Below are 54,046 nucleotides of genomic sequence, written 5' to 3' on the forward strand. Positions count from 1 at the left end.
GTCAAGAATTGACTGCCGGGAAACGCCACCGGATCATGCAGGACGCGGGCAGGAATGCCCGGAAAAACGGCACGACAGGGAGAGGTATGGACGGAAGCCCCGGCAAGAAGCCGAGCCGCATCCAGAAGCGGAACCGGAAAAAGATCATGGACGCGGCGCTCGACGTGTTTTCGCAGCACGGCTATCGCGGCGCGACGCTGGACCAGATCGCCGAAGCCGCGGGCATGTCCAAACCCAACCTCATCTACTATTTCGACGGCAAGGAAGCGATCCACGTCGCGCTGCTGAACGGCCTGATGGAAGAATGGATGGCCCCGATCATCGAGATGGACCCGCAGGGCGACCCGATGGCCGAACTCCTGGGCTACGTGCGCCGCAAGATGGAGATGAGCCATCTCTATCCGCGCGAAAGCCGGCTGTTCGCGCTCGAGATCATCCAGGGCGCGCCGCGCATGGGGCCGCATCTCGAAAGCAGCTTGAAGCCGGTCTTCGATGAGAAATGTGCGCTGATCCGGGGTTGGATGGAACAGGGACTGATCGCCGAGATGGACCCCGGTCACCTGATCTTTTCCATCTGGGCGATGACCCAGCACTACGCGGATTTCGACGCCCAGGTGCAGGTGCTCATGCCGGACGCGGCGCTGGCCCGCGCCTCGGCCAACACCCACGTGGTCGAGATGTTCCGCAGGTTGCTGACCCCCTAGGCGCCGTACTTTGCCCCGGCGGACATGCCGCCGGGGGCCTGCGCATCACTCCGCAGGCTGCGCCATCGGGTTGTTGGGGTGCGTCGTCCAGTTCGCATAGTCCGCCGGCACGGTCCGGCCGGTGCGCGGGTCCACCGCGCCGGGGGCCATCGGCTCCATCGTGATGCAGCCGTCGATCGGGCAGACGTTGACGCAGAGGTTGCAGGCCACGCATTCGTCGTCCTTGACCGTGAACACCCGGTCCTCCGACATGGCGATGGCCTGATGCGAGGTGTCCTCGCAGGCGGCATAGCACCGCCCGCAGCTGATGCAGGCGTCCTGGTCGATCTTTGCCTTGGCGATGTAGTTCAGGTTCAGGTGCTGCCAGTCGCTGACGTTCGGCACCGCGCGGCCCACCAGATCGTCGATCCCCATGCTCTTGTCGTCGAGATATTGCGACAGGCCCGAGATCATCTCCTGAACGACCTTGAACCCGTAGGTCATCGCGGCGGTACAGACCTGCACGTTGCCCGCGCCGAGCGCCATGAACTCGGCAGCGTCGCGCCAGGTGGTGACACCCCCGATGCCGGAAATCGGCAGGCCCCGCATCTCGGGCGACCGCGCGATCTCGGCCACCATGTTGAGCGCGATGGGCTTGACCGCAGGACCGCAGAGGCCGCCATGCGCACCCTTGCCGTCGATGGTCGGTTCCGGCGCGAAATCGTCGAGGTTCACGGCGGTGATGGAGTTGATCGTGTTGATCAGGCTCACCGCATCGGCACCGCCCGCATGGGCCGCCATGGCGGGTTTGCGGATATCGGTGATGTTGGGCGTCAGCTTGACGATGCAGGGCATGCGGGTGTTCTGCTTGACCCAGCGCGTGACCATCTCGATGTATTCGGGCACCTGCCCGACGGCCGAGCCCATGCCCCGCTCCGACATCCCGTGCGGGCAGCCGAAGTTCAGCTCGACCCCGTCGGCGCCGGTTTCCTCGACCAGCGGCAGGATGGCCTTCCAGGCCTCCTCGGTGCAGGGCACCATCAGCGAAACCACGAGGGCGCGATCCGGGTAATCGCGCTTGACCGCCTTGATCTCGCGCAGGTTCACTTCCAGCGGACGGTCGGTGATGAGCTCGATGTTGTTGAGCGCCAGCAGCCGCCGGTCCGCGCCCCAGATCGCGCCGTAGCGCGGGCCGTTGACGTTGACGACGGGGGGGCCGGCCTCTCCCAGGGTCTTCCAGACCACGCCGCCCCATCCCGCCTCGTAGGCGCGGCGGACGTTGTACTCCTTGTCCGTCGGCGGGGCCGACGCCAGCCAGAACGGGTTGGGGGATTTGATGCCCACGAAATTCGACGACAGGTCAGCCATTCGCTTGCTCCATCAGGCTTGCGTGGATGTCTTCGGCGGCGTCGCGACCTTCGGCCACCGCCGTTACGGTCAGGTCGTCGCCACCAGAGGCGCAGTCTCCTCCGGCCCAGACGCCGGGAACGGAGGTCCGCCCCGCGCCGGTCACCGCGATCTTGCGTCCCGCCAGCTCGGGCAGGCCCTCGGCCACCAGCGTCTGCCCGATGGCGCGGAACACCTGGTCGGCGGGCAGGCGGAAGGTGTCGCCGGTGGGGGTCAGATCGTCCGTGGTGAAGGCGAATTCCACCTCGCGCACCGCGCCGTTGCCGTGAACGGCGACCGGCGAGGCGTTGCAGATGATCCGCACGCCCTTCGCCGCCGCCAGTTCCTGTTCATAGACCGACGCCGCCATCCGGGCCTGCGACCGCCGGTAGACGATGGTGACGTTCATCGCGCCGAGCAGCCGGGATTGCACAGCGGCATCGACCGCCGTCATGCCGCCGCCGATCACCACCACGTCGCGTCCCACCGGAAGCGTGCCGAGGTCGGTCGACTGGCGCAGATCGGAGATGAAGTCGACCGCGTCGAGAACGCCGCCCCGATCCTCGCCCTCGGTCCCGAGCGCATTCACCGCGCCCAGCCCGACGCCGAGGAACACCGCGTCGTGGCTTGCCGTCAGATCCTCCAGCGTCATGTCGCGCCCGAGCGCCTGGCCGGTCCTGAGGGTGATGCCGCCGATCTGCATGAGCCACGCCGCCTCGCGGGCCGCGAAGTCGTCGGTGCTCTTGTAGGCGGCGATGCCGTATTCGTTGAGCCCGCCCGCCTTGGGCCGCGCGTCGAAGAGCACGACGTCATGACCCTTCATCGCCAGTCGGTGCGCACAGGACAGACCCGCCGGGCCGGCGCCGACCACCGCCACGGTCTTGCCGGTGGGCGCGGCGCGCTCGAAGGGATGCGCGTTCCGGCTCATCACCGTGTCGGTTGCAAAGCGCTGGAGGCGCCCGATCTCGACCGGCTTGCCCTCGGCCACTTCGCGCACGCAGACCTCTTCGCAGAGGGTTTCGGTCGGGCAGACGCGGGCGCACATGCCGCCGAGGATGTTCTGCGACAGGATCGTCCTTGCCGCCGCTTCCGGGGTGCCGGTGGCGATCTGCCGGATGAACAGGGGAATGTCGATCGAGGTCGGGCAGGCCGTCATGCAGGGCGCGTCATGGCAGAAATAGCAGCGATCGGCCGCCACCTGCGCCTCGTGACCGTCGAGCGGGGGATGAAGGTCCGTGAACCCCGCCTCGATCTGTGCCGCTTCCAGCCGCCCCGGACGGATACCGGGTGCCAAGGTCTTTGCGTCCATCGGTCGCCTCCCGCTGCCTGTTGTCGGGGAAAAGGCTTCCACAGGTCGGAAATTTTATCAATCGGTAAAATTCCCGGCGTGCCACCCGCCCCCGGATTTGCCTGTTTTTGCGGCACAGGGGCGGCAACGAAAAAGGCCGCGCCCCGAGGGGCACGGCCTTGCGATGTCGAATGACGCGGAACGATCAGTTCTGCGCGTAGAATTCGATGACGAGGTGCGGTTCCATCTGCACGGCGAAGGGAACGTCCGCCAGTGCCGGGGTGCGCACGAAGGTCGCGACCATCTTGGAGTGGTCGACTTCGAGGTAGTCGGGAACGTCACGCTCCGGCAGCTGCGATGCTTCGAGCACGGCCGCCATCTGCTTGGACTTCTCGCGAACCTCGATCACGTCACCCTCTTTCACGCGGTAGGAGGGGATGTTCACGCGCTGACCGTTCACCAGCACGTGGCCGTGGTTGACGAACTGACGGGCGGCGAAGACGGTCGGCACGAACTTGGCGCGGTAGACGACGGCGTCGAGGCGGCGCTCGAGCAGGCCGATGAGCAGCTCGCCGGTGTCACCCTTGATGCGCTCGGCATCGGCGAAGATGCGGCGGAACTGCTTTTCGGTCAGGTCGCCGTAGTGACCCTTCAGCTTCTGCTTGGCGCGCAGCTGCAGGCCGAAGTCGGACAGCTTGCCCTTGCGGCGCTGACCGTGCTGGCCGGGGCCGTATTCACGCTTGTTCACCGGGGATTTCGGACGACCCCAGATGTTTTCGCCCATCCGGCGGTCGAGTTTGTACTTGGCAGACGTGCGTTTGGTCACGGCTGATCTCCTTCGTTCGGGTTTCGAAGGGCGTTGTCCTCTCCCCGGATTTTGCCGGAGCGACAGGGCATCCCCTTGCGGGGGCCACCAACACCAATGAAGGCGCGCTTATAGGCGCTTTCGCGGGGGAGTCAACCGGGTCGACCCGCCTGCGCGCGAGGTGCGGAAAATTGGCGCTAAATGCGCGGATTCAGCCCCGGTTAAGGAGAGGTCGGTCAAGGTGTCCGGGCACCGAGTCGGCCCTGCGCCGGCCGGTCGTCGGAACCGAGGCTGTTTGATGATGAACGCGCACAATCCCCTCGACCTTGCTGTCGAGACCCGCGATCTCCGGGTGCTCGAGACCGTTCGCAGGGCGATCCGGCACCGTCAGGTGATGCTGGCCTTTCAGCCGGTGGTGCAGAGCCGTCGCGCCGATCAGGTCGCCTATCACGAGGCGCTGATTCGCGTCCTGGACGAAACCGGGCGCGTCGTACCCGCCAAGGAGTTCATACTGGCGGTCGAAGAGACGGAGCACGGGCGCATGCTCGACTGCATCGCTCTGGAAAAGGGGCTGGCTGAGCTTGCGCGCGAACCCGGTCTGCGGATCGCGGTGAACATGTCGGCGCGGTCGATCGGCTACAGGAAATGGATGCGCACCCTGTCGCGCGGGCTGGATCACGACCCCACCGTCGCGGAACGGCTGATCCTCGAAATCACCGAAACCTCGGCCATGCTGGTGCCCGAACTGGTCATCCGTTTCATGGGCGACCTTCAGAGCCGGGGAATCACCTTTGCCATGGACGATTTCGGGTCCGGATACACCGCGCTGCGCCATTTCAAGGACTTCAGCTTCGACATCCTCAAGATCGACGGGCAGTTCATCCGCGGGATCGCGACCGATGCCGACAACCAGGTGCTGACCCGCGCGATCATCTCCATCGCGGAACAGTTCGACATGTACACGGTAGCCGAATCGGTCGAGCATCCGGAGGATGCGGCCTGCCTTGCCGCGCTCGGAATCGACTGCATGCAGGGCTATCTGTTCGGCGCCCCGACCGTCGCACCCGCATGGCGCGAGCGGCAAAAGCGGCCGGTCAGCGCCTGATCGCCTCCGCCCCCGGGCGGAAAACGGCGCGAAAACAGCCACCAATGCCGGGCGATCCTTTCAAAAAACTTGAAAAACCGGGCTGAGACACCCTGTCCTGTGTCCTCGCGTCAAGTTATGACTTAGCCACATCGCAACGTTGGGGGTGCGCTGCCCGGATGGGCGGTACGGTCCCCTGCCGTGCCAAGCTTGGAGGGATCATCATGACCAATGTCGTTATCGCATCCGCGGCCCGCACCGCCGTGGGCAGTTTCAGTGGGGCGTTTGCCAATACGCCCGCCCACGACCTCGGAGCTGCCGTGCTCGAAGCGCTGGTCGCGCGCGCCGGGATCGAGAAGGGCGAGGTCTCGGAAACCATCCTCGGCCAGGTCCTGACCGCGGCTCAGGGTCAGAACCCCGCCCGTCAGGCCCATATCAACGCCGGTCTCCCCAAGGAAAGCGCCGCCTGGTCGATCAACCAGGTCTGCGGCTCGGGCCTGCGCACCGTCGCGCTGGCCGCCCAGCACATCCAGCTCGGCGATGCCGACATCGTCTGTGCCGGCGGGCAGGAAAACATGACCATGTCCCCCCATGCCCAGGCGATCCGCGCCGGTCAGAAGATGGGCGACCTCAAGTTCATCGACACGATGATCAAGGACGGCCTCTGGGATGCCTTCAACGGCTACCACATGGGGCAGACCGCCGAGAACGTCGCCGAACAGTGGCAGATCTCGCGCGAGATGCAGGACGAATTCGCGCTGGCCTCGCAGAACAAGGCCGAGGCGGCCCAGAAGGCCGGCAAGTTCGATGACGAGGTGATCCCTTTCACCATCAAGACCCGGAAGGGCGATATCGTGGTCGACAAGGACGAATACATCCGGCACGGCGCGACCATCGAAGGCATGCAGAAACTGCGTCCGGCCTTTACCAAGGACGGCACGGTCACGGCGGCAAATGCCAGCGGCATCAACGACGGCGCCGCCGGCGTGCTGCTGATGTCCGCCGCGAATGCCGAAAAGCGCGGAATCAAGCCTCTGGCGCGCATCGCCTCCTATGCGACGGCCGGTCTGGACCCGTCGATCATGGGCGTCGGTCCGATCTACGCTTCGCGCAAGGCGCTGGAAAAGGCCGGCTGGTCCGTCTCCGATCTCGACCTGGTTGAAGCCAACGAAGCCTTTGCCGCGCAGGCCTGCGCCGTGAACAAGGACATGGGCTGGGATCCCTCGATCGTGAACGTGAACGGCGGCGCCATCGCCATCGGCCACCCGATCGGCGCCTCCGGCGCGCGCGTCCTGAACACCCTGCTGTTCGAAATGCAGCGCCGCGACGCGAAGAAGGGCCTCGCGACGCTCTGCATCGGCGGCGGCATGGGCGTTGCGCTCTGCGTCGAGCGGGACTGACGCGAACCGGCGGAGAGGGGCGCAGCTTGCGCCTCTCCTTTCCGATCTTTTCGCAAGCGCGGCATTTTTGAGTAATATTGTTGCGCGCGTGAGCTTGGCGGGATAACAAGATTGCCGAGCGTAAGCCATATTTGGAGGATATCATGGCGAGAGTTGCATTGGTCACCGGCGGCAGCCGGGGCATCGGCGAGGCGATTTCCAAGGCGCTGAAAGCCGAGGGCTACACCGTCGCGGCCACCTATGCCGGTAACGATGAAAAGGCAGCGGCCTTCACCGAAGCCACGGGTATCAAGACCTACAAGTGGAACGTGGCCGACTACGAGTCGTCCAAGGAGGGCATCGCCAAGGTCGAGGCCGATCTCGGCCCGATCGACGTGGTCGTCGCGAATGCCGGGATCACCCGCGATGCGCCGTTCCACAAGATGACCCCGGATCAGTGGAACGAGGTCATCGGCACCAACCTCACCGGCGTGTTCAACACCGTTCACCCGATCTGGCCCGGCATGCGCGAGCGCAAGTTCGGCCGCGTGATCGTGATTTCCTCGATCAACGGCCAGAAGGGCCAGTTCGCACAGGTGAACTATGCCGCGACCAAGGCGGGCGACCTCGGGATCGTGAAGTCGCTGGCCCAGGAAGGCGCGCGCGCCGGCATCACCGCCAACGCGATCTGCCCCGGCTACATCGCCACCGAGATGGTGATGGCGGTTCCCGAGAAGGTGCGGGAATCGATCATCGCACAGATCCCGGCCGGCCGCCTCGGCGAGCCGGAAGAGATCGCGCGCTGCGTGGTGTTCCTGGCGTCGGATGATGCGGGTTTCATCAACGGGTCGACCATTTCGGCCAACGGCGCGCAGTTCTTCGTCTGACGCGACCGCCAGCCGGTCATCGGGCCCCGGGCATGTCCCGGGGCCTTTTGCATGCGGGGGCGGGCCGATCCCCTGCGAACGGGCAACAAAAAAGGCCGCGTAACGCGGCCCGGTGTCTTTGGTGTCGGATCAGGTCTCTGGACACCGGCCCGGGGGATCCCGGGCCGGAACCGATTGTCGCGTCAGTGCGGACGCGCGCCAAGTCGGGTGATTTCTTCCTTGATCCGGAGTTTCTGCTTCTTCAGTTCGGCGACATGCAGGTCATCCACGCCGGGGCTTCGCTGCATCTCCTCCACAGCGGTTGAGAGGTGTTGGTGTTTTTTCTTCAGTTCCTGCAGGTGCGAACTCAAGCTCATAACGTCCTCCTTGTGCCAAGTTGAGACTCCACTCCACCACAACATCGGCTTTGAGTCACGCGCGACGCGCCATGTGTCTCAACAAAGTGTTACATTCCGCCGATGGCGGACGGTCACGCGGGGAAAAACAGCGGCTTGCCGTCTCTCAGCGTGGCCCTGATGACGTCGGTATAATCCTCGCCGTCTTCAAGGTGGGTCGCGTTTTCGTGCAGAATCAGCGGCGCGTGAAAGCGGAAAGCCGCCCGCCCGCCCTTGCGCCCGCGCAGCAGGATCAGCCGCGGCGGCCGCCCGATCCGGGGCGCGAGGGGCCACAGTTCCAGCGAACCCAATCGCTCCTGCGCGGCGGCCAGCAGTTCCGGCAGGCGATCGGCGCGCTGGATGAAGGTCGCGGTTCCTCCCGGGCGCAGACGGCGCGCGGCCAGTTCGACCCAGAGTTTCAGCGGCGCGGGCCCGGCGAGGCCCAGTTCCTTGCCGTCATCCCCGGCGGCGCTTCGGTCGTGAGGCAGGAAATACGGGGGATTGGCCATGACGTGATGGAAGGACTGCGCCCGGATCGGCGGCGGCGGGGCGGTGATGTCCGCCTCGATCACGGTGCCGGAAAGCTGGTTTTCGGCCAGGTTGACGCGGGCGAGGGCCGCATAGCCCGGCTGCACCTCGATCCCGGTCAGCGCCAGCGACCCGACCCTGACGCCGAGACAGACCAGCGCCGCACCCGCCCCGCATCCGAGCTCCAGCACGGTGTCTCCGGGCCGCGCGGGCACGGTGGCGGCAAGAAGGACCGGGTCGATGCCGGCGCGATAGCCGTCCCGTGGCTGGCAAAGGGTGGCGCGCCCGCCGAGAAAGGCGTCGCGGCTCAGTTCCTGGTCGGAAAACGGCTCACGTCTCAATCTTGATGCCGTTGAGCCGCAGCACCCGCCTTGCCTCGTCCAGTTCCGAGGCGCGCACCATCAGGCGGCGCGGCAGAATGCCCAAGCTTCCCTCGAGGATGCTCATGTTTACGTCCAGCTCGAAGCTGGCTATACCCTCACCGTCGAGGATGCTCCTCACCAACGGGATCAGCGTGATGTCGTTTGTGCGCAGAAGCTCTTCCATGACAGGGGATGTAAGGTCAGGGCCGGCCATTTGTCGAGACCCTGGGGGGCAAAGGTCGATGGGGTTGGACACACCGAACCACAAGCCGCATGACGTTCTGGCCGGGTTGCTGTCGGGCGACATGGACCGCGTCAATGCGCTGATCCGGCAGCGGATGGCGTCGCGCCATGCGCCGCGCATTCCGGAGGTGACGGCGCATCTCGTGGAGGCGGGCGGCAAGCGCCTGCGCCCGATGCTGACGCTCGCCGCCGCGCGCATGTGCGGGTACGAGGGCGACGATCACGTCAAGCTGGCCGCCACGGTGGAGTTCATCCATACGGCGACGCTCCTGCACGACGACGTGGTGGACGAAAGCGAAAAGCGCCGGGGCCGGCCGACGGCGAACCTACTCTGGGACAACAAGTCGAGCGTTCTGGTCGGGGATTATCTCTTTGCCCGCTCGTTCCAGCTGATGGTCGAAACCGGCAGCCTGCGGGTGCTCGACATCCTCGCCAATGCCGCCGCGACCATCGCGGAAGGCGAAGTGCTGCAACTCACGGCGGCCCAGGATCTTCGCACCAGCGAAGACATCTACCTGCAGGTGGTGCGCGGCAAGACGGCGGCGCTGTTCTCGGCGGCGACCGAGGTGGGCGGCGTGATCGCGGGTGTCGAAGAGGCGCAGATCCGCGCGCTGCACGATTACGGAGACGCGCTCGGGATCGCGTTCCAGATCGTGGACGACCTGCTCGACTACCAGGGCGATGCCTCCTCCACCGGTAAGAACGTCGGCGACGATTTCCGCGAACGCAAGCTGACCCTGCCGGTCATCAAGGCCGTTGCCGCTGCCTCCGACGAGGAGCGCCGGTTCTGGAAACGCACCATCGAGAAGGGCGACCAGCGGGACGGCGACCTCGAGGAGGCGCTGCGCCTGCTCCGGCTGCACGGCACGCTTGAGGCGACCCGCGACGATGCCCTGGGCTGGACGGAAAAGGCCAAGGCGTCGCTCGGCCTGCTGCCGGAGAGCGAGTTGCGCGATCTGCTGATCGACCTTGCGGATTTCGTGGTGGCGCGGGTCTACTGACGCACGGGCGCGGCGCGTCCGGACATGTCGCCGAGCGCGCCGTGGGCGACCCACCAGCCGGGGTGTTCACGGCTGATTGCAGCGGCGGCGGCTTCGGCTTCATCGTTGCTGTCGAACAGGCCGAAACAGGTCGCCCCCGATCCAGACATGCGGGCGAGCCGGCAACCGCCGCGTTTCCGCAGGGCCGCCAGCACCTCGACGATCGCCGGTTGCGCGGCGCAGGCGGGCGCTTCGAGATCGTTGCGCATCCCGGCCAGGAAGGCGACCAGCGCCACGGCATCGGGGAAGGGTGGCAGGACATCCGGCATCGCCGGATTGTCCCGGCATTCCAGCCTGCGAAAGATCTCCGGCGTGGACACCGGCCTGCGCGGATTGACCAGCACGGCCGGTAGCGGGGGCAGGTTGACGGGGCTCTGGTCTTCGCCGATGCCCCGCACGCGGGCAGGGGCAGAGCGCAGGCACATCGGAATGTCCGCCCCGAGGGCGAGAATGCCGGGCGCATGACGATCGAGGGCCGCCCCATCGCCACCCGCCGTCCCGTCATTCGCCAAGGAGATCATCCCGCGCAGGGCCGCCGCCGCATCCGCCGAACCGCCCCCGATCCCCGAGGCGGGGGGGAGCGCCTTGTGCAGCGACAGCGCCGCGCGGGGGGCGTCGCCGAGCAGGGTCGCGGCGGCAAGGGCAAGGTTGCGCCCGTCGGTCGGGACGTCCTCTGCCTCGGGGCCGTCGACGGTCAGCGACCAGTCGTCCGCCCCGCGCAGGACCAGCCGATCCCCGACCGGGGCGAAGACGACGAGCGAATCGAGCAGGTGATACCCGTCCGTCCGGCGTCCGGTGACATGCAGCGACAGGTTGACCTTGGCCGGGGCGAAGACTTCAATCCGTTTCACGGGCGACCTTGAGCGGCGGCGCGCCTTCGTCGGCCAGCACCTGGTCCAGCCCGACGGCCAGCTTGCGGCGGATGCGCTCGGGATCGACCTCGTCCGAGGCTTCCTTCCAGTCGACGAAGCTCAGCGCGCGTTTCCACTGGAATTCGGCTTCGAGCTTGCGCCCCACCGCCCAGTAGACATCGCCGAGGTGATCGTTCACCACCGGATCGACCGCCATCAGTTCGGCCGCGCGTTCCATGTGTTCGACGGATTCGTCATAGCGCCCGAGGCGGTAGAGCGCCCAGCCGAGGCTGTCGACGATGTAGCCGCTCTGCGGTTCCGCGGCGACGGCCTTTTCGATCATGCCGAGCGCCTCGTCGAGGCTGACATGATGTTCGACCATCGAATAGCCGAGATAGTTCAGAACCTGCGGCTGGTTCGGGTTGAGCTTCAGCGCGGCGCGGAAGTCGGCTTCCCCGGCCTCCCAGTCGCCCTTGCGCTCCTTGCTGATGCCGCGGGCATAATAGAGGAACCACTGCGCGGGATCTTCCTTGTCGAAGGTCGCCAGGGCCCGGTCATAAGCCGCGATGGCATCGTCCCAGCGTTCGAGCTGCCGCATGAGATCGCCGAGCGCGGACTGCACCGCCGCAAGGTTGCCGTCGGTGGCGGCCAACTGTTCCAGCACCTCGACCGCGGCATCGGTCTTGCCGGCGCGGCGCAACACGTCCGCCCGGCCGAGCTCCGCCGCCTGATAGGACGGATCGCTGCGCGGCACCTTCTTGTAGGCGGCGATGGCAAGATCGGTCTGCCCGAGCTTCTGGAGCAATTCGGCCGACATCAGGATGGCGCCGACATGATCGGGGCGGAGGTATTCGGCAATCCGCGAATAGAGCAGGGTAAAGTCGTCGTTGGCCTCGTTCGAAAGCGCGGCGGCGAGAGTGTAGAACACCTCGGCCACCCCGTCGCGCGGGGTCGATACCAGCGAGAAGGGCAGCTTTTCGCCATTCGCCAGCGATTGCCGAAGCGCCGCGAGCCCCGGATCGAGGATCGGACCGAAGCCCTGGTCGATCAGTTGCACGGCCTCGTCGGTCCGGTCGAGCTGGGACAGGATCTCGGCGCGCCCGGTGATCGCGCGGCGGGTGAACTGCATGTTGCCCGCGCCGTTTTCGGCAAAGATCTTCTCGGCGCCTTCGAAATCCCCGACCGAAGCCAGCGTCAGCGCCCTGTGATACCCGGCAAAACCGGAAAGCCCGCGTTCGTCCGCAAGGTCGTCGAACGCCTGCAGCGCCGCCGTGACATCGCCCTGACCCACATGGGCCCAGGCCGAGACCAGCCCGTCGACCAGCGGGCCGATGGCCTTCTGATCCTTGATGCGGGCCAGAAGCTCCGGGTAGTTCTCTTCCTTGGCGAGGACGGCGATCTGCGCCATGTGCGCCACTTGGCTGTTGAAGCCCTTGGCGGTCAGTTGGTCGGCGAGCGCCTTGGCGCGTTCCACCTCACCCAGCGACAGGTTGGCCAGCGTCGCGCGCTCCAGCAGTTCCGGGTTCTCCGGGTCGAAGGCGATGGCCCGGCTGTAGTAATCCGCGGCAACCTGGTAATCCCCGACAAAGCTTGCCTGCCGCGCGGCGAGGTAGTCCCCCGCGAGGCTGTCGGCCGCGGAGGGACCGGCCAGCCCGGTGCCGAGCGCCGCCAGGAGGGCAAGGCGGATGAAGCGGATTCTCTGACTGGGCATGCTCGCGCCTCCTTGTACAAGTTCGGGGAAGCCTAGCTTGCGCCAGTCCCGCACGCAATGCGACGCCGGTACACGGAGCCGAGATCAGGCGGAGAGCGGCGGATGCCGGATGTGCTGGCGGAAACGCAGCATTCAACTGACAGTCGCGCGCCAACGATTGTCGGGACTGAGGGAGGTCCATCACGCCAACCCCGGGCGGGGGTGAAGTGGTGCCCAGGAGAGGACTCGAACCTCCACGGCCTTGCGGCCACTGGCACCTGAAGCCAGCGCGTCTACCATTCCGCCACCTGGGCACAGGTGATGTGAGGCAGGCGTTTACGCGGAGCCCGGGGAACTGTCAACGGCCATTCACCACCTTTTTTCGACAGTCCGATCCGGAGGGCGCAACACCTTGCCGGAGGGCGTCGCGAGGGGTATTCAGGTCTCGAAGAAGAGACCCAGCGGGAGCCAGCCACATGAGCAAACTCGTCACCATCTACGGAGGGTCCGGTTTCGTCGGCCGTCATATCGCAAGACGCCTGGCCAAGCTCGGATGGCGCGTGCGCGTGGCGGTCCGCCGACCGAACGAAGCGATCTTCGTGAAGCCCTACGGCGTGGTCGGCCAGGTGGAGCCGGTGCTCTGCAACATTCGCGACGATGACTCCGTGCGCAGCGTGATGCATGGCGCGGATGCGGTTGTCGATTGCGTCGGCACCTTCGATGCGAAGGGCAAGAACAGTTTCGACGCGATCCAGCACGAGGGCGCCGAGCGGATTGCCCGCATCGCCGCCGAGATGGGCGTCGGCAAGATGGTGCTGCTGTCGGCCATCGGCGCGGACAAGGACGCCGCCAGCGGTTATGCGCGCTCCAAGGGGATGGGCGAAGAGGCGGTGCTGGCGCACATGCCCGGCGCCGTGATCCTGCGTCCGTCGGTGATTTTCGGGCCGGACGATGAATTCTTCAACCGCTTTGCCGGCATGTCCCGCATGGGGCCCGTCCTGCCGCTGGTCGGCGCGGAGGCAAAGTTCCAGCCGGTCTACGTCGACGACGTTGCCCATGCCGCGGCGATGGGCGTCACGGGCGAGGCGGCGCCGGGGATCTACGAACTCGGCGGGCCCGATGTCGAGACGCTGCGGACCTTCATCAACGAGATGCTGTCGGTGATCCGTCGCCGCAAGCTGATCGTCAATCTGCCCTTCGGGCTGGCCTCGATGATGGGGGGGAGCTTCGAACTGCTCCAGACCCTGACCGGCGGCCTGTTCCCGGCGCAGATCACCCGTGACCAGGTGGAGATGCTGAAATCCGACAACGTGGTGTCGGAGGGGGCAAAGGGCTTTGCCGACCTGGGAATCACCCCCACCTCGACCGAGGCGGTGTTGCCGGACTACCTCTGGCGCTTCCGTCCCGGCGGTCAGTACGACCTCATGAAGGAATCCGCGCGGAGCCTGCGCCCCGAGTAGGGGCGCGGCCTTTCCCGGCGGATGGCATAGGGGGCGATGTGCTTCGGACGGTCAGTCCCCTGACGTCCGGCGCAGGGCCTCGAATCCGGTGCGATTGAGGCAGGGACGCGGCGTCGGTCGAGTCCGTTCTTCCGGGCGGTCGAGCCAGCGTCGGCACTCGTCGGTCCAGGTGCAGCCGCGGCAGCGCTCTATCATGGCGGCCCAAGCCTCCTGATCCAGCAGACCGGTGCCGGCGGCGGCGATCACATCGGTGCCGGTCGCCCGCGCCATGCGCTGTACCAGCCAATAGTGTTCGGTTTCATCGCCCAGCGGTCGCGGGAAGGTGGCGTCGTGCATGGCCGGTGGCTTCTCCATCCGCTCAGGCCCCGTCCGTCGGCAGCTTGGCGAGCTTGGCGAACAGATCGGCGTTGCGGCAATAGCCCGGCGGCCGCGCGGCAGGGGAGGCGGTCCCGGCCAGCCAGGTTTCGCAGGCATCGCTCTGCGTGCATGCCGTGCAGCCGAGGACAGCATTCTCGAGCCGGGTGAAATCGAGCGCGCCGGCCAGCATCCTGTCTTCCAGGTCGATGCCGAGGGTCGTGACCATGCGGTCCACCAGATCCGCGTGCCGCTTGATGTCTTCGGTCGTGGGCATCCTGCGCTCTCCTGTTCCGGCCCCGGTCGGGCAGGAGGAAAGGTAGCAGGCGGAAGGCGACCCTCCCTTGATGCAGGTCAAGGACCGGGCGCGGGGCCGGTCAGAAGGCTGCGGCGGTCCGGCGCACGATCTCGATCCGGGCGGCATTGGGCGGGTGCGAGCCGAGGAAACGGTTCCCGGGGTCGGGCAACCGGACAAAGAACTGCGCCCCGAGCACGGGATCGTAGCCCGAGCGCATGGTGATGACGGTTCCGAGCTGGTCAGCTTCCAGCTCGTAATCCTTGGAGTAGGTGCGCGCGCCGACGGAGGCGCCGAATTCCTCGGCAGAGCGCACGGTCTGTGCATCGGCGCCCGACATGGCAGCGAGTCCGGAAAAGATGATCGCGCCGACTTCCGCATCCTTCTGGATCCGGTTCAGGTGCCCGAGGATGTGGTGCGAGGTCTCGTGACCCATGACGAAGGCCAGCTCGTCCGCGTTCTGCACGGACAGGATCAGCGGCAGGTTGAAGGCGATGACGGGCCGTCCCTGCCGGTCGACGGTCTGAAAGGCGTTCGGCTCTTCGGCAGGGCTGTCGTCGACGGCGATCAGGAAATCGCAATTCCCGGCGCCGACGCGGCGGCATTCGGCCTCGGCCACCGGCTCCACCGCGCGGGCCACGGCGACGAACTGCCGCGCCGCCCGTTCGGCCCGCTGCTGGACCGGCCCGCTGCCATGCATTCCGAACAGGGTCTCGGCGTCGGATCGCTGCGGTTGGGACGATATGGTCGGGACGGGCTCGCAGGCGGCAAGGGCCAGGAGAGCAACCGAAATTAGGGAAAGTGGTTTGTACAAGGCATCATCCTGTCGCGTCTGTCCGCACGATAGGCGGCTCCCCCGCCCGGCGCCAGTGCCTAGGACTCACTTCGCGGTGTCCCGCGCGTCGAAGGGCTGGCGCCGGGCAATTCGATTGGCTACGCTCGCCTCATGTTCAGCATAGAGCACGAATTCGACGCCACCGTTGTCACCCTCGTGGACGAGGGGGCAAACTACCTGCAGGAAGACGTGATCGTCTCGGGTTTCGAGGATTGCGTCACGGTCGAGCAATACGATCCCCGCACCGACAAGGTGAACCGGATCACGCTGTCGCTTGCCCAGATGCGGGATCTCGCCGCGGCCATCTCGCTTCCCGAGGGTGTCTACAGCCGCAAGTCGGGCTGACGGCGGCCGGTCAGGGTTCGACCCGGATCTGCTTGTTTCGCGAGGTCGCGCCGCGCAGCAGCGTGAGCCGGGATTTCGGCACGCCAAGCGCCTTTGCCATCAGTTTCAGCACGGCGGCATTCGCCTTGCCGTTCTCCGGCGCCACCGTCACCCGGACCCGAAGCGTGCCGTCCTCTTCCCGGATGTCGTCGCGCGCCGCGCCGGGCGTCACCCGCACGTCGAGCAGGCGGCCCGGTATGGCCAGGTGTCCGAGCGGCGCGTCGGCCATGATCCGTCTCCTCTTCCCGGTCCCCGTCGTGCGAAATGCGCGGTCGGGGGTGCAAGTGCTTGAATCCCGGTGCCGCAGGGATGACATAAGGGCCGAACGACAAGGAGACCGACATGCTCACCCGAAATTCCGAGGCGCTGGACTTTCTTCTGACGCGGCGCTCGCGCCCTGCCAAGACACTGAAAGCGCCCGCCCCGGACAGGGATGAGCTGATCACCCTGCTGACCGCCGCCGCGCGCACGCCCGATCACGGCAAGCTGGAACCCTGGCGCTTCATCGTCCTGCAGGACGCGGCGCTCGGCCGGCTGGCGACCGTCGCCGCCGCGCGGGGCGAGGCGCTGGGCCTCGATCCGGAGACCGCGGACAAGGGGCGCCGTCAATTCGCCGACAGCCATCTCTGCGTGGCGGTTGTCGAATCTCCGCAGGACAGCCCCAAGATTCCGGCGATCGAGCAGACCTATTCCGCCGGGGCCGTCTGCCTGTCGCTTCTCAACGCCGCGCTGGCCTCGGGCTGGGGCGCGAACTGGCTGACCGGCTGGATCGCGCATGACCGTCCCTTCGTCGAGCAGGAACTGGGTCTGAGCGCCGCAGAGCGCATCGCCGGGTTCATCCATCTCGGGACGGAAGGCGCCGCGCCTCCGGATCGCCCGCGCCCGGATCTGGCAACCAAGGCCAGCTGGGTGTCGGCATGATCCTGTCGGCCTTTCTCGCCGCGTTGGGCCAGATCGGGGACTCGCGGTTCCGCTCGGTCCTGCTGAAGGGGCTCGGCATCACCATCGCCATTTTCGTCGCCTTCTACGCGATCTTCGTCTGGTCCGTCGGCCTTGTCGTCGGCGACAGCGTGTCCCTTCCCTGGATCGGCGAGGTGGGCTGGGTCGACAATGTCATAAGCTGGGGCGCCGTGCCGCTCATGCTGCTGTTGTCGGTGTTCCTGATGGTGCCCGTGGCCTCGGCCATCACCGGGTTCTTTCTGGATGACGTGGCGCAGGCGGTCGAGGATCGCCACTATCCCGGTCTCCCCCCCGCGCAGGAATTGTCGCTGGCCGACAACCTGCGGGACAGCCTGAGTTTTCTCGGGGTTCTGATCGGCGCGAACATCCTCGCGCTGGTGCTCTACATCTTCTTCGCCCCCTTCGCGCCGTTCATCTTCTGGGGGCTGAACGGCTTTCTTCTGGGGCGGGAATATTTCACCCTGGCGGCGATCCGGCGCGTGGGGCGCGAGCAGGCGGCGGTGCTGCGGCGCCGTCACATGGCGGCGATCTGGATCGCCGGGGTGCTGATGGCGGTGCCGCTGTCGGTGCCGCTGGTGAACCTGCTGATACCGATTCTCGGGGCGGCCACCTTCACCCACATCTTCCACCGGCTTCAGGCGCGGCGCGTCCCCGCCTGAGCGCCTATTGCCCGGTCGGCGGGCCCATCCGGTTGAACATCCACCCGTCGATGTCGCGGACCGAGATCGCGCCGGACAGGATCACCGTCGCGATGATCGCCCAGAGCACCACGGAAATGCCCGTGGTGATCCAGGCCTTGCGCTTGAGATTGTGCACCTCGGGGCTGCCCGCGTGGGTGCCCTCGACGATCTCGCCGCGATCGCCCTGTGTCACCAGCCGGAACGGGATCACGACCAGGAAGGTCATGAACCAGATGACGGCGAAAAGCACGATGCCGGATGTGATTCCCATGTCGTGATCCCCCGGCCGCCGGTCAGACCTGTTCCAGTTCCACCAGCGTTCCCTGGAAATCCTTGGGATGCAGGAACAGGACGGGTTTGCCGTGGGCGCCGATCTTGGGTTCGCCGGAGCCGAGAACCCGCGCGCCCTGCGACTTCAGGTGATCGCGGGCCACGAGGATGTCGTCGACCTCGTAGCAGACATGGTGAATGCCGCCCGAGGGGTTCTTTTCGAGAAAACCCCTGATCGGGGAATCGTCGCCCAGCGGATAGAGAAGCTCGATCTTGGTGTTGGGCAGTTCGATGAACACCACGGTCACGCCGTGGTCGGGTTCGTCCTGCGGCGCTCCGACATTCGCCCCGAGCGAATCCCGGTACTGGGCCATGGCGGCCTCAAGGTCGGGCACGGCGATGGCAACGTGGTTGAGGCGTCCGATCATGATGAAGCTCTCCGGTCAGGAAGGGTTGTTGCACCTGCTTATGCCCTGCGCGCCGGTCTTCGCAAGCCGGGCGCGTCCATTCACCGCGCATGGCGCCCCGGTCGGGACCGCCCTTGCGACCCCGCCCGCGGCCCCTGCTGAATCCTGGCCGAATGCCGGGGGTGTTTACCGCCCGTTAGGGATATGTGGGGAATGCTCGTCCCAGGTTTATGGAGGGATGACATGACCGACTCGGACATTTTCGATCCCGTCCCCCGACCGACCGCGACGCGGCCGCTTCTGGGAATGACGGTACTTGTTGTGGAAGACAGCCGCTTTGCCTGCGACGCGATGCGCCTCATGTGTCTGCGCAGCGGTGCCCGCATCCGCCGGGCGGATTGCCTGGCCTCGGCGCGGCGGCATCTGATGGTCTATCGCCCGACCGTGGTGATCGTCGATCTCGGCCTGCCCGACGGGTCCGGGGCGGAGCTGATTTCGGAACTCTCGGGCACGGTGCCGCGCGTCAGCGTGCTGCTTGGCACCAGCGGCGACAGTTTCGCGGAGGATGTCGCGCTCGCTGCCGGGGCGGACGATTTCCTGCCCAAACCGGTGTCGAGCGTCATCGCCTTCCAGAACGCGATCATCGCGCAACTGCCCCATGAGCGCCAGCCGAAGGGACTGCGCATGGTATCCGACGATCCGGTGCGCCCGGACCCGTTGGCCTATCGCGACGACATGGCCCATGCCGCCGATGTTCTCGGCGACGATTCGGACGAACGGATGCTCGACTACGTGACGCAGTTCCTGCGCGGGGTCGCCCATAGTGCCGGGGACCGTGCGCTCGAAACCGCGGCGGTCCGCCTTGCCGACGCGCGGGCAGAGGGGCGACCGACCAAGGTGGACATCGCCCGGGTCGCCGGGCTTGTCCAGGAACGCCTTTCGGACCGTATCGCCATCTGATCGCGGTTCAGAGCAGAAGGCCCGGATTGCCACCAAGCTCGACACCCGGAAAGACGTCGCGTTCGATCACGCTCCGGTCGAGGCCGAAAAGCCCGTGAATGAGCCAGCCCGCATGGGCGCGCAGATCCCGCGTCGGCATGAGATCCCGGCGTTGATACAGGTAAGTCTCGGACAGGCCGGGCCACTCCGTGCTCACCTGTCCGCCCCGGATCGCCCCCCCGGCAAGGATCATGGCGCCCCCGGTGCCGTGATCCGTTCCCAAGGTGCCGTTCATGCGGGCGGTCCGTCCGAATTCCGTCATGGCGACGACCGTGGTGCGGTTCCACGCGGGGCCGCCCAACTCCTTGCGCAGGGTCAGGATCACCTCGGACAATACCCCGAGCGCACGGCCCAGCGGCTTGTCCTGCTTGTCATGCGTGTCCCAGCCGTTGATCGAAAACGAGGCGATCCGCGACTGGTCCCGCAGCCGCCGCGCGACGAATTCCGCGACCCGCACTTCGGCGGCCGTCCCGCGCGAGGCGCGCTGATCATCCCGCATCATCGCCATCATCTCGCCGGGCCGCAGTTCGGACGCCACGGCATCGCCGTCGTTGTCGGCAATGGAAAAGGCCTGCGCCAGCGCCGCCGAAAAGGCGGGATCGTCCTGCATCACCAGTTCCGCAAGCCGCAGCGCCTGAGGGCTGAGGGTCAGGTCCACCTCCGGCGACCAGCGCGACACCGGCGCATCGCCCGACAGGATGAGCATGGAATCGCGACCGACCGCATAGGCGGTTTCGGTGCCGACGCCGGGGTAATGCTGCAGCATGCGGTTCAGCCAGCCGTCGCGCGTCAGCCCCTGCGACAGGTCGGCGATGCCCGCCTCCAGCAGATCCTGCCCGTCGAAATGGCTCCGCTTGTCGCGGTAGGGGGTCGACACCGCGTGCACGAAGCCCAGCTGTTTGTCCTTCCAGAGCGGCAGCAGCGGTCTCAATGCCGGGTGCATCGCAAAGAACCCGTCCAGGTCCGCGGCGCCAGTCTCCGACAGGTCCGGCTTGCCGCGCAGCGCGGGCCATTCCGGATCGCCGTAGGGCATGACGGTCGCCAGCCCGTCCATCGCCCCCCGCAGGATGATGACGACCAGGCGGTTCTCGCCGGGCGTGGCGGCAAAGGTCACCGGCGTGACCAGCGGACTGGCGGCCAGCGAACAGCCCAGCGCCGCGGTGCGGCTCAGAAAGGCGCGTCGGGAAAGATCAGATGCCATCGGTCACATCCTCTGAAACGCGGGCGAGGCCAGGATCAGCCCCACGCCGTCGCCACGGCTCTCGGCGGCTTCGGCGGCAAACTGCACCGCAACGGTGGCGCGCGGGCCGAGCGCATGCTTCACGAAATCGCGGGGGTCGGGCAGGTCGCGGCGCAGCACGCCGGGCATCGTCACCGCCCATTGCAGCCGCGCGGCCAGCCCCTGCGGGGTGATCCAGGCGCTGTCCTCTTCCTTGAGCCCGTCCGGCCCGTCCGGGCTTTGCCAGATATGTCCCATCATGACCATGGGATACTGGATCCGGGTCCGGAACACGCCCTCCTTCAGCGAGGTGATCGCCTCCGGCTCCACCACAAGCGCGCGCAGCGCCGATGAGATGAAATCGAACGGCGGTTTCACGTTCGGGTTTTCGGTATTCCACGCCGCCGGATGACCCAGCAGCGCCCGATACCCCGCCAGCAGGTTGGTGCCGCTGTCGGCAAGGGCGCGTTCCACCGCGTCGACGAGCGCGGGATCGGGCGTGTCGGACACGAAATGCCGCGCCAGCTTGCCCGCAAGGTGGCGCGCCGTGGCCGGGTGGCGGGCGAGATCGCGCAGCACCGCCTCGATATCGCGCAGGTTCGGATTGTCGCCTCCATAGCTCTTGCCCAGCACCGTTTCCGCGCCCGGCTCGGCCATGTCCTTGCGGAATTTCCGCCCGGTGTTGGCGTGCATCGTCAGCCCGGTCAGCAACTCCGCCAGTTCCCGCACGTCGCCCTGCGTGTAGGGCCCGCCGACCCCGAGCGTGTGCAGCTCCATGACCTCGCGGGCCAGATTCTCGTTCAGCCCGCTGCCGCTTCCGCGCTTCTGCGCCAGCGCGGAATGCGGCCCGACCGAGGTCGCCTGGTCGAGGTAATGTACCATCAGCGGATGGGTGACCGCGGCGATCAGCATCTCTTCGAAGGGGCCCGTCAGAAACGGCCGGATGGCGCTTTGCGTATAGGGCGACCCGGCACGGCGCAGAAGCGCCTGCTTGCCGGTGGCGGTGAAATGGTCGGCCCAGAAGGCCTCGAGCCGCTCGCGGAAGGGCGCCGCCGTCGTGATCCGGCGGGCCAAGTGCTGCGCCATCCAGAAATACTGGGCCTGACGCGCCTCCTTGTTGAGCACCTTCACCGCCTTCTTGGCGGCCAGTGCCTCGGGCGATCCGCGATCCGCGCGCCGGACACGCTGGAATTCCAGCGCCTTCTGCATCCGCAGGCGGAAGGTGTCGAATTCCTCGATCGGGTATTGCGCCGCGGCGCGGTCGGGTCCGTCCAGCGTCTCGAGCATCGCCTCGGCGCTGCCGGCCGGAGGGATGACCGGAGAGAGCCCGCAGCCGAAGCGCATATCGGCCAGGATTGGGTCGAAGGCGGCCATGCATCGCATCCCGTGATTGTCGTCTCTCCGGAATCTAGGCGCTTCGCGGCGATTCTCCATATCTCTCTTGCGTGACATCGGCGGAAAACCGTCGCACCGCGCCGCAAGGGAAGCGCGGGAACCGGAGGCGCGCGCGGCGCGTTGCGCTGCGTAACATCGAACCGCCGGCGGAGGACAGAATGACATCCATCTACGAGGCGATCCGAAAGGATCACGACCATCACCGCGCCCTGCTTGATACCATCGCCGGAACCTCCGGCGACAGCGACGCGCGCCGCGATGCCTGGGACAGCTTCTACAAGGACGTGAAATCCCACGCCGCCGCCGAGGAGGAGGAATTCTACTCCGCCCTGATGAAGGAGACCTGGGGCCAGGATGCGGCCCGCCATTCGGTGCACGAGCACGCCGAGATGGACGAGATCCTCGAAGAGCTGAACGAGATGGACATGTCCTCCCCCGGTTGGCTCACCCGCTTCAAGACGCTGAAGCACGATTACGAGCACCACATGGATGAGGAGGAGAACGAAGTGTTCACCCGCGCCAGAAAAGTGGTGGGCGAAGAGGAGAACGACGCCTACGGCAAGCGCTTCAGGGATCGCAAGAAGCGCGAGATGGGCCTCATCGAGAAAAAGAAGCAGGACCACCTCGAAGACTGAGGGATAACCGGGGGAACCGATCCCGAAGGGCCGTCCCCCGGCACCCCCGGCCTCTTCTGGCTCGAAATATCCCGGGGGAGTCCCGGCATCGCCGGGACGGGGGCAGCGCCCCCTCCGCCCCCCGGATCGGGATCAGTCCTTCGGGATGACGCGCAGCGACAGATCCATGAGCTGATCGGTCGTCGGCTCGGAGGGCGCCTGCATCATCAGGTCCTCGGCGCGCTGGTTCATCGGGAACATGATGACCTCGCGGATGTTGGCGGTATCGGCCAGCAGCATCACGATGCGGTCGATGCCCGCAGCACAGCCGCCGTGCGGCGGGGCGCCGAACTTGAACGCGCCGACCATGCCGCCGAAGCGCTTGCGCACCTCGTCCTCGCCGTAGCCTGCCAGTTCGAACGCCTTGAACATGATCTCGGGCTTGTGGTTCCGGATCGCGCCAGACACCAGTTCGTAGCCGTTGCAGGCCAGGTCGTACTGGTAGCCCAGCACCTTCAGCGCATCGCCCGACAGCGCGCCCAGCCCGCCCTGCGGCATCGAGAACGGGTTATGCGAAAAGTCGATCTTTCCGCTTTCCTCGTCGGCCTCGTACATCGGGAAGTCGACGATCCAGGCAAAGGCGAAGCGGTCGGTGTCGGTCAGGCCGAGCTCGTTGCCGATCTCGGTCCGCGCCTTGCCCGCCACCCGCTCGAAGGCGGCCGGTTTGCCGCCGAGGAAGAACGCCGCATCCCCGACGCCAAGGCCGAGCTGTTGGCGGATCGCCTCGGTGCGCTCGGGGCCGATGTTCTTGGCCAGCGGACCGGCGGCTTCCATGGCGCCATCCGCCTCGCGCCAGAAGATGTAGCCCATCCCGGGCAGCCCTTCCTTCTGGGCAAAGGCGTTCATCCGGTCGCAGAACTTGCGCGAGCCGCCGGTGGGGGCGGGGATGGCGCGGATCTCGGTGCCTTCCTGCTCCAGCAGCTTGGCGAAGATCGCGAAACCGGACCCGGCGAAATGCTCGGAGACCACCTGCATCTTGATCGGGTTGCGCAGGTCGGGCTTGTCGGTGCCGTACCAGAGCGCGGAATCGGCGTAGGAGATCTGCTCCCAGCTCTCCGGCGCGTCGACCTTGCGGCCGCCGCCGAATTCCTCGAACACGCCCGCGATCACCGGCGCGACGGTGTCGAACACGTCCTGCTGGGTGACGAAGCTCATCTCGAGGTCGAGCTGGTAGAAGTCGGTGGGCGAGCGGTCGGCGCGCGGGTCCTCGTCGCGGAAGCAGGGGGCGATCTGGAAATACTTGTCGTAGCCCGACACCATGATGAGCTGCTTGAACTGCTGCGGTGCCTGCGGCAGCGCGTAGAACTTGCCCGGATGAAGACGCGACGGCACGAGGAAGTCGCGCGCACCTTCGGGCGACGAGGCAGTGATGATCGGTGTCTGGTATTCACGGAACGATTTGTCCCACATCCGCTGCCGGATCGAGCGCACCACGTCCGAGCGCAGGGTCATGTTCCTCTGCATCGCCTCGCGCCGCAGGTCGAGGTAGCGATACCGCAGGCGGGTTTCCTCGGGATATTCCTGGTCGCCGAACACCATCAGCGGCAGTTCCTCGGAGGCGCCGAGCACTTCGATATCGCGAACGAAGACCTCGATCTCGCCGGTCGGCAGCTTGGGGTTCACCAGGCTCTCGTCGCGGGCCTTCACCTCGCCGTCGATGCGGATGCACCATTCCGACCGGACCTTCTCGACCTGCGAAAAGACCGGGGAATCCGGGTCGCACAGCACCTGGGTGATGCCGTAATGGTCGCGCAGGTCGATGAACAGGATGCCGCCGTGATCGCGGATGCGGTTCACCCAGCCCGAGAGGCGGACGGTATCGCCCACGTTCGCCTTGGTGAGGTCGGCGCAGGTATGCGTGCGGTAGGCGTGCATGGTGAATGCCCTTTGAAACGTGCCGGAAAGTTAGGCGCCGATACACCGCGCGGCGCTCTGGAAGTCAAGGGAAGCCCGTGCGGAATTGGCCGGAAACGGCGTTTGTCGTATCCTTTCGGAACAATTTCACGAGTTCGGACGTTTTGGGACGTTTCAATGGAGAAAGTATACGACCGGGGGTTTCGGCATGTGGAAAACCGTGCTCGACAAGATGTTGCAACGGCTGATCGTGGTGGGTCGGCTGCGCGTGAACTGGCCCGATGGCACAGCCACCCTGTACGGACCGGGCAACGGCCCGGACGCCGAGGTCACGCTCACCGATGATACCATCCTCAAGGATCTGAGCCAGAAGCCGGTGCTCGCGCTCGGCGAGGGCTACATGGACGGGCGGCTCGAATGTCCGCCGGATGCGCTCTACGATCTTCTGGCGCTGCTGGTACGGAACCAGCAGGCGGGAACGATGCCCAAGTGGTTCAACGCGGTGCAGGCGGTGCGGGGCTGGACCCGCGGGATCGAACAGCGCAACAACCCGGCGCGGTCGCAGAAGAACGTCCACCATCACTACGACATTTCCGACGAGCTCTACCGGCTCTTTCTGGACCGGGACATGCAGTATTCCTGCGCCTATTTCGCCCGGCCCGACATGACGCTCGAAGATGCGCAAGCGGCAAAGAAGGCGCATATCGCGCAAAAGCTCCTGTTGCGTCCGGGGATGCGGGTGCTGGACATCGGCTGCGGCTGGGGCGGGATGGCCCTGACGCTGGCGCGGGATTACGGCGTGCAGGTCCTCGGGGTGACGCTGTCGGAAAACCAGCTTGCCACCGCCCGGCAGCGCGCCGAGGAGGCGGGGCTGTCCGACCGGGTGGAGTTCCGCCTTCAGGATTACCGCGAGGTCGAGGAGACCTTCGACCGGATCGTCAGCGTCGGGATGCTGGAGCACGTGGGCTATCCGCAGCTCGACGTCTATTTCTCCAAGGTCGGTGAACTGCTCGCCGATGACGGCATCGCGCTGATCCACAGCATCGGCCATGTCACCCCGCCGATCGCGACCTCGAACTGGATCGACACCTACATCTTTCCCGGCGGCTACATCCCGTCGCTTTCCGAAGTGTCCCGCTCGATCGAGAAGACAAATCTCTGGGCCGCCGACATCGAGGTGCTGCGCGGCCATTACGGCCCGACCCTGCATCACTGGCGGTCCCGGTTCGAGGCGGCGCTGCCCGAGGTGCGCGAGATGTACGACGAGACCTTCGTGCGGATGTGGCGCTTCTATCTCGCGGTCTGCGAGGCGGCGTTCGAGGAAACCCGCCAGGGGGTCTTTCACCTCCAGCTGTCGCACCGGCAGTACGCGGTGCCGGTGACGCGGGACTACCTCTACGGCGACAGCCAGTCCGAGTTGCTGCAGGCGGCCCAGTAGGCGCGCGCGCCGGCCCGTCCGGCCGCCGTGCCGTCCGCAGCCGCGCCCGCCCCGCCGGTTTCGCGCGATGGCCCGCCGCGTCGGGCGCGGTCCCGGCCTCGTGCGTCGTTTCGCGTGGTCGGAATGGGGTTGCACGGGCAAGGCGCATCACTATAACCCGCTTCAATTTGCGGCGGGTCGAGTCCACCCGCCTGCCGCTGCACGCCCGACAGGAAGAGGTCCCGAGATGCCCAAGAGAACCGATATCAAATCCATCATGATCATCGGCGCGGGACCCATCGTCATCGGTCAGGCCTGCGAGTTCGATTACTCCGGTGCCCAGGCCTGCAAGGCGCTGCGGGAAGAGGGATACCGGGTGATCCTGGTGAACTCCAACCCCGCGACGATCATGACCGACCCCGAGCTGGCCGACGCCACCTACATCGAACCGATCACCCCCGAGGTCGTCGCCAAGATCATCGAAAAGGAACGACCGGACGCGCTGCTGCCGACGATGGGCGGGCAGACCGGTCTCAACACCTCGCTGAAGCTCGAAGAGATGGGCGTGCTGGAGAAATACGGCGTCGAGATGATCGGGGCCAAGCGCGCCGCGATCGAGATGGCCGAGGACCGCGCCCTGTTCCGTGAGGCGATGGACCGCATCGGGCTGGAAAACCCCCGCGCCACCATCGTGACCGCACCAAAAAAGGCCAACGGCAAGGCGGATCTGGATGCCGGCGTCGCCATCGCGCTCGACGCGCTCGAGGATATCGGCCTGCCGGCCATCATCCGCCCCGCCTACACGCTCGGCGGCACCGGCGGCGGAGTCGCCTACAACCGCGAGGATTACATCCACTTCTGCCGCTCGGGCATGGATGCCTCGCCGGTCAACCAGATCCTGGTCGATGAATCCCTGCTGGGCTGGAAGGAATACGAGATGGAGGTGGTCCGCGACAAGGCGGACAACGCGATCATCGTCTGCTCCATCGAGAACGTGGACCCGATGGGCGTGCACACCGGCGACTCGATCACCGTCGCCCCCGCGCTGACGCTGACCGACAAGGAATACCAGATCATGCGCAACGGCTCGATCGCCGTCCTGCGCGAGATCGGGGTCGAGACCGGGGGCTCCAACGTGCAATGGGCGGTCAGCCCCGACAACGGCCGCATGGTCGTGATCGAGATGAACCCCCGCGTGTCGCGCTCCTCGGCGCTGGCCTCCAAGGCGACGGGCTTCCCCATCGCCAAGATCGCCGCCAAGCTGGCGGTCGGCTACACGCTCGACGAACTGGACAACGACATCACCAAGGTGACCCCGGCCAGCTTCGAGCCGACCATCGACTACGTCGTCACCAAGATCCCGAAATTCGCCTTCGAGAAATTCCCCGGCTCGGAGCCCTATCTCACCACCGCGATGAAGTCGGTGGGCGAGGCCATGGCCATCGGCCGCACCATCCACGAGTCGCTGCAGAAGGCGCTGGCCTCGATGGAATCCGGTCTCACCGGCTTTGACGAGGTCGACATCCCCGGAGCGCCCGACAAGAGCGCCGTCATCAAGGCGATCAGCAAGCAGACCCCGGACCGGATGCGCACCATCGCCCAGGCGATGCGCCACGGCCTGAGCGATGACGAGATTCACGGCACCACCATGTTCGACCCGTGGTTCCTTGCCCGTATCCGCGAGATCGTGGAGGTCGAGGCCGAGGTCCGCGCCGGCGGTCTCCCGCAGGACGAAGCCGGGATGCGCCGGCTCAAGATCATGGGCTTCACCGACGCCCGCCTCGCCAGGCTGACCGGGTTCAGCGAAAAGGACGTGCGCAAGCGCCGTCTCGGGCTGGGCGTATCCGCCGTCTTCAAGCGCATCGACACCTGCGCCGCCGAGTTCGAGGCCCAGACCCCCTACATGTATTCCACCTACGAGATGCCCATGATGGGCGAGGTGGAATGCGAGGCGCGCCCCTCGGACAAGAAGAAGGTCGTCATCCTCGGCGGCGGTCCGAACCGCATCGGCCAGGGGATCGAGTTCGACTACTGCTGCTGTCATGCCTGCTTCGCGCTCAGCGACGTCGGGTATGAAACCATCATGATCAACTGCAACCCCGAGACCGTGTCGACCGACTACGACACCTCGGATCGTCTCTACTTCGAGCCGCTGACCTTCGAACACGTGATGGAGATCCTGCGCGTCGAGCTGGAAAACGGCACCCTGCACGGCGTGATCGTGCAGTTCGGCGGCCAGACCCCGCTCAAGCTCGCCAACGCGCTCGAAGCCGAGGGCATCCCGATCCTCGGCACCACCCCGGACGCCATCGACCTCGCCGAAGACCGCGAGCGGTTCCAGGCGCTGGTCAACCAACTGGGTCTGAAGCAGCCGCGCAACGGCATCGCCTCGACCGATGCGCAGGCGCTGGCCATCGCCGAGGACATCGGCTTTCCGCTGGTGATCCGCCCCTCCTATGTTCTTGGCGGGCGCGCGATGGAGATCGTGCGCGACATGGATCACCTCGAACGCTACATCGCCGAGGCGGTCGTGGTGTCGGGCGACAGCCCGGTCCTGCTGGATTCCTACCTCTCGGGCGCCGTGGAGCTCGACGTCGACGCGCTATGCGACGGCGAGGCCGTGCATGTCGCGGGCATCATGCAGCATATCGAGGAAGCGGGCGTCCACTCCGGCGATTCCGCCTGCTCTCTGCCGCCCTATTCGCTCTCCGATGACATCATCGCAGAGATCAAGGTCCAGACCGAGGCACTGGCCCGTGCCCTGCACGTCGTCGGCCTGATGAACGTGCAGTTCGCGATCAAGGCCGGCGAGATCTACCTGATCGAGGTCAACCCCCGCGCCTCGCGTACCGTGCCCTTCGTGGCCAAGGCGACGGACAGCGCCATCGCCTCCATTGCGGCGCGGATCATGGCGGGTGAAAAGCTCTCGACCTTCCCGCTGCGTGCGCCGTACCCGGCGGATACGGACTATGACACCGACCTGCCCATCGCCGACCAGATGACGCTGGCCGACCCGAACATGCCGTGGTTCTCGGTCAAGGAGGCGGTGCTGCCCTTCGCACGCTTCCCCGGCGTCGACACGATCCTCGGCCCCGAGATGCGCTCGACCGGCGAGGTCATGGGCTGGGACAAGAGCTTCCCCCGCGCCTTCCTCAAGGCGCAGATGGGCGCGGGCACGATCCTGCCGACCGAAGGCGCGGTGTTCTTCTCGATCAAGGACGAGGACAAGACTCCCGAAATGACCGAGGCGGCCCAGGTGCTCTCCGACATGGGCTTCAAGCTGGTCGCCACGCGCGGCACGGCGGCCTTCTTTGCCGCATCGGGCATCGACTGCGAGATCGTCAAGAAGGTCTACGAAGGCCGCCCGAACGTCGTCGACCTGATGAAGGACGGAGGTGTGCAACTGGTCCTGAACACCACCGAAGGCGCCGCCTCGGTCGCGGATTCCCGCGAGATCCGCTCGGTCGCGCTCTACGACAAGATCCCCTACTACACGACAGCCGCCGGCGCCCATGCCGCCGCGCTTGCCATGAAGGCGCGCGAGGAGGGGGAACTGGTTGTGAAGTCTCTGCAGGGGTGATGGAGGCGCCGGTTCGAACCCGGCGCCCAGCAGGTCACTTCACGGTGACGGTGACATCCATCACGAAGGCATTCTTGCCCGTGCCGCGCTGGTAGACGACGTGGTCGGTGCCCTTGAAGCCGGGCTTGGACTGATAGAAGACGCCGATGCCGTCGATCTTCTTGCCGTCGCATTTGTGTCCGTCCCGCTTGACGACTTCAACGCTCGCCGCAGTGCCGAACTTTCCGTTCTTCGGCTTGGTTTTCAGGGCGATCTTCGGGGCCGGTCCGCCCCGGCAATCGGTGCCGTAGTCCGAATGGACAAACAGGCGTTCCATTTTTCCGGAAGCGACCGTCGCATTCCGCTCTCGTACGTCTGCCGCTGCCGCCGGAAATGACACTGCGACGGCGAGGGTTGTGGAAATGATCAAGGATAAAACGCGCATTCGAGACTCCATGAAAATAGATCACGCGCGCTGAACCTATGGGCGATTCGGAATTCCGGTAAACATATTTCGCGCGAGTGCGGGCTTTTCGATTGAAGGCGCGTGCCGGTCTCGGGTCCGCGGTCTCTCGTTCACGCGCGGCGTCGCACCCGTTTGCGCGACGGGCGTCCTGCGATCCGCCCCTGCACTTCGATGAAAAACGCCCCGCCGAGCGGGGCGTTTCGGTTCGGAGGTCGGGCATGTATCCCGGCTTGCCGCGTCAGGCCTTGCCCTTGCGCCGACGCAGGCCCGCGAGTCCGGCAAGGCCGGTGACGAGCAGCGCAGCCCCCGCCGGAAGCGGGACCGTGGAGCCGGGGTCTTCCTCGACGGCCGAAGTCCCGGTGAAGGTAAAGCTGAGGTCGTTGAACGCCCCGTCGCCACCGTCCTCGAAGGAGACGAGCGTGGTGCCCGGCATGTAATCGGTCTGAACGCGGGCATGGGCCTGTCCGTCCCAGTTGCGCGAACCCGGCCCGGTGTAATAGCTGTTGCCGTTGTTATTGACGAAGAGCCGGAAAATCAGCTCCGTCCCGGCGGCGAACGTCCCGAGAACCACGGACGCCCCGACGGAGGACGCGTGGTTGTTGAACAGGAAAACGTCGCCGCTGGTCTGTACGAGGTACAGGTCATTGGACCAGGAGGCGGAATTGCCTTCGTAGGTCGCTGTAACCTCGCCGCCGGTTGCGACGACATAAAGGCCCTCCGTCCCGGCGGGGGCGATGGGGAAGGCGGATGCCACCAACGGGGCGACGATCAGCCCGCAGGTGAACAACATGGTCTTGAGCATCAAAGGGTTACTCCTGAAAAAAACCTGCTCGGTGACTCGCACTTCCGCAGGCATACGCAGTCCGGAAAGATTAGCGACCTTCGGAATCCCTTTCAATTTCTCTTGAATCGTTCATGACGGAATTTCGACGAAATCGACCGATCGCGCGCCGCAGGGTGGAGCGCCCAGAGCCCGTTTCCCGCCCCACGCTGCCTCCGGTCCCGAGCGTGGCGAGGCGCGACGCGAATCGGGTTGCGAGCAAGTGAAGCGCCCGTCGCTGCGGGACGGCGGAGACTCGTGGCAACCCTTTCGGGGAAGTGGCCGGGCCACGGGGCGGGGCTCCTTCGTCGGGGTGCCGAAAGGATCGACGTTCCGGATGGACGCATCCCCTCCACATCCACCCCACCACCTGCTAAACCGCCCCTGAACCGTTCAGAAGGGCCGCCGCCATGACCACGCCGAAACCCGTCGTCCTGACCATCCTCGACGGATGGGGCCTGCGCGAGGAGACCGCGTACAACGCCCCCGCACTCGCCAACACGCCCACGATGGACCGCCTCTACGCCACCTGCCCGCACGCGACGCTGGTCACCTTCGGGCCCGATGTCGGCCTGCCGAAGGGGCAGATGGGGAATTCCGAAGTCGGACATACCAACATCGGCGCCGGGCGGACCGTGGCGATGGACCTCGGCCAGATCGACCTTGCCATCGAGGACGGCAGTTTCTTCGAGAACGACGCGATCAAGGCATTTGCCGCCGGGGTCAGGGAGGCGGGCGGAAAGGCGCATGTGATGGGCGTGGTCTCGGACGGGGGCGTCCACGGTCACATCGTCCACATCAAGGCGGCGGTGAAGATGCTCACCGACCTCGGCTGCGAGGTGGTCGTCCATGCCATCACCGACGGGCGCGACGTGGCGCCGAAGTCGGGCGAGGCCTTTGTGAAGGACCTTTACGGCAGCCTCCCCGAAGGCGCGCGCATCGGCACCGTGATCGGCCGCTACTACGCGATGGACCGCGACAACCGCTGGGATCGGGTGGAAAAGGCCTATGACGCAATGGTGCTTGCCCGTGGCGAGCCGGCGGAGGACCCGGTCGCCGCGGTCGCGCGCAGTTATGCCGACGGCAAGACCGACGAATTCGTCCTGCCCGCGGTGATCGGCGATTACGCGGGGATGAGCGGCGGCGACGGGCTGTTCTGTCTCAACTTCCGGGCCGACCGCGCGCGGGAAATCCTCGCTGCCATCGGCGCGCCGGAGTTCGACGGTTTCGAACGCGAGCAGCCCGACCTGAGCGCCATGCTCGGGATGGTGGAATATTCCGACAGCCACAATGCCTACATGGCCACGGCCTATCCCAAGCGGAAGATCGTCAACACGCTGGGCGAGTGGGTGGCCGGGCACGGGCTGAAGCAGTTCCGCCTTGCCGAGACCGAGAAATATCCGCACGTCACCTTCTTCCTCAACGGCGGCAAGGAGACCCCGGAGGAAGGTGAGGACCGCTTCATGCCGAAGTCGCCCAAGGTGGCGACCTACGACCTCCAGCCCGAGATGAGCGAGCCGGAGGTGGCCGAGCGTTTCGTCGCCGCCATCGAAAGCGGGCAGTACGACCTGATCGTGACCAATTTCGCCAATCCCGACATGGTGGGGCATACCGGCGATCTGGACGCGGCGATCAAGGCCTGCGAGGCGGTGGACGACGGGCTGGGCAAGGTGGTCGCGGCGCTGGAAAAGGCGGGCGGCGCGATGGTGGTGATCGCGGATCACGGCAATTGCGAGACCATGTGGGACGAGACGACCAACGGCCCGCACACGGCACATACGACGAACCCGGTGCCGGTGATCGTCTTCGGCGCCCCCGACGGGGCCGAGGTGCGCGACGGCATCCTGGCGGACGTGGCTCCGACGCTGCTCGACCTCATGGGGCTGGAACTGCCGCCCGAGATGACCGGGAAGAGCCTGATCCGGACATGAGGCGACTGGCGCTGATCCTTGCCCTGCTCGGCGCCCCGGCGCTGGCCGATACCCCTGCCGAGGCGGCACGGGCGGCGGCGCGCGCGCTGGAGGAGGCATCGGTCCGGCTCGACGAGGCCGACGGCGCGCGGGATCGGGTGCGGGCGCTGACCCTGACCGTTCGCGCCTACGAGGACGGTCTGGCCGCCATGCGGGACGGGCTGCGCGAGGCCGCGATGCGCGAGACCGAACTATCGCGCAAGTTGCAGTCGCAGGAGCGCGAGGTGGCGCGGCTGGTCGGGGCGCTGACCAGCCTCGGCGGCGCGGCGGCGCCCGAAGCGATGCTGCATCCCGCCGGGCCGGTCGGCGCGGCGCGCTCCGGGATGCTTCTGGCGGCGGTGACGCCGGCGCTCAACGAAAAGGCGCGGGCGCTCCGGGCGGATCTGGAAGAGGTCACCAGCCTGCGCAAGCTGCAGGAGAGCGCGGCCGAGACGCTTCGCGAGGGCCTGACCGGGGTGCAGCGCGCCCGCACGGAACTGAGCCAGGCCGTGGCGGACCGCACCGACCTGCCGAAACGCTTTACCGAGGACCCGGTACGGACCGCCATCCTGATCGCGGCGACGGAAACGCTCGAGGGGTTCGCCTCCGGGCTGTCGGAAATCGCCGTGGGCGAGCCCAAGACCAACCCGCTGCCGCCGATCGACGCCCGCAAGGGGGCGCTCGACCTGCCCGTGCAGGGCCAGCTGCTGCGCCGCGCCGGAGAAACGGATGCCGCAGGCGTGGCGCGCCCCGGGATCCTGATCGCGACGCAGGCGCAGGCGCTTGTCACCACGCCCACCGCGGCAACGGTGCGCTACGCGGGTCCGCTGCTCGACTACGGGCTGGTCACGATCCTCGAACCCCAGCCCGACCTGCTTTTCGTGCTGGCGGGAATGGAGGCAATCTATGCCGAGGTTGGCGAAGTGTTGCCCGAAGGCAGCCCCGTCGGCCTGATGGGCGGAGCGGAGGCCGGCGACAGAGCGTCACCATCTGTTGATGGGGCTGGCGCTGGACGCACGGAGACGCTCTATATAGAGGTCAGGCAGGGCGATGCACCCGTGGACCCGCTGACGTGGTTCGCTAGCGACAAAGGATGACACGAGCATGAACAAGTTTCTGATGGCCGCGCTCGGCGGTACGGTGGCCGGGGTCGTTGCGACGACGCAGTTCGTGGGGCCGCTGCTGGCGCAGGACTCGGGAAGTTCGAACAACGTCTACGAGCAGCTCGACCTTTTCGGCGACATCTTCGAACGCATCCGCGCGCAATACGTGGAAGAGGTCGAACCCGGCGATCTGATCGAAGCGGCGATCAACGGCATGCTGACCTCGCTCGATCCGCATTCCAGCTACCTCTCCCCCGACGATGCCGCCGACATGCGTGTCCAGACGCGCGGCGAATTCGGCGGTCTCGGGATCGAGGTGACGCAGGAAGACGGCTTCGTGAAGGTGGTGTCGCCCATCGACGGAACCCCGGCCGAGGAAGCGGGCATCGAGTCCGGCGATTTCATCACCCATGTCGACGGGGAATCCGTGCTGGGCCTGAACCTCGACGAGGCCGTGGACAAGATGCGCGGGCCGGTCGGTTCGGAAATCATCATCACCGTGGTGCGCGAGGGCGAGGACGAGCCGTTCGACATCTCCATCATCCGCGACACCATCAAGCTCACCGCCGTTCGGACCCGTCTCGAAGGCAGCACCGTCGTGCTGCGCGTGACGACCTTCAACGACCAGACCTATCCGAACCTCGCCGAAGGCCTGCAGGAGCAGGTCGATGCCGCGGGCGGGATGGAGAACGTGAACGGCTTCGTGCTCGATCTGCGCAACAACCCCGGCGGTCTGCTGACGCAAGCGATCAAGGTCTCCGATGCCTTCCTCGAAAGCGGCGAGATCGTCTCGACCCGTGGCCGCAACCCGGCGGACGGCGAACGCTACAACGCGACCGAAGGCGATCTGGCGAACGGCAAGCCGCTCGTCGTGCTCATCAACGGCGGTTCGGCCTCGGCCTCCGAGATCGTGGCGGGCGCCTTGCAGGACCACCGCCGCGCGGTTGTGATCGGCACCAAGAGCTTCGGCAAGGGCTCGGTCCAGACCGTCATGCCGCTGCGGGGCGACGGCGCGATGCGCCTGACCACGGCGCGGTATTACACGCCGTCGGGCCGGTCGATCCAGGCGCTGGGCGTGTCCCCGAACATCGTCGTGGAACAGCCCCGCGTCCGTCCCGAGGCCGAGACCGAGGAAGAGACGCCGACCAACCGTTTCTCCCGCTCCGAAGCGGATCTGCGCGGCGCGTTGAACAACGACAGCCTGACCGAAGAGGAAATCCGCCAGATCGAGGAAGATCGCGCCAAGGCCGAGGAATCCGCCAAGCTTCGGCAGGAGGATTACCAGCTGGCCTATGCCATCGACATCCTCAAGGGTCTGAGCGTTCTCGAACCGAAGAAATGAAGACCACGGGCGGGGATTTCCCCGCCCTTTTCACAGCGAAAGCCGGATCGGTCATGACGCCTGACGACATCTCCAAGCTTCCCTATCGTCCCTGCGTCGGCGTGATGCTGATGAACGCGGCGGGCGACGTGTTCGTCGGCCAGCGGCTCGACAGCGAGGTCGCCGCCTGGCAGATGCCACAGGGCGGCGTGGACGAGGGCGAGGACCCCCGCGACGCGGCGCTGCGCGAGTTGTGGGAGGAAACCGGCGTCGAGGCCGGCCTGGTGACGATCGAAGCGGAATCCGCGGGCTGGTTCCCCTACGACCTGCCGCACCACATCGTGCCGCACATCTGGAAGGGCAAGTATCGCGGGCAGGAACAGAAGTGGTTCCTCATGCGCTTTCACGGCACCGACGATCAGGTGAACATCCGCACCAAACATCCGGAGTTCTCGTCCTGGCGCTGGCTGTCTCCGCGCAAGGTCGTGACCCAGATCGTGCCGTTCAAGCGTGCCGTCTACGAGGCGGTGCTGCTCGAATTCAGGAAGTTCCTGTGAAACGGCTGATCCTTGTCCTTGCTGCCATGCTGGTGGCCGAACCCGCGCTGGCGCTGTCCTGCATGCGCCCCGATCCGGTCAGCGATTTCCGGGCCGCCGCCTCGGCGCCCGAACCCTGGATCGTGGTCGAGGGGATGCTCACTTTCGGACCCCTGCAAAAGCCCGCGCCGGGAAAGTCCGGCGGGGCGAAGGTGGCCGAGACGCCGGGGCACATCACCGGGGCATTCCTCACGCGGAACGGTTTCACGGGGCGGTTCAACCGTGACATCATCCTGCGGGTGTCCTGCGTCGGCCCGTGGTGCGGGACGATCACGCCCGGCCGCCATCTGGCCTTCCTCAAGCAGGAGGGCGACCGCTACGTGATGCTGGTCGAGGCCTGCCCGTCGAAGATCTACGAGAATCCCGACCCCGCGACGCTCGACGCGATCGAGCAGTGCATGGGCGGCAAGTGCCCCTGAGGGGGGAACCCGCTCAGTCTCCGGGGCAGGTCTTGCCGGACATCTCGCGCAGCGCCTCCATGTACACGCGCAGCAGCGCCACGCGCTCGGGGCGGAACGAGGTTTCCGTGACCGCAAGATCGTCCATCCGGTCCAGCCGGAAGGTGCGGTAATCGTCGCGCATCAGGCACCAGGCCACGAGACAGTGGCTGTTGTCGAAGAGTACGATGGTCAGCGGCTTGACCTGCCGCAGCGTCTGCGCGCCCTGCGCGTCGGTGTAGGCAAAGCGGATCACCCGTTCATCCCGGCAGGCGCGGCGCAGCACGCGGGCGTCCACGGTCGGCAGCGCCGGGCGCGAGAACCGGTGCGCGGTCAGCACCGCGTGGCGAAGCTGCTGCGCCTGCCGGTCCGGCAACCGGGCGCGCAGCTTCAGCAAGGCACTCTGCGCGGCATCCGCCAATGCGGGATCGGCCAGGGCCGCGACCTCGCGCAGGCCGAGGACCAGCGCCTCGAGTTCCTCGTCGTCGAAGGACAGGGGCGGCAGATGGGGGTCTTCGATCAGCGTGTAGCCATATCCCGCCGCACCGTCGATCACCGCCCCGAGGCCGCGCAGCGCGTCGATGTCGCGATAGAGCGTGCGTTCGGACACGCCGGTTTCCTGCGCCAGCGCGGCGGCGGTGGCGGGGGGCGTCAGGCGGCGCAGGGCCTGCATCAGTTGGAAAAGGCGTTCGGTGCGCGACATGGTCCCATCATGCTGGCACATCCTGCCGAAAACTGACAGCAGTCGCGCCTATCCCTGCCGACACACCGCGACAGGAGAGCCGCAATGCTGACACTTCACACCTTCGGCCCCGGACTCGGGGAACCGTCCTTGAGCCCGTTCTGCCTCAAGGCGATGATCCTGCTCGACATGGCGGGCCTGGACTGGGCACCATCGTGGGAAACCATGCCCGGCGGGCCCTATGACAAGCTGCCCTGGATCGCGACACCCGAAGGGGTGGTCGGCGACAGCAACCTGCTGATCGACTGGCTGGAGCGCCGGGGGGCGCCGATCTTTCCGGGCTTCGATCCCGCGGCGCGGGCGATGGCCCGGGCGACGATCCGCATGGTCGAAGAGAACCTTCGCCATTGCCTGACCCATGACCGCTGGCTGAACGATGCCTGCTGGGAGGTCACGCGCCCGGTGTTCTTTGCCGCCATGCCGGGGCCGGTGCGGGCCGTGCTGCCGGGACATTTCCGCAAGAAGATGCGAAAGGGCCTGCTGGCGCAGGGCATGGCGCGCTTTTCCGAGGCGGATCGCCTGGCCTATGCGCGGGCGGATTTCGACGCGCTGGAGGCGCTGCTGGGCGATGGGCGCTGGCTGTTCGGCGCCGCGCCCTCGGCGGCGGATGCCAGCGCGGTGCCGATGCTGTCGATGATCGACACGCTGCCCGCCGACACCGCCCTGCGGCGGGCCCTGCGCGCCCGACCGCTGCTGATGGAGTACATCGCGCGCGGGCGCGAGCGGCTCTACCCGCAGGTCAGCGCTTCGTTGTCCGCTGCCGCGTGACCTTGCGCTTGGTCTTGGCATCCTTCTTCTTCGCCACGTTTTCCTTGCGGCGGGGCGGGCCTCCGGGCTTGCCCTTGCCGCGTCCGCGCGCGGGGCGGGTGCTGCCGCGCCCCTTCGGCATCGCCTCGTTCTCGATCTCGAGGATCTCCAGGCCGATGCCGCCGGTCACCGGCGCCGCTTCGGTGAGGCGTACGCGCACGCGCTGACCCAGCCCGATGATGACGCCGGTATCGGCCCCCATCAGCGTGCCCGCGTCGCGGTCGAAGTGGAAATACTCGTTCCCGAGATTGCGGATCGGCACCAGCCCGTCGGCGCCGGTCTCGTCCAGCTTCACGAAAACGCCGAATTTGGCGATGCCGCTGATCCGCCCGCCGAATTCCGCGCCGATGCGGTCCGAGAGGTAGGCGGCGAGATAACGGTCGTTGGTGTCCCGTTCGGCCATCATCGAACGGCGCTCGGTGTCCGAGATGTGCTGCGCGGTCTGCTCCAGCCGGTCGATATCGGCTTCGGACAGCCCGTCGTCACCCCAGCCGTGGGCCGAGATCAGCCCCCGGTGCACGATCAGGTCCGAATAGCGCCGGATGGGCGAGGTGAAATGCGCGTAGTTCTGCAGCGCCAGCCCGAAATGCCCGAAGTTCTTGGGCGAGTAATAGGCCTGGGTCATGCTGCGCAGCGTGGCGAGATTGATGAGCTCGGATTCCTCGCGCCCCGCCGCATCGTGCAGCAGCTTGTTGAGATGCGCGGTCTTCAGCACCTGCCCCTTGGCCAGCGTCAGCCCCGCCGCCTCGGCGGTGTCGCGCAGCGATTCCATCTTGTCGGCGGGCGGCTCCTCGTGAACGCGGAACAGAAGGGGGGTGCGCTTGGCGACGAGGGTTTCGGCGGCGGCCACATTGGCGAGGATCATGAATTCCTCGATCAGCTTGTGCGCATCGAGCCGGTCGACGAAGTTGACCGATGTCACCGTGCCGTCCTCACCCAGCACCACCTTGCGCTCCGGCAGGTCGAGGTCCAGCGGCTGACGCCGCTCCCGCGCCGCCTTGAGCGCGGCATAGGCGGCATAGAGCGGCCGGATCACCGGCTCCAGCAGGGGGCCGGTCTTGTCGTTCGCGGCACCGTCCTGTGCGGCCTGCACCTCCTGGTAGTTCAGCGACGCAGGCGAGCGCATGAGCCCGCGCATGAACTTGTGGCTCTTCTTGTTGCCTTCGGCGTCGATCACCATGCGCACGGCAAGACAAGCACGCGGCACGCCCTCGTGCAGGGAACAGAGGTCGCCCGACAGCCGGTCCGGCAGCATCGGCACGACGCGGTCGGGGAAATAGCTGGAATTGCCGCGCTTCTTGGCCTCGCGGTCGAGTTCCGAGCCCGGCGTCACGTAGTGGGCGACATCGGCGATCGCGACCCAGAGCACGTGGCCCCCGGGGTTCTTCGGGTCCTCGTCCGGTTCGGCGAACACCGCATCGTCATGGTCGCGGGCGTCGGAGGGGTCGATGGTGACCAGCGGCGTGTCGCGCAGGTCGGTGCGCCCCTTGAGGCCTGCGGGCTTCATGGCGTCGGCCTCGGCCAGAACCTCGGGGGGGAAATCGTCTGGAATGCCGTGCTGGTGAATGGCGATGAGCGACACCGCCTTGGGTTCGGACGGATCGCCCAGCCGCATCACGATGCGCGCCTTGGGCATGCCCATGCGGCCCTTGGGCCCGGCCTGTTCGGCCTCGACCAGTTCGCCCTCCTTGGCGCCGCCGGTGGCATCGGGTCCGACGATCCATTCCTTGTCCGACCCCTTGTCGATGGGCAGGATGCGCCCGCCCTCGGCGGTCTTGCGAAAGATCCCCACGACCTTGAGAGGGCTGAGCCCGATGCGCCGGATCAGGCGGGCTTCGTAGTTGTGATCCTCTTCGTGGACAACCTGCAGCCGGGCCAGGATGCGGTCGCCCTGTCCGAGCGCCGGATCGGTGGCGCGGAGCACGACCAGAACCGTCGGCTCCACCCCTTCGCCGTGCCACTCCAGCGGCTTGGCGAAGATGTCGCCGTTCTCGTCCGGGGCCTTGACCTGCAACACCGAAACCGGCGGCAGCCGGTCAGGATCGCGGTAGGTCTTGTGACGTTTTTCGAGATGCCCTTCGGCCTCCAGCTCCTTGAGGGTGCGCTTGAGGTCGATCCGCGCCGCGCCCTTGATCCCGAAGGCCTTGGCGATGTCGCGTTTCGAATTGAGGGTCGGATGTCCGGAGAGCCATTCAAGGATCTCCGCTTTGCTCGGCAGGGTGCTCATGGGCGAGACGTAGCACGGGGGCGGGGCATCGTCATTGCGAATTTGCCGGTGCGGTGCGCGAGCGGATCACAAAAGATGGGCGGCGCCATGGGGGTCAGGGCGCCGCCCGACGGGTCAGGAGGTTGACCCGCCTCAGAGCAGGAAGTTGTCGCTGTCGAGCATGTGCACGCCGGTCAGGACAAGCTGGAAATCGGCCATGGAATCGCCGTCGGTATCCGCCTGGATGATCGTGTCCGTGCCATTGTCGAAGGCGCGCAACTCGCCCGCCGTTCCGGTGAAGTCGGCACTGCCGACGAACATCAGATCCTGGTTGCCGGCCATGGTGGTGTCACCGTCGATGCGGCTCAGTTCGATGCGTTCGTTCATGGTGAAGTCGGTGATCCGATCCGCCATGCCGGGGGCGCTGTCGGCCTGGTTGAAGAAGATGAATCGGTCCATCCCCTCGCCACCGGTCAGCGTGTCGGCGCCGCCGTTGCCGTAGAGCGCATCGTTGCCGATGCCGCCGTCGATCATGTCGTTGCCGTCACGGCCGTAAAGCCGGTCCGACCGCATCCCGCCGCTCAGCATGTTGTCCATGCCGTCGCCCCAGATCGCATCCGCCCAGCGCGAGCCTTCGACGTTCTCGATGTTCATGAGCGTGTCGCCCAGACCGTCGCCGATCCCGGAGACCGCGCCGGTCATGTCGATGCGCACCCGGTCGGCCGCGCCCGCATAGCTGGCCCAGTCCATGCCGTCACCGCCGTCGAGCATGTCTGCCCCGGCGCCGCCTTCCAGCGTGTCGCTGCCCATGTCGCCGTGCAGCATGTCGTTGTCGGTGCCGCCCATGAGGTGGTCGTCTCCGCCCCCGCCCATGACCGTGTCGTCGCCGGCGCCCGCGTCGTACATGTCATCCATGTCGCCCAGCATCACCTCGATGCTGGCGGCCATGCGCATGTCCTCAAGCAGGTCCAGCGCCTGGGTGACCGAGATCGTCTCGATCTCGCCTGCGGCCGAGGGCAGGATCGGGACATAGCCGTCCTGGGTGCCGTCGACTTCGCCGCCGGTGCCCGTGCCGATCCCCAAGGGAACGTCCATGCCGTGGATGACGATCTCGCGGAAGGTCAGGGGCATGAGATCCGCCGCGGTGTAGCTCGCGCCGGTCACCGGGCTGAAGAAGGCGGTGTCATCCGCAAGGTCGAAGCTCTGGATATAGACGAGCTGACCGTTCTCGTCGGTCACCGAGACTGCGCCGTCCTGAAGCAGCGGCAGAAGAATGTCGCCGTAGGACGGCACCCCTTCGAGAACCTCGACGATCCCGTCGCGGTCGGTATCGCTGAACAGCGTCGGGGTCATCGCGTCGGTGGGGTTGCCCATCGCGTCGAACGTGCCGTGGATGTGCATCAGGTGCGCATCCTCGGCGGTGAGGCCGTCCGCGACGACCAGCACGTTGATGTACTGGGTGCCGTCCGCTTCGGTGTTGATCGCCACCAGGGCGTCGCCCGTGACGCCGGAACTGTTCAGGGCCGAAAGATCCACGTGATAGACCGCTTCAAGATCGCTGCGGCCGAGAAATGCCGCGTAGGATGTGAAGGATTCTCCGAGATGTGCCATTGGCGTGCCTCCCTTGGGTCATTGGCGCAAAGTCGATTGCGCCCGTAGACACGCAGCCCGCCGGGGGGGAGTTTCAGATTTTCGGATTCTTTTTCCGGATCGGCCTCAGGCGGCGAAATACCCCCGCAGGATGCGGGTGTAGATCGCCTTGAGCTGGTCGATCTGCGCGACCGGAACGCATTCGTCGACCTGGTGCATGGTCTTGCCGACGAGGCCGAATTCGACCACCGGGCAGTGATCCTTGACGAAGCGGGCGTCGGAAGTGCCGCCCGAGGTGGACAGAACCGGCGTGATCCCGGTTTCCGCCGTCACCGCGTCCGCGATCAGGTCGGACAGCGCGCCCGGCGGGGTCAGGAAGCTTTCTCCGGAGATCTTGATGCGCAGATCCGTGGTGGTGCCGAATTCCGCGTCGAGCCGCGCGGCCTCGGCCCGCAGCCAGTCCGAGAGCGAGGCCCCGCTGTGGGTATCGTTGAACCGGATGTTCACGGTGGCGCGGGTCTGCGCGGGGATGACGTTGGTCGCAGGGTTTCCGGTGTCGATGGTGACCACGGCAAGGGTCGAGGCATCGAAATGCTCCGTTCCCTCGTCCAGAGTGTGCGAGGCGAGCCGATCCATGAGCCGCGCCATCGCCGGCATCGGGTTCAGGGCGCGGTGCGGATAGGCCGAATGCCCCTGCCGCCCGGTGACGGTGAACCAGGCCGACATCGACCCCCGGCGCCCGATCTTCATCATCTCGCCCATTTCCGAAGGGCAGGTGGGTTCGCCGACGAGGCAGGCCGACATCGCTTCGCCCTCGGTCGCCATCCAGTCGAGCAGGGCGACGGTGCCGTCGGTCGCGTCGCCTTCCTCGTCGCCGGTGATCGCCAGGACGATCGCGCCGTCGGGCGGGGTGTCGGTCACGAAATCCACGGCAGCGGCGGCAAAGGCTGCCACCCCGCTTTTCATGTCGGTCGCGCCGCGCCCGTAGAGGATGCCGTCGCGGATCTCGGCCCCGAAGGGCGCGGCGGTCCAGGCGGCCTCGTCCCCCACGGGAACGACGTCGGTATGGCCGTTGAACCCGAAGGTGCGGGCGTGGCCCTTGTCGCCCCAGCGGGCAAAGAGGTTGGCAACCCCGTTGCGATCGACCCGGGTGCAGCGGAAGCCGGCGGCAGAGAGCCGCCCCTCCAGAAGGGCCAGCGCGCCGCCTTCGGCGGGCGTCACCGAGGGGCAGCGGATCAGGTCGGCGGTCAGTTGCACGGGGTCGGTCGTCATGGTCGGTCTCCGGGGTCGCTGGAACGATGGCTACCCCGCGCCGCGCGCCAAGGCAAATGTGGCGAAAATGGCGCAGGGATGCGGCGCTCGGGGGGCGCAAACGTTACCAATGGCTTAACGGACGGCAATTCCGCGTGTTAGCGTAGCTCAACCACAAAAACGCCGGGCAGGCGGGCAGTACACCGATCGCACACAGCTAGCCGCGCGCAGCAGCGGGCAAGCCGGACATGCATGGCGCACGCGTCCGTTTCCGGCCGACACGGGGCTGGCATGGTCGCTGCATCGCAACTTCCGATCAACACGAACGCGAGCGCCATGCAGATGGCGCAGACCATCTTCGGCGACGGCGTCTCGGTCGTGTCGGCCAGCTACACGGGCGACAGCCGGTCTTCGGGCATCTTCACGGACGGGCTCGACACCTCTCCCGGCGTGGCGCCGTCCGACACGGGGGTGATCCTGTCGACGGGCCGGGCGCAGGATTTCACCAACAGCGCGGGCGGCTGGTGGTGGGGGCCGCCGAACCAGGCCAACCAGGACACGAACACCTCGACCAACACCTCCGGGCCGACCAACAACAGCCAGTTCAACGCGGCGGCAGGGACAACCACCTACGACGCCTCCTGGCTGGACGTGGATTTCATCCCGACCGGCAACGTGATGACGATGCAGTTCGTCTTTTCCTCCGAGGAATATCCCGAATACACCACCTCGCAGTACCAGGATTTCGTCGGCGTCTGGGTCAACGGCGTGCAGGTCGAACTGGCGGCGGGGGATGGCGACATCGACCCGCTCAACATCAATGCCGGGGTCAATCCGAACCTGTTCCTGTCCAACACCAACAGCGAATACAACACCGAGATGGACGGCTTCACCGTCACCCTGACCCTGACGATGTACGTCAATCCGGGGCAGGTGAATTCGATCCGCATCGGGGTCGCGGACGTGGTGGATTCCAACTACGATTCCAACCTGCTGATCGCCGGAAACTCCGTGCAGACGACGCTCGTGGCGATGGAGGACATGGCCTCTGTCTATCCCGAGGGCTCCGTCACCATCGACGTGCTGGCCAACGACCTGAACCACACCGGCGGCGTGATGACGATCACCCATGTGAACGGCATCGCCGTGGGCGCGGGCGATTCCGTGACGCTGGCCACCGGGCAGGTGGTCACCCTGAATGCCGACGGCACCCTGACCTTCACCGGCAACGGCGATGTGGAGGAGGTCAGCTTCACCTACGGCGTGGAAAGCTCGACCGGTGCCTCCGACACCGGGATGGTGAACGTCTCGTCGATCCCCTGTTTCGTGGCGGGAACGCTGATCGACACGCCGGACGGCGCGCGCGCCGTGCAGACCCTGCGTCCCGGCGATCTGGTCTCGACCCGCGATCACGGAGCGCAGCCGCTGCGCTGGATCGGCCGGCGTGTTGTCTCTGCGCGCGGGGCGATGGCGCCGATCCGCATCGCGGCGGGCACCTATGGCGATCATGGCGCGATCATGGTGTCGCCCATGCACCGCATCCTGTTGCGGGACGGGCTGGCCGAACTGCTGTTCGACGCGCCCGAGGTGCTGGTCGCGGCCAAGTCGCTGGTCAACGGCACCAACGTCCGCCCGGTCGAGGGCGGCGCGGTGGAATACGTGCACCTGCTGTTCGACCGGCACGAGATCCTCTGCGCCAACGGGCTGGACAGCGAAAGCCTGCTGATCGGGGCGATGACCAACACCCTGTTTCCGGACGAGTCGCTGGACGAGATCGTGCAGCTTTTCCCGGAGCTGGATCTTGCCACGGGCCGGGGCTACAGCCCCTCCGCCCGCCGTATCCTGCGCCCCTACGAGGCGCGGCTTCTGACGACACGGGTCGCGGCATGAGCTGGATCGGCATCGCCGGGGGCGAAAAGCGCTGGACCGATCCTCAGGTCTTCTCCGCGGCGCTGGGTTCGCGCGACAAGCTGCTTGCCAAGGGGTCGCTGATGATCGAGACGCGGCTGTCGCCCGACGGCCGCCCGCAGACCCTGCTGGCCTACGAGCGCAGCCACCCCTGGCCGGGCAGCCTGTCGCTTCAGGCGATCCCCGGGGGCAGCCTCGTGCTGGTGATGTGCCAGGGGGGAGAGGTCTTTCACACCCTGCTGGATTACCCGGCGGATTCCCGGACCGATGTGCTGCGGGTGACCTTCTCGTGGGATTCGGAGCGGCGCTGGGGGCGGCTGGCGCTCGAACGGCCGGAAAGCGACACCGTGGCGCTGCGCGAAACGCCCGCCCCGCCGCCGCTGGTGCTCGAGGACATCCACACGATGACCCGGCGCCCGCAACTGTGCCGCACGGATCGGGACGTGGTGTTCTTTGCCGTCTCGGACGAGATCGAGCCGGTCGGCCCGCTGCCGTCGGTGCTGGGCAACACGCCGGTCAGCACGCCCCGCGGGCCGCGCGCGCTGGGCGAACTCAAGCTGGGCGATACCGTTCTGACCCGGGACAGCGGCCCGGTGCCGGTGCTGCACGCGGTCAGCCGCGTGGTTCCGGCGCTGGGGTCGTTCCAGCCGGTGCGGCTGCGCGCCCCCTATCTCGGGCTCAAACGTGACCTGGTGATGGCGCCGCACCAGCGGCTGGTGATCGGCGGGACCGAGGTGGAATACATCTTCGGACGCGAGTCGGTCCTGGTGCCGGCGGTGAGCCTGGTCAACGGCTTTGCCGCCGTGCACGAAGAGGGGCACCTCCTGGTGCGCTACGCGCAGGTGCTGCTGCCGGGGCATTCGGCCTTCATGTCCGCCGGGGCGGCGCTGGAAAGCCTCTACGTGGGACGGTTGCGCCGTGACCGGGAGCGGCTGGGCGCCTCGGTTCTGGCGGAGTGTCCGCCGCGGCTGATGCCCGAGCAGCACCGGTCGGGCTACCAGGTTCTGCGGCCCTTCGAGGCGATCACCCTCGCCGAGGCGCGGGCGGCCTGACGCCGAGGGGGCGCTGACCCTGCCCGCCAGCGGAGGACCCCCCGGTATATCGCGGGCCGGCAGAAACCGGGGTCAGTCGTCCTTGTCGCCGTAGAAGGGCGTGAGCTGAGCGACGATGACGGAGTTTTCCTCGAGGGCGCGGGCCATGAGGGCGCGTTCCTCGTCGTCGATCTCGTGTCCCTGTGCAACGCGCTCCTCTTCGGTGCCGTAGCCGGTGACGTCGAGAGGGGCGAGGTCGGCCTGTTTCAGGATGGCGACGGTTTCGCGCACGGCCTCTGCCTCGTCCACGCCGGAGGCGTAGCACATCAGTGCTGCGCCCGTCGCCTTGTCGGGCAGGCCGTCACCGGCCTTGCGCCCGACCTCGACGAGGAGGGTGTAGACTTGCTGTTTCGACGGCTTGTTCGCGCCCATGGCGACCTCCTGACCCTGCTCGCGCGGGGATGGGGGAGGGCGCGGCGGCTGTCAAGCGCCGGTATCGCCTTGAGGGGCCGCGATCAGCTTCGCATCTTGCGGTAGCCCCAGATCAGCAGGCTGGCGCCGAGAATGCCGACGATGAGCTGGGGAATCCAGCTGTTGGCGGCGTAGATGCCGAGCAGCGACAGGATCGTGTTCAGCACCACGGCGCCGACGATGCCCAGAATGATGTTCAGCAGAATGCCGGTGTCCGCCTTCATGATCATGCTGGCGATCCAGCCGGCCAGACCTCCGACGATGATGGATGCGATGATGCCGAGTCCCATGGAATGCCCCTTGGTGTTCCGAAAATACGGGACTTAACGTTCCGGCGCGGCATCCGGTTCCCTGCCGCGCCGGAAAGCCCGGTCAGTCGCGGAGCAGTTCGTTGATGCCGGTCTTGGAACGGGTGCGTTCGTCGACGCGCTTCACGATCACCGCGCAATAGAGGCTGATGCCGTTCCTGGACGGCATGGAGCCGGCGACGACCACCGAGTAGGGGGGGACTTCGCCGTACATGACTTCGCCGGTCTCGCGGTCGACGATCTTGGTCGACTGGCCGAGGAAGACGCCCATTCCGAGGACCGAGCCCTCGCGGACGATGACGCCTTCGACCACTTCGGAGCGGGCGCCGATGAAGCAGTTGTCCTCGATGATGGTGGGACCGGCCTGCATCGGTTCCAGCACGCCGCCGATGCCGACGCCGCCGGAGAGGTGCACGCCCTTGCCGATCTGGGCGCAGGAGCCCACCGTTGCCCAGGTGTCGACCATGGTGCCGCTGTCGACATAGGCACCGAGGTTGACGAAAGAGGGCATCAGCACGACGCCGGGGGCGATGTAGGCGGATTTGCGCACGACGCAGTTGGGCACGGCGCGGAAGCCCGCGGCCTTCCACTGGCTGTCGCCCCAGCCCTTGAACTTGCTGTCGACCTTGTCCCACCAGCCGGAGCCCTGCGGGCCGCCGTCCTGAAGCTCCATGTCCTTGATGCGGAAGCCGAGGAGCACGGCCTTCTTGGCCCATTGGTTGACGTGCCAGTCGCCGTTTTCCTGCCGTTCGGCGACGCGCAGGGTGCCGCTGTCGAGGGCGTTCAGCGTGTCTTCGATGGCGTCGCGGGATTCGCCGGTGGTGGCGGGGGTGATCTGGTCGCGCGCCTCCCAGGCGGCTTCGATGGCGGCTTCGAGCTGGGCGTTGGACAAGTCGGGTTCCTCCTGGTCGGAATGCGGGTCTGACGCCCTATAGCGGGGCGGGGCGCGGGCGGCAATGTCGCCGGGGGCGCTGCCCCCGTCCGCGGCGCGGACTCCCCCGGGATATTTCCGGCCAGAAGAGGCCTGCCTCAGTCGGGAAGGGGATCGGGCGCGACATTGCCCCCGCAGAGCAGGACGGCGACGCGTTCGCCCGGTTCCGGTACGTAGGCACCGGAGCGCAGCGCGGCGAGGGCGGTCGCCCCGGCGGGTTCGACGAGCAGGCGGTGGGTCTGCCAGAGGGCGCGCTGCGCTTCGGTGATGGCGGCATCGCCGACGAGGGTCGTGGCGGCGAGACGGGACTGCGCGAGGCCGAAGCAGATATCGCCGATGCGGCGGGCTCCGAGCGCGTTGGCCGCGACGCCGGAGACCTCGACATCGACGGGTTTGCCGGCCTCCAGCGCCGCGTCGAGGGCGCGGGAGGTCTCGGGCTCCACTGCGACGACCCTGCGTCTGCCCTGCAGCCAGGCGAGGGCCCCGGCAATGAGCCCGCCGCCGCCGACCGCGATGAGCAGCGTATCCGCCTCGAGGCCCTGTTCCTCCCATTCGCGGGTCAGCGTGCCCTGTCCGGCGACGGTCGCGGGGGCGTCGTAGGCGTGGATCTGCATGGCGCCGGTTTCGGCCTCGTATTCACGGGCGGCGTCGAGCGCGTTGGCATATTCGCCGGGCACGACGGTGAGGGTGGCGCCGGTGCGGCGGATCAGGGCGATCTTGGCGGGGCCGGCCATTTCGGGCACGAAGATCTGCGCCCGGTGGCCGAGTGCGGTGGCGGCATGGGCCACCGCGGCGCCGTGGTTGCCGCCCGAGGCCGCGACGACGCCGGCCGCGGGCACCTCGCGCGAGAGCAGCGTGTTGAAGGCGCCGCGGGCCTTGAAGCTGCCGGTGTGCTGCATCTGTTCGAGCTTCAGCGCCACCGGCGCCTGCCAGAGGTCGCTCGACTGGATCACGGGCGTGCGCCGGATATGGCCGTCCAATCGGGCGGCGGCGTCGTTTACGGCGTGTTTCCAGTCCATTGTCATGCTCCCGGCGCTGGCGCGTTGCGTGCGAACGCTATAGTCAGGACTGACGCAGGACAAGGATACCCGCCGAGATGCATGACGACCGCCACTCCGTCTTCCGCGATGCCGGACGCGACCGCGAAGCCGCCGAGCAGATCCCCGACACGCCGCAGACCCGAGCGCCGTCCTACCGTCTGGCCTTTGCCGACGAGGAATTCCTGTGCCGGGACGAGCTGCGCCCGGTGCGGCTGCAGCTGGAGCTTCTGAAGCCGCAGCTGCTGATGGACGAGCGGCGGATCGATTCCACCGTCGTGCTTTTCGGCGGGGCGCGGATTCCGGCGCCGGAGGAAAAGCACACGGCCCGGACGGAGACGCTGGCGGAGCTGTCGCGCTTCTATGACGAGGCGCGGATCTTTGCGCAGAAGATGACGCGGAAGTCCATGGAAACGGGCAACCGGGAATATGTCATCACCACAGGCGGCGGGCCGGGCGTGATGGAGGCGGGCAACCGCGGTGCACAGGAGGCCGGCGGCGTGTCCATCGGGCTCAACATCGTGCTGCCGCACGAGCAGGCGCCGAACGAATACGTGACGCCCGAGCTGTGCTTCAACTTCCACTACTTCGCGATCCGCAAGATGCATTTCCTGATGCGCGCGCGGGCGATCTGCGTCTTTCCCGGCGGCTTCGGCACTTTGGACGAGATGTTCGAGGCGCTGACCCTGATCCAGACCGGCCGGATGGAGCGGGTGCCGTTCCTGCTGTTCGGGCGCGCCTTCTGGGAGCGGATCATCAATTGGGATGCGCTGCAGGATGCGGGCACGATCAGCCCGGAAGACCTCGACCTGTTCCGGTTCGTCGAGACGGCGGACGAAGCCGCCGCGATCATCGACGAATGGAATCCCGAGCCGCCGCGCAACGACATGCCGGGTCGCTGAAACGGTCACGCCAACGCGCGAAGGGGAGGGCGCTGCCTCCCCCGGATCGTGCTGCATTGCATCGGAGTTGAGGGCGTCAGCCGCGCTGGATCTCTTCCGCGACGGCGGCGGGTTTGCTGCGCTCGACCCAGCGCGCGATGACGGCGCGGGCCTGATCCTCGTCCAGGGCGGAGATGGCGCCGCGCAGGTCCTTGAGCGCGGTGGCGATCTCGATCTCCGACAGGTAGCTTTCCTGGGCGCGCAGGATCTTGTGATGCGGCGTGGTCAGCATGTCGGGCGAGATCAGCAGTTCCTCGTGCAGCTTTTCGCCCTTGCGCAGGCCGGTGATCTTGATCTCGATATCCCCGTCGGGATGCTTGTCGTCCTTCACCGTATAGCCGGCGCCCTCGATCATCTGGCGGGCCAGCTTGCGGATCGGCACGGGGTCGCCCATGTCGAGCACGAAGACATCGCCGCCGCGGGCGAAGGAGCCGGCCAGAAGCACGAGGCGCGCGGCCTCGGAAATGGTCATGAAGTAGCGCGTGACCTTGGGGTCGGTCAGGGTGACCGGACCGCCGCGGGCGATCTGTTCCTCGAACAGCGGAATGACCGACCCGGAGGAGCCGAGAACGTTGCCGAACCGCACCATGGAAAAGCGCGTGCCCGAGCTGCGGGTTGCGAGGTCCTGCACGACAAGTTCGGCGAGGCGCTTGGAGGCGCCCATCACGTTGGTCGGGCGCACGGCCTTGTCCGAGGACACCAGGATGAACCGTTCGACACCGGCTTCGCGCGCGGCGTCGGCCAGGATCTTGGTGCCGATGACGTTGTTGCGCATGCCGGACAGCACGTTGCACTCGACCAGCGGCAGGTGCTTGTAGGCGGCGGCGTGCAGCACGACGTCGATGTCGTAATCCGCGAGGACGCGGGCCATCAGCGTCTCGTCCTGAACGGAGCCGAGGATCGGTGCGATGGTCAGCCCGTCCGACAGGTCGCGCAGTTCCTTGTCGATGTTGTAGAGCGACAGCTCCGAGTGATCGAGCAGCACCACGCAGGCCGGTTTGCAGGCGATGAGCTGGCGGCAGAGTTCGGAGCCGATCGAGCCGCCGGCGCCGGTGATCAGGATGCGGCGGCCGGAATAGGCGTGGCTGACGCCCGGAAGCTCGGCCTCGAGCCGGTTGCGGCCGAGCAGGTCGTCCAGGGACACCGGCGAGACGCGCTTCTTGAGCTCGCCCTCGCCCACCAGTTCGGCAAAGGAGGGCAGGGCGTGCACTTCGCAGCCGATGGCGCGCAGGCGGTGTGCGATGCGGGCCAGTTCCGGTTGCGAGATCGAGGGCATCGCCAGCACGACGCGGTCGATGGCCTTGTCGGTGATGAGTTCCTTGATCGCCGAGGAGGCATGAACCCGCAGACCCGAGATCACCAGGCTCTGCAGCGTGGGGTTGTCGTCGACGAAGGCGACCGGGTCGATGAAATCGTCGTGGCGCAGCGCGGCGACAAGCTGCTGGCCGGTCTGACCCGCGCCGTAGATCAGAACGCGCATGCGGTGCTGGCCGCGACGGTAGATCTGCATGGTGACGTAGCGCAGGCCGATCCGCCAGGAGGCGCAGAGCACGAGCAGCAACATCGTGAAAATGAAATAGACCGCGCCCGGCAGCGGCGGGGCGATCATCGCGTCGAGCAGGATGCCGGCGACGCCGATGATGACGGCGAACCAGGCGGTGCGCGTGATGCCGCGGGTTTCGTAGGCGTTGAGCTTGATCCGCGGCAGTCCCAGCTTCCACGAGGTGAGGCCACCGAGCGCGACCAGCGCGCCGATCAGCGGCAACAGGTTGATCAGCATGGGAAGATCGGCCCGGACGGTCGCATTCAGGATCAGGGCCGAGAACATCGCGACGCCGATCATTCCGGCGTCCATGAGCATGAAGAGAATCTGTTTCTGCGACCGCGTCAGAGACGTGACGATCTTGTAGAACATGTATTCCGTCCTCCACGAACGCAGTAGTTTCAACGCACTCTTTAAAACGGTGGTGCTATCTTCCGGTTTACGGCCAGTGATCAACCACGGATTCGCAACAAGTCTGCCTATCGAGTCATCAAATTCATCCGCTTTGTACGCGATTGCCCAAACATTGGACAAGACTCGAATTGCTGCAGGTGCGAGAATGCGCGGGAAACCACCGATTACACGCCGATTTTGCCCGTCAGGTCGGCAAAAGTACCGCCTCTGCCCGTTAAAGTCGCACATCCGCCCGGCGGGTGCGGCGCGGGATCATTCGCATTGAGCCCTTTCTTCGGGCGCTCTCCTGCGCTATGAGCCGCGGCTATCCGGCCCGGGGCAGGGGTCCCGGGCCGGAAAAATCTTAAGGAGTGCCAGATGGGCTACAAAGTGGTCGTAGCCGGTGCCACGGGCAACGTGGGCCGCGAAATGCTGAACATCCTCGCCGAGCGCGAGTTCCCGGTGGACGAGATCGCGGTGCTTGCATCGCGCAGATCGCTCGGCACCGAGGTGAGCTTCGGCGACAGGACCCTCAAGACCCAGGATCTCGCCACATTCGATTTCACCGGGTGGGACATGGCGCTGTTCGCCGTGGGCTCGGGCCCGACCAAGGAATTCGCGCCGAAGGCGGCCAAGGCGGGCTGCGTGGTGATCGACAACTCGTCGCTCTACCGCTACGACCCGGACGTGCCTCTGATCGTGCCGGAGGTGAACGCCGATGCCGTGATGGGCTATACCAAGAAGAACATCATCGCGAACCCGAACTGTTCGACCGCGCAGATGGTCGTGGCGCTGAAGCCGCTGCATGACCGGGCGCGGATCAAGCGCGTCGTCGTCTCGACCTACCAGTCGGTGTCCGGTGCGGGCAAGGAGGGCATGGACGAGCTCTGGGATCAGACCAAGGCGGTCTACAACCCGACCGACGACAAGCCCGCGAAGAAGTTCACCAAGCAGATCGCCTTCAACGTGATTCCGCATATCGACGTCTTCATGGAGGACGGCTCGACCAAGGAAGAGTGGAAGATGGTGGCCGAGACCAAGAAGATCGTGGACCCGAGCATCAAGGTCACCGCGACCTGCGTGCGCGTTCCGGTCTTCGTCGGCCACTCCGAGGCGATCAACATCGAGTTCGAGGAATTCCTCGACGAGGACGAGGCCCGCGACATCCTGCGCGAGGCGCCCGGCATCCTGGTGATCGACAAGCGCGAGGACGGCGGCTACGCGACGCCGGTCGAATGCGTGGGCGATTACGCGACCTTCATCAGCCGCATCCGTCAGGATTCGACCATCGACAACGGTCTGAACCTCTGGTGCGTCTCGGACAACCTGCGCAAGGGCGCGGCGCTGAACGCGGTGCAGATCGCCGAAGTGCTGGGCCAGAAGGCGCTGAAAAAGGGCTGATCCTGCCCGCAGGCACGACATTGCAGGGGGCCGGAGCGCAAGCTTCGGCCCTTTTTGCGGGCGGGACTATACCAAAGGTCAGTCCGTCTGTGCGGCAGAGCGCGGGGCCTAACCCTCGGGCCGCTGGCGCCGGAGCGGGCGCAAATGCTACTCCTTTGCCAACAGCGGATGAAACGCCGCAGCCCCCGCCAGAATGGCCAACCCGTTCATCCAGGAGCCGTTCCATGACCATCGACCTCACCGACATCGCCCGTGGCCGCCGCATCACCGCCCTCGCAGCGCGGGATCTTCTGATCTGCGAACGTCACGACCGTCCGCCCTTCGGTCTGGTGGCGCGCGCCCTGCGGTTCTTCGATACGCTGATCTGATCCGCGTCACGGCCTGCGCACCGGCCCGTCCGTCCGGCCTCTCTCCGCCACGTCCGGACTCGGGCGCCTCACCGCCGGGGACCTCTCCGCCCCGCGCGCGGTGCGCCCCCTCCACGCCCCCCGTGCCCATCCCCCCATCCGGCGGCGGCACGTTGCGACCCCGCGCTCCGGGTGCCGCACGGAGGGGCGTGACGACAGCGAACGCAGCCACAAGGCTTCGTTTCCGATGTGATGTGAAAGTCGCAAATTGTCGAAAACTCTCGGGATCGCCCCAATTCCGCCCGACTCCGCGGCGAAGCTTCCGGGATTGGCAAGGAGATGCCCCATGCGTATCCAGACACAGGATGCGGCCGGCTGGGCCGGAGCCCAGTCCCTTCCAGCCGCACTCGACTGCGAGACCGCCGCGCTGATGCGGCAGTTTCTCGGACCGCTCTTCGAAATGGCGAAAAGCTGGACGGACCTGTCCCGCGCCCTCGCGGCGAAAGGGTTCCAGATCGCCTTCCGTGACGGACGGCTGTTGCTGCTGAATTCCGATACCGGACTGCCGATCTGCACCGGACGCGCCGTCGGCTACCCGCTGAAGACGCTGTCGCAGCGGCTCGGCCGGCCCTGCATCCGGGTCAGCCCGGATGGTCACGCAGGGCGGCTGAACGCCTGAACCGTCCGATCAGATCTCGGCGAATTCGTCGAGTTTGGGATCGTAGGCGTGCAGCGACCCGGTGCCGATCTCGTGCCAGACGCCGTGCAGCGTCAGGTCCTGCGAATCGACAGCCTCCTTGACGAAGGGAAAGGTCATCAGGTTGCCGAGCGAAACCAGAACCGATTCCTTTTCGAGCGCGGTATTCATGTCCGCCGGTCCGGCGTTGACCACCTTTTCGTAGCCGGGGCGGAGAATATCCATCCAGCGTCCGACAAAGCTCGACTTTTCCTCGAGTTGCGGGGCCTTGCCCGAACACATGTCGAGACAGCCCTGCACGCCGCCGCAGCCGGAATGCCCCATGACGATCACATGCGCGACCTTGAGCGCGGTCACCGCGTATTCCACCGCGGCCGAGGTCCCGTGC

Annotated in this window: 54 protein-coding genes and 1 tRNA gene (1 of these 55 running past the window's edge); 25 read left to right on the top strand and 30 right to left on the bottom strand. The window is 66.7% G+C overall.

The features are described 5' to 3' along the window. Window positions 1–86 precede the first annotated feature (86 nt). Window positions 87–704 carry a TetR family transcriptional regulator C-terminal domain-containing protein gene (locus ACN0RJ_RS02570; protein ID WP_417723327.1) on the top strand — a complete coding sequence of 206 codons (618 nt, stop codon included), beginning with the start codon at window positions 87–89 and terminating at the stop codon, window positions 702–704. 45 nt (window positions 705–749) lie between these two features. Here ACN0RJ_RS02570 and preA read toward each other — a convergent pair whose 3' ends face one another. The 3 genes from preA to rpsD form a co-directional block, all read right to left on the bottom strand. Then, complete coding sequence (preA, locus tag ACN0RJ_RS02575) at window positions 750–2,051, bottom strand: NAD-dependent dihydropyrimidine dehydrogenase subunit PreA (protein WP_417718504.1); 1,302 nt, start codon at window positions 2,049–2,051, stop codon at window positions 750–752. Then, window positions 2,044–3,378 (bottom strand): NAD(P)-dependent oxidoreductase, encoded by a 1,335-nt coding sequence (locus ACN0RJ_RS02580; protein ID WP_417723328.1) that lies wholly within the window; start codon window positions 3,376–3,378, stop codon window positions 2,044–2,046. Before ACN0RJ_RS02580 ends, preA begins: the two co-directional genes overlap by 8 nt. 184 nt (window positions 3,379–3,562) lie before the next feature. Beyond that, the gene (rpsD, locus tag ACN0RJ_RS02585; protein WP_417723329.1) at window positions 3,563–4,183 is read right to left on the bottom strand and encodes a 30S ribosomal protein S4; all 621 of its coding nucleotides are present in this window, start codon (window positions 4,181–4,183) and stop codon (window positions 3,563–3,565) included. Window positions 4,184–4,460: 277 nt separating this feature from the next. Between rpsD and ACN0RJ_RS02590 the strand changes: the two genes are divergently transcribed. The 3 genes from ACN0RJ_RS02590 to phbB all read left to right on the top strand — a co-directional run bounded on the left by ACN0RJ_RS02590 (window position 4,461) and on the right by phbB (window position 7,512). Then, window positions 4,461–5,267 carry an EAL domain-containing protein gene (locus tag ACN0RJ_RS02590; protein ID WP_417723330.1) on the top strand — a complete coding sequence of 269 codons (807 nt, stop codon included), beginning with the start codon at window positions 4,461–4,463 and terminating at the stop codon, window positions 5,265–5,267. A 203-nt stretch (window positions 5,268–5,470) separates the two neighbouring features. Continuing rightward, entirely contained in the window at window positions 5,471–6,646 is a 1,176-nt protein-coding gene (locus ACN0RJ_RS02595) for an acetyl-CoA C-acetyltransferase (RefSeq protein WP_417723331.1), read from the top strand. Window positions 6,647–6,789: 143 nt separating this feature from the next. Next, window positions 6,790–7,512, top strand: coding sequence for an acetoacetyl-CoA reductase (phbB, locus tag ACN0RJ_RS02600; protein ID WP_417718499.1), 723 nt, complete (start codon window positions 6,790–6,792; stop codon window positions 7,510–7,512). Window positions 7,513–7,694: 182 nt separating this feature from the next. Here the strand turns inward: phbB and ACN0RJ_RS02605 are convergent, their stop codons facing one another. The 3 genes from ACN0RJ_RS02605 to ACN0RJ_RS02615 form a co-directional block, all read right to left on the bottom strand. Next, complete coding sequence (locus ACN0RJ_RS02605) at window positions 7,695–7,868, bottom strand: YdcH family protein (RefSeq protein WP_417718498.1); 174 nt, start codon at window positions 7,866–7,868, stop codon at window positions 7,695–7,697. Between the two features lie 113 nt (window positions 7,869–7,981). Further along, entirely contained in the window at window positions 7,982–8,755 is a 774-nt protein-coding gene (locus ACN0RJ_RS02610; RefSeq protein ID WP_417718497.1) for a tRNA1(Val) (adenine(37)-N6)-methyltransferase, read from the bottom strand. Next, the gene (locus ACN0RJ_RS02615) at window positions 8,745–8,960 is read right to left on the bottom strand and encodes a DUF2007 domain-containing protein (RefSeq protein WP_417718496.1); all 216 of its coding nucleotides are present in this window, start codon (window positions 8,958–8,960) and stop codon (window positions 8,745–8,747) included. Before ACN0RJ_RS02615 ends, ACN0RJ_RS02610 begins: the two co-directional genes overlap by 11 nt. Window positions 8,961–9,018: 58 nt before the next feature. Here ACN0RJ_RS02615 and ACN0RJ_RS02620 point away from each other — a divergent pair, with 58 nt between their 5' ends. Next, a complete protein-coding gene (locus ACN0RJ_RS02620; RefSeq protein WP_417718495.1) occupies window positions 9,019–10,020 on the top strand; it encodes a polyprenyl synthetase family protein in 1,002 nt (333 codons plus the stop codon). Here ACN0RJ_RS02620 and ACN0RJ_RS02625 read toward each other — a convergent pair. The 3 genes from ACN0RJ_RS02625 to ACN0RJ_RS02635 form a co-directional block, all read right to left on the bottom strand. Further along, the gene (locus ACN0RJ_RS02625; RefSeq protein ID WP_417723332.1) at window positions 10,014–10,910 is read right to left on the bottom strand and encodes a 4-(cytidine 5'-diphospho)-2-C-methyl-D-erythritol kinase; all 897 of its coding nucleotides are present in this window, start codon (window positions 10,908–10,910) and stop codon (window positions 10,014–10,016) included. The two genes, ACN0RJ_RS02620 and ACN0RJ_RS02625, sit on opposite strands and share 7 nt — an antisense overlap. Beyond that, window positions 10,897–12,621, bottom strand: coding sequence for a tetratricopeptide repeat protein (locus ACN0RJ_RS02630; protein ID WP_417718493.1), 1,725 nt, complete (start codon window positions 12,619–12,621; stop codon window positions 10,897–10,899). Before ACN0RJ_RS02630 ends, ACN0RJ_RS02625 begins: the two co-directional genes overlap by 14 nt. 207 nt (window positions 12,622–12,828) lie before the next feature. Further along, window positions 12,829–12,914, bottom strand: a tRNA-Leu gene (locus ACN0RJ_RS02635). 162 nt (window positions 12,915–13,076) lie between these two features. On the opposite strand from ACN0RJ_RS02635, the gene ACN0RJ_RS02640 reads away from it, so the two are divergent. Further along, a complete protein-coding gene (locus ACN0RJ_RS02640) occupies window positions 13,077–14,060 on the top strand; it encodes a complex I NDUFA9 subunit family protein (protein ID WP_417718492.1) in 984 nt (327 codons plus the stop codon). Window positions 14,061–14,111: 51 nt separating this feature from the next. On the opposite strand, the gene ACN0RJ_RS02645 is transcribed toward ACN0RJ_RS02640, so the two are convergent. From ACN0RJ_RS02645 to ACN0RJ_RS02655, 3 genes are all read right to left on the bottom strand, one after another. Beyond that, window positions 14,112–14,396 (bottom strand): DUF6455 family protein, encoded by a 285-nt coding sequence (locus tag ACN0RJ_RS02645; protein ID WP_417723333.1) that lies wholly within the window; start codon window positions 14,394–14,396, stop codon window positions 14,112–14,114. Between the two features lie 22 nt (window positions 14,397–14,418). Then, window positions 14,419–14,691: a DUF6455 family protein gene (locus tag ACN0RJ_RS02650; RefSeq protein ID WP_417723334.1), complete on the bottom strand. Its 273-nt coding sequence runs from the start codon at window positions 14,689–14,691 to the stop codon at window positions 14,419–14,421. Window positions 14,692–14,791: 100 nt separating this feature from the next. Next, on the bottom strand, window positions 14,792–15,409 hold the full coding sequence (locus ACN0RJ_RS02655; protein WP_417718489.1) for a M48 family metallopeptidase: 618 nt from the start codon (window positions 15,407–15,409) through the stop codon (window positions 14,792–14,794). 246 nt (window positions 15,410–15,655) lie between these two features. Here ACN0RJ_RS02655 and ACN0RJ_RS02660 point away from each other — a divergent pair, with 246 nt between their 5' ends. After that, on the top strand, window positions 15,656–15,889 hold the full coding sequence (locus tag ACN0RJ_RS02660; protein WP_417718488.1) for a hypothetical protein: 234 nt from the start codon (window positions 15,656–15,658) through the stop codon (window positions 15,887–15,889). A gap of 10 nt (window positions 15,890–15,899) precedes the next feature. On the opposite strand, the gene ACN0RJ_RS02665 is transcribed toward ACN0RJ_RS02660, so the two are convergent. Further along, entirely contained in the window at window positions 15,900–16,157 is a 258-nt protein-coding gene (locus ACN0RJ_RS02665) for a DUF167 domain-containing protein (RefSeq protein WP_417723335.1), read from the bottom strand. A gap of 113 nt (window positions 16,158–16,270) precedes the next feature. Between ACN0RJ_RS02665 and ACN0RJ_RS02670 the strand changes: the two genes are divergently transcribed. Together ACN0RJ_RS02670 and ACN0RJ_RS02675 are read left to right on the top strand one after the other, a co-directional pair. Further along, window positions 16,271–16,849 carry a nitroreductase gene (locus ACN0RJ_RS02670; protein WP_417723336.1) on the top strand — a complete coding sequence of 193 codons (579 nt, stop codon included), beginning with the start codon at window positions 16,271–16,273 and terminating at the stop codon, window positions 16,847–16,849. Next, window positions 16,846–17,547, top strand: coding sequence for an EI24 domain-containing protein (locus tag ACN0RJ_RS02675; protein ID WP_417718485.1), 702 nt, complete (start codon window positions 16,846–16,848; stop codon window positions 17,545–17,547). Before ACN0RJ_RS02670 ends, ACN0RJ_RS02675 begins: the two co-directional genes overlap by 4 nt. Before the next feature lie 4 nt (window positions 17,548–17,551). Here ACN0RJ_RS02675 and ACN0RJ_RS02680 read toward each other — a convergent pair whose 3' ends face one another. Together ACN0RJ_RS02680 and mce are read right to left on the bottom strand one after the other, a co-directional pair. After that, window positions 17,552–17,839 carry a DUF1467 family protein gene (locus ACN0RJ_RS02680; protein WP_417718484.1) on the bottom strand — a complete coding sequence of 96 codons (288 nt, stop codon included), beginning with the start codon at window positions 17,837–17,839 and terminating at the stop codon, window positions 17,552–17,554. A 22-nt stretch (window positions 17,840–17,861) separates the two neighbouring features. Next, on the bottom strand, window positions 17,862–18,266 hold the full coding sequence (mce, locus tag ACN0RJ_RS02685; protein WP_417723337.1) for a methylmalonyl-CoA epimerase: 405 nt from the start codon (window positions 18,264–18,266) through the stop codon (window positions 17,862–17,864). Between the two features lie 222 nt (window positions 18,267–18,488). Between mce and ACN0RJ_RS02690 the strand changes: the two genes are divergently transcribed. Then, window positions 18,489–19,205, top strand: coding sequence for a response regulator (locus tag ACN0RJ_RS02690; RefSeq protein ID WP_417718482.1), 717 nt, complete (start codon window positions 18,489–18,491; stop codon window positions 19,203–19,205). A gap of 7 nt (window positions 19,206–19,212) precedes the next feature. Here the strand turns inward: ACN0RJ_RS02690 and ACN0RJ_RS02695 are convergent, their stop codons facing one another. After that, on the bottom strand, window positions 19,213–20,445 hold the full coding sequence (locus ACN0RJ_RS02695; protein WP_417723338.1) for a DUF1501 domain-containing protein: 1,233 nt from the start codon (window positions 20,443–20,445) through the stop codon (window positions 19,213–19,215). A 3-nt stretch (window positions 20,446–20,448) separates the two neighbouring features. Beyond that, window positions 20,449–21,837 (bottom strand): DUF1800 domain-containing protein, encoded by a 1,389-nt coding sequence (locus ACN0RJ_RS02700; RefSeq protein WP_417723339.1) that lies wholly within the window; start codon window positions 21,835–21,837, stop codon window positions 20,449–20,451. A 179-nt stretch (window positions 21,838–22,016) separates the two neighbouring features. On the opposite strand from ACN0RJ_RS02700, the gene ACN0RJ_RS02705 reads away from it, so the two are divergent. Next, window positions 22,017–22,493, top strand: coding sequence for a hemerythrin domain-containing protein (locus ACN0RJ_RS02705; RefSeq protein WP_417723340.1), 477 nt, complete (start codon window positions 22,017–22,019; stop codon window positions 22,491–22,493). Between the two features lie 132 nt (window positions 22,494–22,625). Here ACN0RJ_RS02705 and aspS read toward each other — a convergent pair whose 3' ends face one another. Next, the gene (gene aspS / locus ACN0RJ_RS02710; RefSeq protein WP_417723341.1) at window positions 22,626–24,407 is read right to left on the bottom strand and encodes an aspartate--tRNA ligase; all 1,782 of its coding nucleotides are present in this window, start codon (window positions 24,405–24,407) and stop codon (window positions 22,626–22,628) included. 187 nt (window positions 24,408–24,594) lie between these two features. Here aspS and ACN0RJ_RS02715 point away from each other — a divergent pair, with 187 nt between their 5' ends. Together ACN0RJ_RS02715 and carB are read left to right on the top strand one after the other, a co-directional pair. Continuing rightward, window positions 24,595–25,824, top strand: a complete 1,230-nt coding sequence (locus tag ACN0RJ_RS02715; protein ID WP_417723342.1) for a class I SAM-dependent methyltransferase — start codon at window positions 24,595–24,597, stop codon at window positions 25,822–25,824. A gap of 226 nt (window positions 25,825–26,050) precedes the next feature. Continuing rightward, complete coding sequence (carB, locus tag ACN0RJ_RS02720) at window positions 26,051–29,383, top strand: carbamoyl-phosphate synthase large subunit (RefSeq protein WP_417718476.1); 3,333 nt, start codon at window positions 26,051–26,053, stop codon at window positions 29,381–29,383. A 34-nt stretch (window positions 29,384–29,417) separates the two neighbouring features. Here the strand turns inward: carB and ACN0RJ_RS02725 are convergent, their stop codons facing one another. Both ACN0RJ_RS02725 and ACN0RJ_RS02730 read right to left on the bottom strand, forming a co-directional pair. After that, entirely contained in the window at window positions 29,418–29,792 is a 375-nt protein-coding gene (locus ACN0RJ_RS02725) for a hypothetical protein (RefSeq protein ID WP_417718475.1), read from the bottom strand. Between the two features lie 274 nt (window positions 29,793–30,066). Beyond that, window positions 30,067–30,630 (bottom strand): VPLPA-CTERM sorting domain-containing protein, encoded by a 564-nt coding sequence (locus ACN0RJ_RS02730; protein ID WP_417723343.1) that lies wholly within the window; start codon window positions 30,628–30,630, stop codon window positions 30,067–30,069. A 428-nt stretch (window positions 30,631–31,058) separates the two neighbouring features. Between ACN0RJ_RS02730 and gpmI the strand changes: the two genes are divergently transcribed. The 5 genes from gpmI to ACN0RJ_RS02755 are packed head-to-tail and all read left to right on the top strand — an operon-like array spanning window position 31,059 to window position 36,036. After that, on the top strand, window positions 31,059–32,579 hold the full coding sequence (gpmI, locus tag ACN0RJ_RS02735) for a 2,3-bisphosphoglycerate-independent phosphoglycerate mutase (RefSeq protein WP_417723344.1): 1,521 nt from the start codon (window positions 31,059–31,061) through the stop codon (window positions 32,577–32,579). Next, on the top strand, window positions 32,576–33,694 hold the full coding sequence (locus ACN0RJ_RS02740) for a murein hydrolase activator EnvC family protein (protein ID WP_417718472.1): 1,119 nt from the start codon (window positions 32,576–32,578) through the stop codon (window positions 33,692–33,694). The genes gpmI and ACN0RJ_RS02740 overlap by 4 nt, the downstream gene beginning before the upstream one ends. 7 nt (window positions 33,695–33,701) lie before the next feature. Then, the gene (locus ACN0RJ_RS02745) at window positions 33,702–35,042 is read left to right on the top strand and encodes a S41 family peptidase (RefSeq protein WP_417718471.1); all 1,341 of its coding nucleotides are present in this window, start codon (window positions 33,702–33,704) and stop codon (window positions 35,040–35,042) included. A 53-nt stretch (window positions 35,043–35,095) separates the two neighbouring features. Then, window positions 35,096–35,578, top strand: coding sequence for an RNA pyrophosphohydrolase (locus ACN0RJ_RS02750; protein WP_417718470.1), 483 nt, complete (start codon window positions 35,096–35,098; stop codon window positions 35,576–35,578). After that, window positions 35,575–36,036 carry a hypothetical protein gene (locus tag ACN0RJ_RS02755; RefSeq protein ID WP_417723345.1) on the top strand — a complete coding sequence of 154 codons (462 nt, stop codon included), beginning with the start codon at window positions 35,575–35,577 and terminating at the stop codon, window positions 36,034–36,036. The genes ACN0RJ_RS02750 and ACN0RJ_RS02755 overlap by 4 nt, the downstream gene beginning before the upstream one ends. A 13-nt stretch (window positions 36,037–36,049) precedes the next feature. On the opposite strand, the gene ACN0RJ_RS02760 is transcribed toward ACN0RJ_RS02755, so the two are convergent. After that, on the bottom strand, window positions 36,050–36,757 hold the full coding sequence (locus ACN0RJ_RS02760) for a helix-turn-helix transcriptional regulator (RefSeq protein ID WP_417723346.1): 708 nt from the start codon (window positions 36,755–36,757) through the stop codon (window positions 36,050–36,052). Between the two features lie 84 nt (window positions 36,758–36,841). On the opposite strand from ACN0RJ_RS02760, the gene ACN0RJ_RS02765 reads away from it, so the two are divergent. Next, window positions 36,842–37,564, top strand: coding sequence for a glutathione S-transferase family protein (locus ACN0RJ_RS02765; RefSeq protein WP_417723347.1), 723 nt, complete (start codon window positions 36,842–36,844; stop codon window positions 37,562–37,564). Here ACN0RJ_RS02765 and rnr read toward each other — a convergent pair. The 3 genes from rnr to dapE all read right to left on the bottom strand — a co-directional run bounded on the left by rnr (window position 37,536) and on the right by dapE (window position 42,671). Then, complete coding sequence (gene rnr, locus ACN0RJ_RS02770; RefSeq protein WP_417723348.1) at window positions 37,536–39,830, bottom strand: ribonuclease R; 2,295 nt, start codon at window positions 39,828–39,830, stop codon at window positions 37,536–37,538. The two genes, ACN0RJ_RS02765 and rnr, sit on opposite strands and share 29 nt — an antisense overlap. 132 nt (window positions 39,831–39,962) lie before the next feature. Next, the gene (locus ACN0RJ_RS02775) at window positions 39,963–41,420 is read right to left on the bottom strand and encodes a calcium-binding protein (RefSeq protein ID WP_417718465.1); all 1,458 of its coding nucleotides are present in this window, start codon (window positions 41,418–41,420) and stop codon (window positions 39,963–39,965) included. A 105-nt stretch (window positions 41,421–41,525) separates the two neighbouring features. After that, a complete protein-coding gene (gene dapE, locus ACN0RJ_RS02780; RefSeq protein WP_417723349.1) occupies window positions 41,526–42,671 on the bottom strand; it encodes a succinyl-diaminopimelate desuccinylase in 1,146 nt (381 codons plus the stop codon). Window positions 42,672–42,941: 270 nt separating this feature from the next. On the opposite strand from dapE, the gene ACN0RJ_RS02785 reads away from it, so the two are divergent. Next, window positions 42,942–44,540, top strand: coding sequence for a Hint domain-containing protein (locus ACN0RJ_RS02785; RefSeq protein ID WP_417723350.1), 1,599 nt, complete (start codon window positions 42,942–42,944; stop codon window positions 44,538–44,540). Then, window positions 44,537–45,610 (top strand): Hint domain-containing protein, encoded by a 1,074-nt coding sequence (locus ACN0RJ_RS02790; protein WP_417718462.1) that lies wholly within the window; start codon window positions 44,537–44,539, stop codon window positions 45,608–45,610. The genes ACN0RJ_RS02785 and ACN0RJ_RS02790 overlap by 4 nt, the downstream gene beginning before the upstream one ends. A 72-nt stretch (window positions 45,611–45,682) precedes the next feature. Here the strand turns inward: ACN0RJ_RS02790 and ACN0RJ_RS02795 are convergent, their stop codons facing one another. The 4 genes from ACN0RJ_RS02795 to ACN0RJ_RS02810 all read right to left on the bottom strand — a co-directional run bounded on the left by ACN0RJ_RS02795 (window position 45,683) and on the right by ACN0RJ_RS02810 (window position 48,318). Beyond that, window positions 45,683–46,021, bottom strand: coding sequence for a hypothetical protein (locus ACN0RJ_RS02795; protein WP_417718461.1), 339 nt, complete (start codon window positions 46,019–46,021; stop codon window positions 45,683–45,685). Between the two features lie 83 nt (window positions 46,022–46,104). Continuing rightward, the gene (locus ACN0RJ_RS02800; protein ID WP_417718460.1) at window positions 46,105–46,350 is read right to left on the bottom strand and encodes a GlsB/YeaQ/YmgE family stress response membrane protein; all 246 of its coding nucleotides are present in this window, start codon (window positions 46,348–46,350) and stop codon (window positions 46,105–46,107) included. A gap of 82 nt (window positions 46,351–46,432) precedes the next feature. Next, window positions 46,433–47,260, bottom strand: a complete 828-nt coding sequence (dapD, locus tag ACN0RJ_RS02805; protein WP_417718459.1) for a 2,3,4,5-tetrahydropyridine-2,6-dicarboxylate N-succinyltransferase — start codon at window positions 47,258–47,260, stop codon at window positions 46,433–46,435. A gap of 137 nt (window positions 47,261–47,397) precedes the next feature. Continuing rightward, entirely contained in the window at window positions 47,398–48,318 is a 921-nt protein-coding gene (locus ACN0RJ_RS02810) for a threonine/serine dehydratase (RefSeq protein ID WP_417723351.1), read from the bottom strand. 77 nt (window positions 48,319–48,395) lie between these two features. On the opposite strand from ACN0RJ_RS02810, the gene ACN0RJ_RS02815 reads away from it, so the two are divergent. Further along, entirely contained in the window at window positions 48,396–49,238 is an 843-nt protein-coding gene (locus tag ACN0RJ_RS02815; RefSeq protein ID WP_417718457.1) for a TIGR00730 family Rossman fold protein, read from the top strand. 76 nt (window positions 49,239–49,314) lie between these two features. Here ACN0RJ_RS02815 and ACN0RJ_RS02820 read toward each other — a convergent pair whose 3' ends face one another. After that, window positions 49,315–51,192 carry a polysaccharide biosynthesis protein gene (locus tag ACN0RJ_RS02820; RefSeq protein ID WP_417718456.1) on the bottom strand — a complete coding sequence of 626 codons (1,878 nt, stop codon included), beginning with the start codon at window positions 51,190–51,192 and terminating at the stop codon, window positions 49,315–49,317. Between the two features lie 399 nt (window positions 51,193–51,591). Here ACN0RJ_RS02820 and ACN0RJ_RS02825 point away from each other — a divergent pair, with 399 nt between their 5' ends. The 3 genes from ACN0RJ_RS02825 to ACN0RJ_RS02835 all read left to right on the top strand — a co-directional run bounded on the left by ACN0RJ_RS02825 (window position 51,592) and on the right by ACN0RJ_RS02835 (window position 53,640). After that, window positions 51,592–52,614, top strand: a complete 1,023-nt coding sequence (locus tag ACN0RJ_RS02825) for an aspartate-semialdehyde dehydrogenase (protein WP_417718455.1) — start codon at window positions 51,592–51,594, stop codon at window positions 52,612–52,614. A 224-nt stretch (window positions 52,615–52,838) separates the two neighbouring features. Continuing rightward, window positions 52,839–52,982 carry a hypothetical protein gene (locus tag ACN0RJ_RS02830; RefSeq protein WP_417718454.1) on the top strand — a complete coding sequence of 48 codons (144 nt, stop codon included), beginning with the start codon at window positions 52,839–52,841 and terminating at the stop codon, window positions 52,980–52,982. Between the two features lie 325 nt (window positions 52,983–53,307). Then, window positions 53,308–53,640, top strand: coding sequence for a hypothetical protein (locus tag ACN0RJ_RS02835; RefSeq protein WP_417718453.1), 333 nt, complete (start codon window positions 53,308–53,310; stop codon window positions 53,638–53,640). A gap of 9 nt (window positions 53,641–53,649) precedes the next feature. Here the strand turns inward: ACN0RJ_RS02835 and ACN0RJ_RS02840 are convergent, their stop codons facing one another. Further along, window positions 53,650–54,046, bottom strand: partial view of a carbonic anhydrase gene (locus ACN0RJ_RS02840; protein WP_417718452.1) — the 3' portion only. The gene runs 251 nt beyond the window's last position; only the last 397 of its 648 coding nucleotides appear in the window; its start codon lies beyond the right edge, outside the window; the stop codon is at window positions 53,650–53,652.

This window comes from Salipiger sp. (assembly GCF_048261495.1).
Classification (GTDB): domain Bacteria; phylum Pseudomonadota; class Alphaproteobacteria; order Rhodobacterales; family Rhodobacteraceae; genus Salipiger.

What these genes read in the sequence shown, in the direction of transcription:
- preA (WP_417718504.1), bottom strand. Translation starts at nt 2,051, where the DNA reads ATGGCTGACCTGTCGTCGAATTTCGTGGGCATCAAATCCCCCAACCCG.
- ACN0RJ_RS02655 (WP_417718489.1), bottom strand. Translation starts at nt 15,409, where the DNA reads ATGCATGGCAGCGGGCCGGTCCAGCAGCGGGCCGAACGGGCGGCGCGG.
- ACN0RJ_RS02745 (WP_417718471.1), top strand. Translation starts at nt 33,702, where the DNA reads ATGAACAAGTTTCTGATGGCCGCGCTCGGCGGTACGGTGGCCGGGGTC.
- ACN0RJ_RS02630 (WP_417718493.1), bottom strand. Translation starts at nt 12,621, where the DNA reads ATGCCCAGTCAGAGAATCCGCTTCATCCGCCTTGCCCTCCTGGCGGCG.
- gpmI (WP_417723344.1), top strand. Translation starts at nt 31,059, where the DNA reads ATGACCACGCCGAAACCCGTCGTCCTGACCATCCTCGACGGATGGGGC.
- carB (WP_417718476.1), top strand. Translation starts at nt 26,051, where the DNA reads ATGCCCAAGAGAACCGATATCAAATCCATCATGATCATCGGCGCGGGA.
- ACN0RJ_RS02660 (WP_417718488.1), top strand. Translation starts at nt 15,656, where the DNA reads ATGTTCAGCATAGAGCACGAATTCGACGCCACCGTTGTCACCCTCGTG.
- ACN0RJ_RS02620 (WP_417718495.1), top strand. Translation starts at nt 9,019, where the DNA reads ATGGGGTTGGACACACCGAACCACAAGCCGCATGACGTTCTGGCCGGG.
- ACN0RJ_RS02665 (WP_417723335.1), bottom strand. Translation starts at nt 16,157, where the DNA reads ATGGCCGACGCGCCGCTCGGACACCTGGCCATACCGGGCCGCCTGCTC.
- ACN0RJ_RS02675 (WP_417718485.1), top strand. Translation starts at nt 16,846, where the DNA reads ATGATCCTGTCGGCCTTTCTCGCCGCGTTGGGCCAGATCGGGGACTCG.
- ACN0RJ_RS02700 (WP_417723339.1), bottom strand. Translation starts at nt 21,837, where the DNA reads ATGGCCGCCTTCGACCCAATCCTGGCCGATATGCGCTTCGGCTGCGGG.
- ACN0RJ_RS02605 (WP_417718498.1), bottom strand. Translation starts at nt 7,868, where the DNA reads ATGAGCTTGAGTTCGCACCTGCAGGAACTGAAGAAAAAACACCAACAC.
- ACN0RJ_RS02580 (WP_417723328.1), bottom strand. Translation starts at nt 3,378, where the DNA reads ATGGACGCAAAGACCTTGGCACCCGGTATCCGTCCGGGGCGGCTGGAA.
- dapE (WP_417723349.1), bottom strand. Translation starts at nt 42,671, where the DNA reads ATGACGACCGACCCCGTGCAACTGACCGCCGACCTGATCCGCTGCCCC.
- mce (WP_417723337.1), bottom strand. Translation starts at nt 18,266, where the DNA reads ATGATCGGACGCCTCAACCACGTTGCCATCGCCGTGCCCGACCTTGAG.
- ACN0RJ_RS02765 (WP_417723347.1), top strand. Translation starts at nt 36,842, where the DNA reads ATGCTGACACTTCACACCTTCGGCCCCGGACTCGGGGAACCGTCCTTG.
- ACN0RJ_RS02830 (WP_417718454.1), top strand. Translation starts at nt 52,839, where the DNA reads ATGACCATCGACCTCACCGACATCGCCCGTGGCCGCCGCATCACCGCC.
- ACN0RJ_RS02760 (WP_417723346.1), bottom strand. Translation starts at nt 36,757, where the DNA reads ATGTCGCGCACCGAACGCCTTTTCCAACTGATGCAGGCCCTGCGCCGC.
- ACN0RJ_RS02750 (WP_417718470.1), top strand. Translation starts at nt 35,096, where the DNA reads ATGACGCCTGACGACATCTCCAAGCTTCCCTATCGTCCCTGCGTCGGC.
- phbB (WP_417718499.1), top strand. Translation starts at nt 6,790, where the DNA reads ATGGCGAGAGTTGCATTGGTCACCGGCGGCAGCCGGGGCATCGGCGAG.
- ACN0RJ_RS02810 (WP_417723351.1), bottom strand. Translation starts at nt 48,318, where the DNA reads ATGGACTGGAAACACGCCGTAAACGACGCCGCCGCCCGATTGGACGGC.
- ACN0RJ_RS02715 (WP_417723342.1), top strand. Translation starts at nt 24,595, where the DNA reads ATGTGGAAAACCGTGCTCGACAAGATGTTGCAACGGCTGATCGTGGTG.
- ACN0RJ_RS02740 (WP_417718472.1), top strand. Translation starts at nt 32,576, where the DNA reads ATGAGGCGACTGGCGCTGATCCTTGCCCTGCTCGGCGCCCCGGCGCTG.
- ACN0RJ_RS02705 (WP_417723340.1), top strand. Translation starts at nt 22,017, where the DNA reads ATGACATCCATCTACGAGGCGATCCGAAAGGATCACGACCATCACCGC.
- ACN0RJ_RS02570 (WP_417723327.1), top strand. Translation starts at nt 87, where the DNA reads ATGGACGGAAGCCCCGGCAAGAAGCCGAGCCGCATCCAGAAGCGGAAC.
- ACN0RJ_RS02795 (WP_417718461.1), bottom strand. Translation starts at nt 46,021, where the DNA reads ATGGGCGCGAACAAGCCGTCGAAACAGCAAGTCTACACCCTCCTCGTC.
- ACN0RJ_RS02820 (WP_417718456.1), bottom strand. Translation starts at nt 51,192, where the DNA reads ATGTTCTACAAGATCGTCACGTCTCTGACGCGGTCGCAGAAACAGATT.
- ACN0RJ_RS02730 (WP_417723343.1), bottom strand. Translation starts at nt 30,630, where the DNA reads ATGCTCAAGACCATGTTGTTCACCTGCGGGCTGATCGTCGCCCCGTTG.
- aspS (WP_417723341.1), bottom strand. Translation starts at nt 24,407, where the DNA reads ATGCACGCCTACCGCACGCATACCTGCGCCGACCTCACCAAGGCGAAC.
- ACN0RJ_RS02835 (WP_417718453.1), top strand. Translation starts at nt 53,308, where the DNA reads ATGCGTATCCAGACACAGGATGCGGCCGGCTGGGCCGGAGCCCAGTCC.
- ACN0RJ_RS02815 (WP_417718457.1), top strand. Translation starts at nt 48,396, where the DNA reads ATGCATGACGACCGCCACTCCGTCTTCCGCGATGCCGGACGCGACCGC.
- ACN0RJ_RS02590 (WP_417723330.1), top strand. Translation starts at nt 4,461, where the DNA reads ATGATGAACGCGCACAATCCCCTCGACCTTGCTGTCGAGACCCGCGAT.
- ACN0RJ_RS02825 (WP_417718455.1), top strand. Translation starts at nt 51,592, where the DNA reads ATGGGCTACAAAGTGGTCGTAGCCGGTGCCACGGGCAACGTGGGCCGC.
- ACN0RJ_RS02775 (WP_417718465.1), bottom strand. Translation starts at nt 41,420, where the DNA reads ATGGCACATCTCGGAGAATCCTTCACATCCTACGCGGCATTTCTCGGC.
- ACN0RJ_RS02695 (WP_417723338.1), bottom strand. Translation starts at nt 20,445, where the DNA reads ATGGCATCTGATCTTTCCCGACGCGCCTTTCTGAGCCGCACCGCGGCG.
- ACN0RJ_RS02595 (WP_417723331.1), top strand. Translation starts at nt 5,471, where the DNA reads ATGACCAATGTCGTTATCGCATCCGCGGCCCGCACCGCCGTGGGCAGT.
- ACN0RJ_RS02680 (WP_417718484.1), bottom strand. Translation starts at nt 17,839, where the DNA reads ATGGGAATCACATCCGGCATCGTGCTTTTCGCCGTCATCTGGTTCATG.
- ACN0RJ_RS02790 (WP_417718462.1), top strand. Translation starts at nt 44,537, where the DNA reads ATGAGCTGGATCGGCATCGCCGGGGGCGAAAAGCGCTGGACCGATCCT.
- ACN0RJ_RS02670 (WP_417723336.1), top strand. Translation starts at nt 16,271, where the DNA reads ATGCTCACCCGAAATTCCGAGGCGCTGGACTTTCTTCTGACGCGGCGC.
- ACN0RJ_RS02690 (WP_417718482.1), top strand. Translation starts at nt 18,489, where the DNA reads ATGACCGACTCGGACATTTTCGATCCCGTCCCCCGACCGACCGCGACG.
- ACN0RJ_RS02645 (WP_417723333.1), bottom strand. Translation starts at nt 14,396, where the DNA reads ATGCACGACGCCACCTTCCCGCGACCGCTGGGCGATGAAACCGAACAC.
- ACN0RJ_RS02640 (WP_417718492.1), top strand. Translation starts at nt 13,077, where the DNA reads ATGAGCAAACTCGTCACCATCTACGGAGGGTCCGGTTTCGTCGGCCGT.
- rnr (WP_417723348.1), bottom strand. Translation starts at nt 39,830, where the DNA reads ATGAGCACCCTGCCGAGCAAAGCGGAGATCCTTGAATGGCTCTCCGGA.
- ACN0RJ_RS02785 (WP_417723350.1), top strand. Translation starts at nt 42,942, where the DNA reads ATGGTCGCTGCATCGCAACTTCCGATCAACACGAACGCGAGCGCCATG.
- ACN0RJ_RS02650 (WP_417723334.1), bottom strand. Translation starts at nt 14,691, where the DNA reads ATGCCCACGACCGAAGACATCAAGCGGCACGCGGATCTGGTGGACCGC.
- ACN0RJ_RS02800 (WP_417718460.1), bottom strand. Translation starts at nt 46,350, where the DNA reads ATGGGACTCGGCATCATCGCATCCATCATCGTCGGAGGTCTGGCCGGC.
- ACN0RJ_RS02615 (WP_417718496.1), bottom strand. Translation starts at nt 8,960, where the DNA reads ATGGAAGAGCTTCTGCGCACAAACGACATCACGCTGATCCCGTTGGTG.